Below are 57,671 nucleotides of genomic sequence, written 5' to 3' on the forward strand. Positions count from 1 at the left end.
TTCTATTAATTGATTAACCCACTCGTAACCTACACCATCTGAAAATTGCTCTTTTTGTCTCCATAAAATTTCTGATGGCAAATAGGGATCTTCAGGCCTATCAAATGCTTTTCTTAAAATATATTTTTCGACTGCCTCATATGTCTTCGGCTGTTTTTCTTCAGTTTTGATTCGGATTGCAACATCCAGAAAATCTTTATCCAAGAACGGCACCCTGGCTTCTAAACTATGTGCCATTGTCGATTTGTCAGCACGTAATATATCTGCTGTGAACAACTTCTGAACCCTTTCAATAGTTTCTTTCTGAAATTCTTCTGAAGAGGGTGCATTTCTAAAATACAAATGACCACCAAAAACTTCATCAGCTCCTTCACCTGAAATAATCACTTTTACTCCTTTTTCTTTTACAGCCTTAGCCAATAAGTACATTGGCACACCGGAACGAACTGAAATGATATCGTAAGTTTCAATATGATAAATCAATTTTTCTAAAATCTCAACTCCTTCTTCGACAGAAAAATAAATCTCATAATGCTCTGTCCCCAAAAATTCAGCTGCTTTTCTTGCCGCAATATTATCCGGGGAATTAGTATCCAAACCAATAGAAAACGATTTTAATTTCTCCTTACTCCCTGCTAATAATCGGGATGCTATGGCCGAAGTCAGCGAAGAATCTAACCCCCCAGAAAGTAATACTCCAACCGGCACATCACTAATTAAACGTTTACGGGTTGCTTCAATTAAAGACTCTCTGATCAAATCTAAATCTAGTGGCTGATTAGCATTTTCATATTCTTCATATTCAGGCTCATAATATTTTACAAAACCTGTTTTTGCCGTGTAATAATGTCCAGGAGGAAAGGTCGAAAAAGACTTGCACTGATCCGCAATTGATTTCATTTCTGAAGAAAAATAAATCCTTCCTCTTTCATCTAATCCATAATACAACGGCTTGACACCAATTGGATCTCTTCCGGCAATATAATCATCACCATTAATTACTACAAAAGCAAAATCGCCGTCAAGTAAATTACAGAAATCATAACCAAATTCTTCATATAAATGCACTATTACTTCCGAATCTGATTTTGACCTGAACGTATGATTTTTTAAAATTCCTTCTCTTAATTCCTGATGATTATAAATTTCTCCATTGTGAATCATCCAGGCACTTTTTGATCCCTGAATTGGCTGTTTGCCTGAATCTAAATCAATAATAGTCAAGCGTTCACTGGATAAAATGCTTCCATTTTCCATAATATGCAAATCACTTTCATCAACCCCTCGATGCGACATTCTTTTCGAAAGTTCTTTTACGAGCTGCGGATCTTTCCCTTTACCTATAACGGCTAATATCCCCCCCATACTATTCTTTTTATTATATATTTTCTACTACCGTTTTATTTCTAAATTTCTTCTTTCGGCGAAAGCCAAATATAAAAAATCCACTAAACATTAAAATTCAAATAATTAAACTCGAAAGAAACATTTAAAACAAGTTTTATAAACTAAGAAAAACGTCCTCAAAGAGAACGTTTTCTTTAATATAATTTCTAAATTAAACTTTATTATTTCTGGTAAGCATCATCATGTACACTTGCAACTGCTCTACCTGATGGGTCATTCATGTTTTTGAAAGCCTCATCCCACTCCAAAGCAATTTTTGTACTACAAGCTACACTCGCTTCCTGAGGCACACATAATGCTGCTGCATCACTTGGAAAATGTTCTGTAAAAATAGAACGATAGTAATACTCTTCTTTTGAAGTTGGAGTTTGTAACGGGAATTTGAATCTCGCGTTCGCTAATTGCTCATCCGAAACTTCTCTCGCTACTACTTCTTTCAAAGTATCAATCCAGCTGTATCCTACTCCGTCTGAAAATTGCTCTTTTTGTCTCCATGCAACACTTTCAGGAAGCATGTCTTCAAAAGCTTTACGAACAACCCATTTTTCCATAGGGTGTTCTTTGTTGATCATTTTATCCTGTGGGTTGATGCGCATAGCAACATCCATAAATTCTTTATCTAAGAATGGAACACGTCCTTCGATTCCCCAGGCTGCTAAACTTTTGTTTGCACGCAAACAGTCGTACATATGAAGTTTACCTAATTTACGAACGTTTTCTTCGTGGAACTCTCTTGCATTTGGCGCTTTGTGGAAGTATAAATATCCTCCAAATAACTCATCTGCTCCTTCACCCGAAAGAACCATTTTGATTCCCATTGATTTAATCACTCTCGCCATTAACCACATTGGGGTTGAAGCTCTAACTGTAGTTACATCATACGTTTCAAGGTTATAAATCACATCACGAACAGCATCTAAACCTTCCTGAATTGTAAATTTAATTTCATGGTGAATGGTTCCAATATGATCTGCTACTTTTCTTGCTGCTGCTAAATCAGGAGAACCTTCTAATCCAACTGAGAAAGAGTGCAATTGTGGATACCAGGCATCAGTAGTATCGTCTGATTCAATTCTTTTTTGAGCGAATTTTTTAGCTACAGCAGAAGTAATAGAAGAATCTAAACCTCCTGAAAGTAAAACTCCGTAAGGAACGTCACTCATTAATTGTCTGTGAACCGCAGCTTCCAATGCTTCTTTAATAGCAGGAATACTGGTTTCGTTATCTTTTACTGCGTCATATTCTGTCCAGTCTCTTTTGTACCATTGTACAAATTCACCGTCTTTACTTGTCATGTAATGCCCAGGAGGAAATAATTCGATTTTTGTACAATATCCTTCTAAAGCTTTCAATTCAGAAGCAACATAAAAAGTTCCGTTTTGATCCCAGCCAATGTACAATGGAATGATTCCCATGTGGTCACGAGCTATGAAATACTCATCTTTATCAACATCATAAATTGCAAATCCAAAGATTCCGTTCATTTCGTCAACAAAGTGAGGTCCTTTTTCTTTGTAAAGAGCTAAAATAACTTCGCAGTCACTTTCAGTCTGAAAGTTATATTTTCCTGCAAATTGTTTACGAAGCTCTCTGTGGTTGTATATTTCACCATTTGCAGCTAAAACCAATTTTTTATCTTCCGTAAACAATGGTTGTTTTCCAGAAGCCGGATCTACAATGGCTAAACGCTCATGAGAAAGAATTGCTTTATCATTACTGTAAATTCCGCTCCAGTCCGGTCCGCGGTGACGAATGATTTTAGACATTTCTAATACTTGAGGTCTTAAGGTTTCGGCTTTTTGCTTTAGATCAAAGGCACATACAATTCCACACATAATTTTATATTTTTTTCTTTTAATTTTATTTTGATAGGGCAAAGATGAAGTATTAGTTACAATTGAAAAACACAAATAGCAATATCAATTACAAATAACAACCAAAATAATAAATTTACACACTAAATGTAAAATTTTAACACCAGAAAAGCGTTCATACTTGAAAATTTTAATCTTTGAAGATAGAACTGGTTTAAAAAGTAATCTCTTCCTGAACAATTAACTTTAAATTTAAGCCAATCTTTGTCGAATTACTTTAGAAGACTGCTTCGCCAGTTCGCTATAGCTCGTGTCCTCGTGCACCGGAATGACAGATTGAGCTGAATCTCTTTACTCTACACTCTCAATCGTATAATGTGTTTTATTAATTTCGAACTGAAACCCAACTTTGTTTCCCATTAAATGATTGCCCAAAGGAGATTGTGGAGAAAGTGCAATAACATTTATTCCGTCAATTGTAATTTTAGGAAGTGCCACACTTACATATAAATAAATTCCGTTGGCTTTTACCAGACTGCCGGAAATAATATTTTCTGTTGTTTTTGAAGCGTCAATTTTATCTAAAACTGCTTTTTGAGCAATTGCTTCTTTTAGCTTATTGGTTAGTTTTTCCTGCTCGATATGCATCATGGACAAAGCCGTTTCATGTTTATCTCCGGCTGAACCTTTTGCATCGTTTTTAGAATCTTCGGTCAGATTTGAAATCATATCCCTGAAAACATCGATTCGGTCCTGGACCATTTGCACATAATGAGAATGTATTTTTTGTTTGAAAGTCATTTTTAGAGATACTGAGTTTTTAAGTTACAAAGATGCAAAGGTTTTAGTTTACAGATCTGAAACAATCCTAATTTTATTTACTATATAGCAATTTAAGCCGATTTTCTTCACTGTAAAAAATTAACACGATGTTTTTTATTTTTTGACAAACAATCTCTAATTTTAGCACTCATTAATTTTAACTATCATTATGAAAAGATCTACAATTATTACCACAATTGCAATTGCATTTACAATGCTTTTATCTTTAAATGCGAATGCTCAAAAATTTCCTGATTTAGACAAAAGTCCAATGGATGCAGCAGCTTACCCTAACGATTATAAAGAAGCTGCGAAAATTGTAAAAATTACTTACAGCAGACCACAACTGAAAGGGCGCGCATTAAGCGAACTTGTTCCAGAAGGAAAAGTATGGAGAACTGGAGCAAATGAGGCACCAGAAATCACGTTCTACAAGGACATGAAATTAGGCGATAAAAAGATAAAAGCAGGTAGTTATACTTTATTTACCCTTCCTGAAAAAGACAACATCACTATTATTATCAGTAAAGATTTAAATGTTTGGGGATCTTATTCTTATAAAGAAGCAAACGATGTAGCCAGATTAAAAGTTCCTGTAACACAAGCTGCAGATTCTTTAGAAGCTTTCTCAATGGTTTTTACAAAAGGAGACAAAGGAGTGGTTTTAAACTTAGGCTGGGATAAATTAAGAGTTGCCGTTCCTTTTACGGAATAAAAATATTTTTAGTTCCAAAAAAAATAGCTTCCAGATTGGAAGCCATTTTTTTATATGATTATTTTTTTGATTAGAAATCAAATTTGTAGTTCGCTCCACCTAAAACCTGGAATCCCTGAACAGGATAATTTAACCACTTTTCGTAAGCCTGATTTCCGATGTTATTCAGCTTTAAGAAGAAAGTCAGACGTTCGCTGAATTTGTATCCTAAATGTGCATTGGCGTCAAAATAACTTTTTAAAGTGACCGGAACTCCCGGAATTGGAACAGCAAAATCAGTTTGTCTTGTTTGCATATCCTTACGCTCTCCTACATAAAAAACGTTCAAGCCCGCATACCATTGTTTTGTTATATTTACGTCAAGATTGGAACCTAATCTAATTGTTGGCAGGTTCCATGCTTCTACAGGCTGATCCGTTTTATAACTATTAAATGTACCGTTAATTCCAAAAGTAACGTTTTCAGATAAATCAGCTTTTAATTCTGCATAGAAACGAAATGTTCTGATGTCTTCATAAACCACTCCAAAAGAATTTCCGTATGCATAATTCTCATTTGAAAAATCTTCTGTGTAATCATTACTTTTAAACAAAGCTTTGTTTTTTTCATTTAGGTAAGAACCTGTCAGATTATAATTGACATTGTTAGCCAGTTTCCCTTTCAAACCAGCAAAAACATTGTATTGAGTGCTTGATGGCCTCATGTTTAATGTTGGCGATAAAAACGGATTTTCATTTACAAAATCAGCATATGAATTCTGAGTTAAGGTTCCATTTACTCCTGTGTAAAAGATCATTAAATCTCCAACTAATTTATATGAAGCATTTATTTTTGGGTAGATATAAAACTTATTTCCGCTATTTTCAGAATCCAGTGCATAGTATAATCCTGCCCCTAATTCTAAAGTCCAGTCGTTTTCATTTACTACGAAACTTGGCTCAATTCCAAAATTAGTCAAGCTATATTTTACCGGATCCGTATTCGTTTTAAAATAATTATTTTCAAAACTTCCGCTCACGTGGTCAATAATCACATTCGTATTAATTGAATGATCCATTATATCAACTTTAAAAGTCGGTTTGAGATAAAAACGATTTTCTGAAGAAGAAAAATTATCCGAAAAGTGTGTAAATTTTGTTGCTACTTTGCTAAAAACACTTTCATTGAATTCGAAATTTCCTCCTAATGAAATCGTGTTATAAGTATGCCCCGGATTGATTTTGTTTATTAAATCAAGACGATCCTGAGGAATTAAAGATGCTCCAAAATCCTTCGGTAGTCCGTACCAATTGTAAATTTGATTTTGATATCCTAATTCCACATTCCATGACAGATCCCTGTTGTTTTGACCGTAACCAACATTTAATGCCGTATCATAAAATTCATCATTCAAAAGAACATCTTTAATTCCGCCTTGTGACGAATGGTGACGTAACATTCCGGATACAAAATCATTATTTCCCAAATCCTGATTTACAAACAATTCTGCATTCAGGGTACTGTAATTTCCAACACCTACAGTCGCATAATTATTAAACAGACGTTCCTGTTTTGATTTTTCTACATTGGCAGCTTTCCCTTTTGAAGGCGTAAAAGTTGATGCTACAGGTACAGACAGAATACTATACTTAATAGTTTCTTTGGCCTGATTTCCTGAATCGTCAAGCGATGGGGTTTCTTTTACTTTATCCGCATCTGATATGGTTGGCGAATAGGGTTTTACTACGTTTACCGTTTCTGTACCAATATTTTCATTTTTCTTTTGGGCAAATGAAAGCTGAAAAACAAACAGCAAAATCAAAATGATGGTTTTATTCTGGAAATTAATTTTCATATTTTATACTTTTTTGTAAAATGTATTCTGTCAAATGTAAAATGCTTTTCAGCTTACTTTTTACATTTTACAATTCTATTATATTCTGTTATCTAATTTTCTAATACTTAAATTCTCTAATTATCACACTTCCCATTCACCTTTAGCTACAAACTGGGTTTTTCCGCCTATATTAATATCAAATTCATTTCCGGTTAATTTACCTTTAAAATAAATTTGCGAAGGACGGTTTATATAATCCCCCTGATAATTGATTAATTCTAATTCGGATTTATGATTTTTTAAAAGATAAGCCTGCAAGCATGTACTCGCGCTGCCAGTAGCCGCATCTTCTCTTAATTGATTATGTTCGATATACAACATTCTGCTAAATAATTTTTCACCTTCTAAATAGTAAAAATATAAGCCCTGATGCGAAGTCCTGCAATGTTTTTTCAGCCATTCATTTGTTTTATCTTTATCCAGAACCAAACTCTCTAATGCTCTTTTACTGCTTAGCCCAACCATGACAAAAGCACTACCGGTTGTCACTTCCTGAATTGGAAATTGATTCTCAAAGTCACTGCTTTTCAGATTACTGAATAATGTAAAATCCTCTTTCGAAAAAATATCCCAGAATTTAGGATGCGCGGCTTTCAGCCAAATCAAGTCCTCCTTTTGATGAATTGCAATTGGACCGATTGGAACATTCAGCTTAATTTGGTCAGGCGAGTTGTCAAAGATCTTATTCATTAAAACCCATGAAGTACCAATTATAGGATGCCCTGCGAACTGCATTTCATATTCAGGCGTAAATATTCTAATTTCTGCTTTATTATTTTCTCTATCCAGTTTCGTAACAAAAGTGCTCTCTACAAAATTAATTTCACGGGCAATCTTTTGCATTTCTTCTGAACTAAGATTTCCGGCATCCAAAAAAACAGCCAACTGATTTCCGGCATATTTTTTATCTGTAAAAACATCAACTATATAAAAAGGTAAACTCATTTTTTTTCTTTTTTTCTTAGAATAGAGACAAGAAGCAAGAGAAAAGACTATATATTCTTGAAATCTTGCTTCTTTTCTCTTTCATCTATTTTTATCCTTTTATCTGTTAATCGACGAATTCGTTTTAGACTCTTCCAGTTTGATTGCGGTTAGCTCTCTTTTTGCTTCTTCAACCACATCCGGATAATCTGTAAAATTATTGATTACATTATCCAAAATATAGGTCGCCTGATAGCTGTCTTTTAATCCGTAGAAGTTTTTCGCCATTAAGACCAAACTCTTCGCTCCGTAATATTTGTATGCCGAATAGTTTTTTGCTAATTTCTGAACCGATACATTCGAAGCATCAAATTTGCCTTCTTTCGTTTTAAAATAGGCATCATAATACAAAGCCTCTGCTGCTAATTCTCCTTTTGATGTTGCTGACAATTTCGCATACGCCGCTTTTGCTTTGTCTTCATCTCCTGTCTGCATTGCTGCACGTGCTACGATGATTTGGGCATCTGCTTTTACATTCGTATCTGCTTTAGGATTTTGCAGTACCTTATCGGCATATATTACAGAATTGTTATAATCCTTTTTATCGTAATAACATTTCATCAAATTAGCCTGAGCAAAATTTTGATTCTGAGCAGTTTCTGATTCTTCGCTTAAGCGAACTAAAACCGGAATTGCTTTATCACAATCTTTTGCTTTCAGGAAAATCTGAGCCAGTTTATTTAATGACTGTCCCGTAAATTCATTTCTTGGCTGAGCGACAACATATTGATAATTTGTAATTGACTTTGTTTCGGAACCTTCTGCATAAAGCAATTGTGCCAGATAAAAATTAGCTTCTAATGAATGTAGTCCTGATGGAAATTTGCTCACATAACCTGAAAAACCGGTAATTGCCTGCTTACTATTGTTTTGACTGTATTGCTTGAAAGCAGCATCATAAGTGTCATTATCTAACTCGGCATCTGTAACTGAAACAAAATCCAGCGTTCGAACCCATGTCGCATATTCATCTACTTTTCCGGAATCAACATAAATTAATCTCGCTGTAGAAACTGCCTCAAGAGCTTCAGGAGTTTTTGGGAACTCGGCTGCTACTTTTTTGAATTTCGTCAAAGCCTGTTCATCGCGATCTGAATTGTAATAAATCAAACCTTGTCTCAAAATTGATTTTGAAGTAAACGACCCGTTTTTATATTCTGAAATCAGCTGATCGTATGTTTTAATCGCCTGATCGTTCTTTTTATCAGCCACATACGTATTTGCCAATTCGAACAAAACATCATCACGATATTCGGATTTTTTATACATCTGAAGAAAATTATTCAGTTCGTCAATTTTCTTGTCATTTCTGGACATGAATCCATAAGAAATCGCTCTTTGAAACTGTGCATAATCTGCATCAACACCTTTTGCACTGATTGCTTTTCCATAGGCTTCCATTGCCTGGGCATATTTAGAAGTTACAAATCGGCAATCTCCTAAACGCAAATACGAATCGTTTAAACGAACTTTATCACCTGGAGCATTATCAATCTGAGCCTGAAAAGAATTTCCTGCCTGATCATATTCTTTCAGTTTAAAATACGTGTACCCAATATTATAATTGATGTTTTTATATTCGTCCGTTTCTTTAGCCGAAGCTAAACCTGCGAACTGTTTATAACTCAATAATGCATTTCTAAAATCATTCGTTACATACTCAGACTCTGCTTTCCAGAAAGTAGCGCGGGCTGTAAATTCAGGGTTCTTTTGTTCTTTTACAGCTCCATTGAACATTTTTAACGCTTCAGTATAATTCGAATCATTGTATAATTCTAAACCTCTGTAAAAAAGTACTTTTTGGTATGCTAATTTATTTTCCGGAGTTCTGTTTTTTTCTAATAAAACCAAAGCTTCTCTGTAATTTTTAGTAGAAATATAAGAGTCAACCAATAATTTTTCTACTTCTGAACGACTGGAATTATTTGGATATTTTTTTAAGAAATCAAGCAAAATTCCCGGAACAGTCTGGTATTGATTTCCGATATCATAGCTTAACTTAGCATAATTTAAAGCTGCATCTTCCTGTATTTGAGCATTAAAATCCATTTCAGAAGCATTTTTAAACGCATTTAGAGCTTCTTGTTTTTTACCTGTATTCAGATAGGCCAAACCTAAATGATAATAGGCATTCTGAGCTACAAAATCTTTTCCTTCAATAATTTTATTGAACTGGGAAATCGCTTTTTCGTAGTCTTTTTGTTCGTAATAAGCATACCCTAACTGGTAGAAATCGGTATTATTCCATTTTCCTTTTCGTCCTGCGTATTGCTCCAGATATGGAATCGCTTTACCGTATTGTTTTAAATTGAAATAACTTTCGCCAATAATTTTATTCAATTCAGACTTTTCAAGTGCATTCGACTTCGCCATTGCGGCTTGTCCCAACTCGATTGCTTTTTGAAAATTCCCTAATTTAAAATTCATATCAGCCTGAAAATAGGATAGCTTTTCTTTGTATTTTTCTTCGCCGGAAACCTCATCAAAATATTTAGTTGCTTCTTTGTAATCATCGCCTTCATAAGCCATAAAACCTAAATAATATTTTGCTTGCGAACCAAATTCCGAAGAATTCACGACTTTATTAAAATATGTTGTGGCTTCTTTTTTCTTTTTGGCATTGAAATAACTGTACCCTTTTTGGAAATTAAATTTATCCAGATCAGATTTACTCATGTAACTTTCATCAACCCTGTCAAACCATTGCAGTGCTTTTGGATAATCTCCCTGCTCAAAGAAATAATGCGCAACCTCGATATAGGCCTGATTTTGCTTGGTACTTGTTGGATAATCTTCAACAAATCTCTCCATTAATTCATCAGCATTGGCCTGATTCGTTCTTATCGCGCAATTGGCGATATAATATGCACAATCAGATTTTACTTCTTCTGTTACAGCCTGATTTTTTACAGATTCAAAAATATGCTGGGCAGAAGCGTATTGTTTGTCATTATATAAAGCCAGTGCTTTATCAAAATCCTTTAATTCGTAGGTATATATAGCTGATTTTTGTGCCGAAACCATAGCCGGAAAGAGGACGAATGGTATTAAAAAGAACCAGGAAATTTTACGCATTTTAATTATATTTAGTATTCAAATGTATCATTTTATACCGTTTATAACGAAACGTTTTAAGCTTTTATTATGAACAAAAGTTTTAAGTTTTTAATTTTTTCAGCATTACAAGCCTCAAAATACTGATTATAAATTTCGCAAACCGATTCGTTTAGAATAAGATAGTTTAGTGATAAAGTAAATCTTGCTACACTTTTGGCTATGACTATTTTTTCTGTTCAAATGATTAAAATTTATTTTGAATCCAACCGTTAACTTATTACTTTTACATTCAAATCAATTTTATCATGTCAGAAACCGTACTATCCCTTAAAGATGTCACTATATTTCAGGAAGGAAGAAGAATTTTATCTCATATCAATTTAGAAGTTGAGCATGGCGAATTTATCTACATAATTGGAAAAACCGGTTCCGGAAAGAGTAGTTTTATGAAAACTTTATATGGTGATTTACCTCTTTCTGAAGGTGAGGGACATATTGTTGAATTTGATTTAGCCAATTTAAAAGAAAGCCAGATTCCGTATCTGAGACGTAAAATCGGAATTGTATTTCAGGATTTCAAATTGCTTCCGGACAGAACTGTAAAAGACAATATGCTATTTGTACTTAAAGCGACAGGCTGGGTAGAAAAAGAAGCCATGCAGCATAAAATTGATGAAGTTCTTGATAAAGTGGGTATGAAAGATTTCCTGAATAAAATGCCACATCAGCTTTCTGGAGGAGAACAACAAAGAGTGGCGATTGCAAGAGCTTTATTAAACGACCCTGAGTTTATCCTTGCTGATGAACCAACCGGAAACCTTGATCCTCAAACGAGTTCTGAAGTTCTGGAAGTATTAAAAAAAATCAATGCCAACGGAAAAACCATTATCATGGCTACTCACGACTACGCATTGTTGATGAAATTCCCTTCTAAAACATTAAAATGCGAGGACGAAAGAATTTTTGAAGTTGTGCAGCGAAGTGTGTAATCTGTTTTATTTCTTGTAAACGTGTGGGTTTTCTTTTATTCCCTTTTTGAATATTTTTCTAATATTCATTCTTAAGATAGTATCCATTTTCAAAAGTATATCGGTAAACTTGTGTTCAGGTCTTGCTCTAAAAGAAGTTACATGAAACGTATCTGTTGCCAAAACCGGCGTTTTTGAAAAATAATAATTCGAAATGCAGCATCTAAATCCATCATATACAACCGGTGAAACTGAGTGTAATGATTTATTATGAGTAACCATTACCACCAATCTGTTAAAATTACTATGAATTGTAATCTGTTGTTTTTGCAAACCATCCGGCCATAACTCGAGATTACCTCCGTATTCTTCTTTCCAGTTTGGAGTGATATAATACAACAAATTCAATACTCGCCAGCGTTCACGGTCTTTATCGTGCGAATTATCCAGATGAGGATTCAGAAACTGTTTATTGCCCATCATAGAAAGCCCGCCAGCGTAAAGAAATTCGTCCGGAATCGGATCTTTGATTTGACAAATTTCACCAATCAGTTCAACAATTCTGTTGTCCTGAAAAGCATAAATAATTTCTTCTAAAACTGGATTATATAAGTTCATCTGAACTGCAACAAATTTATCTTCCTTGATGCTTTTTTTCAGGATCATCTGATCCTGTTTCGGAAAATCACTATACAGCCCAGCTGCTATTTCTTCAGGAAGCAAATTATCCAGAAAAAAATAGCCTATCGCTTCTTTTGATTCTGCAAACTGCTTTGAAAGATGAACTTTTTCATCATTAACTCTTTTATAAATAATGTCAGCAAGCTCAATTCTATTTATAAATTCCATATTTTTGAATGTTTTATTGCTTTACAAATATATCACTAAATAGTTTTCATTAATGCTGTCTATTCTTATTCCGACCTATAATTACAATGTTTATAATCTGGTTTTAGAATTACACAAACAATGTATGGAATTAGGGATTATTTTTGAAATTATTGTAATTGATGACGGATCGAACTCCCAAACGAATGAAACAAATAATCATATCAATTTATTAAAAAATTCTACTTTTATTCCTTTAAATAAAAATATAGGACTAAGCTCAAACAGAAACCTGCTAGCTTCTAATACAAATTACGAGAATCTGCTTTTTATTGACGGAGATTCTGTAATCATTAATCCAAATTATATTAAAAATTACATTAACGCCATTCAGGATTTTGATATTATTTACGGAGGAAGAGTACATCCTGAAACGGTTGATTATTCGAAACAAAAGTTACGCTGGAAATACGGAAGAATGGTCGAGGACAAAACAGCACTGCAAAGAAATTCGGCCTTATACAAAACATTAATGTTCAATAATACATTAATAAAAAAAAGTCGTTTTAATGAAATAAAATTTGATTCAAATCTTATTAAATACGGACACGAAGACACTCTTTTTGCTTACCAGGTAAGTCTGTTACAATTTAAAGTAAAACATATAGACAATGCTATTGAACATGGACATATTGATGAAAGCAAGGTTTTTATTTCTAAGATAAAAAATGGTTTGGACAATTTGATATCAATTGATGAATCTAATAAAATTGACCCGGATTTTGTTAAAATATTAAAACTGTATCATTTTTTAAAAAAATACAATCTAAATTTCGCTTTAAACGTATTTTATAAACTATTAAATAAAATAATACACAGACAACTCATTTCTAAAAATCCTTCTCTTTTTTTGTTTAACCTATACAGAATAGGATATGTTTGTACATTAAAAAAATAAAAATAGATAACAAATAGAAAATAATTCATTTTGTTCTTTCTAAAAATAATATTCAATGCACATTTTTTTGTAAAAGATTTAATTTATTGCTTGAACTTATCACTACTTTTTTTAAAGCTTTTAAACAATTCATCCCATCTTTTCATTATAGAATCGATTTCATATTTTCTTACACTCTCCTGAGCATTTGAACCCATTTGAATTCTCAAATTTTCATCTTCGATAAGCAGTTCCAGTTTTTGAACAAAAGAATCTACATTTTCATCTTTTATTAGAAAACCGTTCGCCCCCTCTTCAATAATTGCTCTTGGACCAGATGGGCAATTGTAAGCTATGCAAGGCACACCAGAAACCATAGCTTCAATGAGCACCATACCGAAAGCTTCGGTTCTAGAAGTCATTAAAAAAACAGAAGCGTCATTATAGCTATTTTGAATATCACTGGTCGGAGGAAGAAAATTTACATTATCCGAAATCTTCAAATCGTCAGCCATTTTTTGATATTCGGATTTAACATCCAATTGTCCGTAAATATCAATTACCCAGTCCGGATGTTTCTTGACAAATCTGCTCCAAATCAGCAATAATCTATCAAGACCTTTCACATAAGGATTCATACAAACAGCCATTGCTTTTTTATTCACTAAAACAGCTTTGTTTTTTGAACTAAAACTTAAAGGATTAGGAATAACCTGAGTATTGTTCACTCCTCTTTCTTTATCCCCTTCTTCGGTTGTAGTTACAAAACAATTAAATTTAATTATCGTTTTTTGCTTTAAAAAACGAACCAATTTAGTTCTAAACTTGTTGTATAGAGTTTCGTTTTTTTCTTTTTGATAAAAAACTGAAAAATGAGTTTCAAAAATTAAAGGAATTTCGGTCTTTATAAACCAAGGGATAAACAACCATAAAACAGCGTCGCAAACAACTATTATATCTGGTTTTTCTGTGGAAATTGTTTTTTTTATTAAGCGAATATAGCTTCTTAAAAACAACGGATTTTTTGAAGACTCTCTAATAACATGCCATTTTATAGCCGAATCAAAATCATAAAAACAGTTGGGGTAAGAATTATTTACAGAAAGGATTTGAACTTCATAATTCAAATGGCTTACCAAATAATTAGTTTTTAATGATACAACTCTGGAAATCCCTCCTGAATCAGTTATATCTGGAGCTATGTATAAAATTTTCATTTTTTTGACGCCAAAAATTCATCAAAATCACGGATATAATCTTCTTCTGTATAAACCGTTGATGCCAAAACCAAACAGACTGCACCAGAAGAAAAATTCTCAAGTTCCCGCCAAGTATTATGTTTTATAAGAAGACCCTTATCAGGTTTATTTAAGGTTACGGTGCTTACTGATTTACCATCTTTAAGCACTACATCAAAACTTCCGGAAATTGCTATTAATACTTGTTGTAATTTTTTGTGTGAATGGCCTCCACGAATTGATGAACTTGGAATATCATATAAATAATAAACTCTTTTTATTTCAAATGGAATGACATCATTTTCAACAACAGCTATGTTTCCTAAACTGTTTTCTATTGTGGGAATATCAATAATTTCTATTTCCATAATTCTTTTTTATCGTGGGAGTTTTCTATTTTCATCAAATCTAACCATTGTTTTCCAATAGTATCTAAAGAAAACTTCTGTATACTTTCCAGAGTGTTATTTTTGCAATAATTATATAATTCTTCATTTTCCACAAACAGATTCATGGCCTCGGTTAATTTTTGAATATTTTGATTTTCCACTAATAGCCCGTTCTGCTTATCTACAATCATTTCCCTTGGACCTGTGGGGCAATCAAAAGCTATGACAGGCGTTTCACATGCCAATGATTCTAAAATCACATTGGGCATACCTTCATTCAAACTACTTGATGCTAAAAATTTAGCCTTTTTTAAATATTTGTATGGATTATTTTCAAATCCCATCAAATGTATGTATTTTGTAACATTGTTATCTGCAGCCATTTTTTGTAATGGGATATCATTTCCCTTACCTAAAATAATAAGATGAATATCTTTTTCTGGCAAATTAGAATGTGCATAACTCCAAATTAATTTATCAAATTGCTTTAAATTATCGTGATACTGACCAATCGCAATAACGTAATCAAATGTAATATCGATCTCTTCATTTGATCTTTCAAAGACTTCTTCTAAATTTATGGGATTAAAAATATTGGTGACATTTGTCAAATTATACTTAGATTCAACTAATTCTTTAATTTTATCAACAATTGTAACTGTTGCATATACTTGATTAAAAATCAATCTTCCTAGCCAAGCTTTTTTTGGCATATAATACTCTAACAAAAAATTATGAACCGTTAAAATTGTCTTGGCATTATAAACAAATCTTGCTATTAAGAATTCCTGCAGCGATTTTGTTCGCGGACGAAAATCTATTATAAAATCAAAATTATTAGTTTTTAAATACCTTCTAATAAAAAGTAATCGCTTCAACTTATTGCTAAAATCATTACTTTCATTTTTCATTAAACCCATATTAACAAGTTTGCCAGCGTAAGAATAAGTTACACCATCCAAAACAATGATATTATGAACTTCTATTCCAACTTTGTCAAAAAAAATAGACAAATTAGCCATCACTTTTTCTCCTCCACCTTCAGTAAAGCGATAACCAATTAAGGCTATCTTATATTTTTTTTTTGGTGATATCATCTTCAATTTATTATTTTAGCTTCAAATATAACATTTCTAAAAATAATGCAGAACAATCCATTAGTAACTATAATTTGTTTATGCTACAATCAACAAGATTATGTTGCTGAGAGTCTGAATTCTGTAATAAATCAAGCATATTCCCCTATCCAACTTATTATTGTTGATGATTTTAGTACTGATAATTCAACAGCTAAAATTCAATCCTGGCTACAAAATCATCCCAAAATTAAATTCATTGCAAATGAAACTAATTTAGGAAATACCAAATCTTTTAATAAAGCACTGCATTACGCTAAAGGAGAATATATTATTGACTTAGCTGCTGATGATATTTTACTGCCAAATTGTATAACGACTCAAATCAATGCTTTCAAAAACAGTCACCTTAAAAACCTTGGCGTAGTTTATGGGAATGCTGAACTAATTTCGGAAAATGGCTCATTTGATTCTTATTATTTTCCTGTAAATAATAAAAAAAAGGTTATCAAAAAAAGAATCACGGGTAATATTTATGAAAATGTGCTTTCTGATTTTTACTGTATGTGTTCCGTTTCGGCAATGATAAAAAAAAGTGTAATGGATCGTCTAAAAGGATATGACGAATCCCTTGCTTATGAGGATTTAGATTTTTGGATAAGAGCTTCCCGAATTTATGAATTTGATTTTATTGACGAACCGATTATGCAAAAAAGAATTGTGTCTACTTCATTAGCCACTAATTTCTATAAAAAAAGTAATGAACATACCAGAAAAATAGACTATTCTACTTATTTGATATTAAAAAAAGGAATAAAATTAAATCGTAGCAAACAAGAAGATTTAGCCATTCAAAAAAGGGTGCATAATGGAATAATGCATTGTATTAAAAACAGAAATTATTGGTTGGTTTTAAAAAATTTAGAGTTGCGAATAATTTTGGCCTGGAGAAAAAATTTTAAAAAATATGCCTAAATAAAATTTATAATCCCATCTTTATTTTAAACTTTAAAAACAATTCCCATACCTCTTCTAACTCTTTTAACTTTAATAACCAACAAATAAACAAATAAGTTACTAATCCGAGTAACGTTCCTAAAAATAGTTGAAAAACTAAATTATTTATAAAAGCAGACATCACAAAAACACAAATTGCCATTCCGATTGTCGCAACAAAAAAAGGCAACATATCTTTAAATTGTTGTATCGGACCATACCCATAAAATTTTCCCGGAATATAGGCATTTATACAAAAAGCTAATGCTGACGCAATTACATGTCCAATTATCATAGCTTTTACTCCAAGAGGAATTGTAATTACCATCGCCAATATCGTTAACGGCAATTTAGACAAATCTACTTTTAAGAATAGATCCGAACGCCCTATTGCATTTAACAAACTCATATTGAGCACACTCATTGGAAAAAAAATACGTGCAAAAACCATCCATTGTAAAAGCGGAATCAGAGAAACCCATTTATCAGTAAGTAATAGTATAACAATCGGCTTTGCCAGCAATGCAATAAGGGTAATTACCGGGATAATTAAAAAAGCTGACATTCTAATCATTTTTCTATAAATAGAAACCAGTTTTTCTTTATCGTGTTGCACTGATGTAAGAATAGGAAATGCAGCTTGTTGCAAAACACTAACAATTGTTCCTGCAGATATATCTGCAAAACTCTTGGCTCTTGTATAATATCCTAATGTAGCAGTGGTATAAAATTTTCCTAAACTAATATTATACAGATTATTTAGTACTTGAGCATACAAACCAGCTATCAGTAATTTTGAACCATATCTAAATAGTGATTTAAATGATTTTTTTGAAAAGGCGACAGAAGGATTCCATTTGCTTAAAAACCATAACGATAATGAAGTAGCGAATGATCCTATGAGTGTTTGAATAACTAATGACCAGACTCCATATCCATTTACAGCAGCAATTACCCCACATAATCCTCCTGTGATCATTCCAGTTACATTACTTTTTGCAATAGATTTGAAATCAATCGCAATAGTCAATTTCGTTCGCTGAACGATTCCAAAAGCATTAAAAAAAAGAGTTAGACCTAAAACTCTTGTCAGATCTGTTAATTGTGGCTGTTTAAAAAAAGATACTATTAAAGGAGTAGAAAAAAATAATAACAAATAAAAAAAACTGCTTACAGCTAAATTGAATACAAACAAGGTTGAAAAGTCAATATCTTTTCTTTCCTGTCTCTGAATTAAACCGGTACCTAATCCGCTTTCAATAAATGTTTGTGACAAAGCTATAAAAATGGCTAACATACCTATTAAGCCAAAATCATCAGGCACTAAAATCCTGGCAAGAATTACGCTTACAACAAATTGCCCGAACTGAACAGCAAATTTATCAATTGCTGACCAGATAATTCCTTTTGTTGCTGTTTCTTTTAGGGAGGTATGCTGCATTTAAAAATATTGTATTATTTCACTTGTTTAAATAAATTATAAAGCAAAAAAACTGTTTTAATTATTGAAAATTTGATTTTCTAAATATTCTAATATATTTTCTGATGCTGTTTGATTATTTTTTGGAATCAGAGTACTTTGCACAAAATTATTACGCTGTTCTTTCATCCAGTCATTTTCCTTCAGCACCACATTTTCAATAAAATCAATTACTTGTTTTTGGTTTCTGGATTGATAATGGACTGCTAATGTTTTTTCTCCAAAAGCACTCCAATAATTCATAATCGATTCATTTCTAATCATAAAAAGTGCTGGTTTCCCTGTGATAAGATATTCTGACATAAACGAAACACTATCATGAATGAGTGCATCTGATGTTAAAAAAAGATCAATATAATAGCCATCTCCATACTGTCCATTCTCAAGATTTGCCCATTTATTAAAGTAATTATTGGTTTTTTCTTTTCCCCAATTCGGGTCATTTTCTAATTTAACTCTTAATAAAGGATGAGGATTAAATGCAATTTGCAATTTATCCTTATACTTAATGGCTAATTCTAAAAAAAAATCGCAATACTCTAAAAAATTAGACACTTTGCTTAACTCATTCATTAAATGATGTGGTGACCATATAATTTTTTTTAAAACTGGGTTTTTATTTTTCCAAACATCCTTTTGGCTTTTTTTCATTAAAAGTAAGTCGAACCCAGGATAACCTGTTACAGTCCTGTTTATTCCTTTATTCCTTTGTTTTTCAGATGCAATTTTTTGATGAACCTCCGTTTCTGTAAAAATTTTCCAAAGCAGATTATGAAAATCTAAATTATAGGCAAATTCATAATTAACAGTCGGAATACCATAAGGTACATAACAGGTCAACGTTTTAGCGAAATTTTTTATATAAAACCTATAGTCCTGCAAACTTTCATATGGACTTGTATAAAATATAATATCGGGTGCAAAACTCTTTTTTACATCTAAATATTTTTCTGTTTCTACATCATAAGTCCTAATGATATCATATCCTTTTTTTTTAAACGATTCGTATGATTTATTCATTTCAAAAAGCATATTTTCCTTACCATAATTTACGACCGGACAAACAAATATTACAGGTTCAAATCTTGGATGTTGCAACATTAAATCAAAAAGTACATCGTATTTCCAGACTGATTCATGTGTCAGAAAAAAAGCAACCTTTACATTCTCTTTTTTTCTTAAGATTTCAAGTGCTTTTTTATGCCTTTTGGGTGCTTTTTTAATTAAGTATAAACTATAAAGGTTTCTAAGTTTAAGAAAATCGTATACTTTAATAAGTGAAAACCAGATTTTTTCAGGCACATATTTCTTAATTTTTAATTTTAATTCGTGTTTTTTTATAAAATCCAATTTAATATTGATTTAAAATTTCAACAATAAAACTCACTTCAATATTTGTCAAAACCGGACTCATAGGCAAACTCAAAACCTCATTGTGTATTTTTTCAGTAATAGGAAAAGATTGCTTATTCCATTCTGAAAATGCTTTTTGTTTGTGTGGCGGAATCGGGTAGTGAATCATAGTCTGAATTCCGTTTTCTGACAAATAATTTTGCAATTCATTCCTGTTTTCAGTTCGAATAACAAACAAATGGAAGACGTGATTGTGAGAGAAATCCCAAAATGGCAAAATTATTTTATTATTTTTTATTTCGGTCAAATAACGTGTGGCAACTTCACGTCGTTTTTGATTATCTTCATTTAAATTAGGCAATTTCAGATTTAAAAATGCTGCCTGTAATTCATCTAATCGTGAATTCACGCCTACAAATTCGTTATGGTATTTTTTTTGAGAACCATAATTTCGAAGCGAATAAAGCACTTTTGCCAATTGTGCATCATTTGTAGTAATTGCGCCTCCATCTCCTAAAGCACCTAAATTTTTTCCGGGATAAAAGCTAAAAGCTGCAGTATTTGATAAGTTTCCGGATTTTTTACTTTCGGCTTTCGGCTTTCGGCTTTCGGCTAAAACAGCTCCATGTGCCTGGGCCGCATCTTCGATAACTAATAAATTATTTTGATAAGCAATTGTATTAATTTGATTCATTTCTGCCAATTGACCATAAAGATGAACCACCAGAATAGCCCGGGTTTTTGAAGTGATTTTTTCTAAAATCAAATCCGGATTTATATTGTAAGTTTCTAATTTTGGCTCAACCAAAACCGGAATCAAATCCGCTTCTAAAATTGCCAAAATACTGGCAATATAGGTATTGGCGGGAACAATCACTTCATCTCCCTTTTGTAGTATCCCTAACTGAATATATCCTTTAAAAATTAAAACGAGTGCATCTAAACCATTTCCGACCCCTATACAATGTTTTATTCCGCAATAGCTGGCAAAATTGTTTTCAAATGCTGTGACTTCATTACCCAAAATATACCAGCCGTTTTCTAAAACCGATTTCAGTTTTGTCTGAAAAGCAGTTTCATATGGTTCGTTTATTTTCTTTAAATCTAAAAAGGAAATCATATCAAAACATCATTTAATAAACTATAATTTGAAGTTGTTACCTCATAAAAATCATGCACAATAGTATTTGCTCCAAAACTTTCTTTCCAATACGACAAGCCTTCATTGAGTTTTTTACCCTGATCTTCATTGGAAATTCCAAAATCAAAGAAACACTTATTTTTAAAGACTTCTGAAATTAATTTATAAAATAATAAATCAAGTCCACCCAGTTCGTTTTTTTCTTTTTTACCAGAAATATACTGACTATGAGCCACTGTCTGACTTTCAAAAATAGTGGTTCCAGCCACTATAAATCCATTTTCATAAACGTTAAACTGACGGATTTGTTCAGGAAATAAAGCTTTCAGTCTGGTTATTTCTTCTAAATTGTGTACAGGTCTCACCTGATGTTTTTGTTCCAGATTTGGAATTAATATTTCGTTCCAAAAATCAGTAAAATCGTCTACTTCTTTAATAACCAAACCATTTTCTATTCCGGTGCTAATGCCTCTTTTTCTAATTTTAGACAGGGAATTGGATTTGGATAAATCAATAACAGCCAGAGTATCTCTTCTGATTAATTGAGCTTCTAATAAAAATAAGATGTAATTTAATTCTTCAGCAGGCTTTTGATGATAAATAGAAGGAATTAATTTTAATTGTATTTTATGAACTTTATTATTATTTAAAAAAGATAAAACACTTTTAAAAATTTGCAGGACTGAGGTCAACTTTATTTTATCATCGTAAACTAACCCACCATAAGTCAGTCCCTGATGTGAATACAGCATTTTTTCTGATATATTAGCCGGCAAAACAGCAACGAGTTTTTCTCCTTCAAAAACCATTAGGGAATAATCCTCAAAACGATCTTTGTGATATTCCATAAAATCCCGATGAAAAAGAAACGTGGCATTTTTGGCCTGAGCAATAAAGTCATTCCATATTTTATAATCGTTTTCGGTATATTTTTTTACGGTATATTTATTCAATTTCTTTTTTATTTATGATCGAATGCCGGTAGATACCATTTGAATTTTACAGCCAGTAAACGCACCGAAATTATAACAACTGAAGTCGTTAAATATAAAATATCATTATCTAAATCTAAACTTCGCAATGCAAAAAATACAATTCCACCAAAAATACAAATCGTGGCATAAATTTCCCTTCTGAAAATGGTTGGGATTTCAGTACATAAAATATCCCGAATTACCCCGCCAAAACAAGCGGTCATTGTTCCTAACGCAATACAAATGACCGGATGCAGACCAATTGTAATGCCTTTTTCAAGTCCGATTAAGGTAAAAACACCTAATCCGATGGTGTCAAATAAAAATAGTGAGGTACGGAGTTTATCAAATTTTTTCCTGAAAAGAATTGCCAAAATAAACCCTAAAATAATTACATACACATATTTTAAATCCAGCATCCAGGTCACAGGAGTTCTTCCTATTAAAACATCGCGAAGGGTTCCGCCGCCTACAGCTGTAACAAAGGCAATGATAAAAACACCAAACGGATCCAGTTTTTTATGCATAGCTGTTAAAGCGCCTGACATGGCAAACGCCATTGTACCGATAATATCTAAAAGATGAAACAGCATTTTTTAAGTTCTCAGATTTAGATTACAAAATTTAAAAATTAATTATTCTTTGATTAAAATTGATACTTGACATTAGCTTTTGATATTGACATTGCAATTGATATTTGCCATTGTTATCTACATATTCTGTGTATAGAAATTATAATCTTTTAAAACAGTGCGGATAAAACCGGCCGGATCTCCAATCGACTGATTTTTGATTCCGGTAACACTTTCAATTTTATAAACTAATTTATAAATAATCTCATAATCATTTTTGGCTTCAGCCCTCAAAAAAGTTTCTTTTATGATACGCATGTCATTGTCTGACAATTTAATAACGAGAGGATAGGTTGGCACATAGGTTTCTTCTATTTCTTCTAAAATGGTATGGCTGATATTAATTTTATTTTTTAGCGTAATTACAGAAGTTCCTGCTACCATATCGCCCAGTCTTTGTCCTTTTTTGCTTGAAACAACCGTAATCAAAGCTATAATTCCGTTAAAAATTGAAATATCGATCAGTCTAAAAAACCACCTCATCAGATAGTCTCCAAAACCTGCCTGATATCCGTCAATTTTAACCACTTTTATTTTGTTCAGTTTTTTTCCTATCGTTTGTCCTTCAAAAATGCTTTCAAGAGTAAGGGAATAAATCATAACCGGAAAATAAAACCCTAAAAGAATTGTGCCAACAGACCATTGATCTAAATTTTTAAATAAAAGATCCAGATTGAGCCAATTGAAAAAAATCAGGTAAACCACTATGCCATAGGCTATTTTGATAACTAAATCGATAAAATAAGAACCAATTCGCTCGCCTGCAGAAGCAGCTATGAAATTTATTTTAACATTTTGTGTTGTGTTTATAGATAATTCTGACATATTTTATATTTTAGCCTTCAATGAGAGAAGTTGCATTCATAAAACAAAATAAAGAAAAATGGCTGGAATTTGAACTGGCTATTTTTGGTAAAGCTAAAAAAAATCCTGATGAGTTAGCTAATTTGTACATTCAAATGATGAATGATCTGTCGTATGCACAAACGTATTATCCAAAAAGTAAAACCGTAATTTACTTAAATCATCTGGCATCACAGATTTATCAAAAGATTTACAAAACCAAACGAGCTGAAAAAAACAGATTTTTTGAATTTTTTAAAACTGAAATCCCGCTTCTGGTTTACGATTACAGGAGGTATTTGCTATATGCGTTTGTACTCTTTTTTGCGACCGTTGCCATTGGTGTAATTTCAGCCAGGTATGACCATGATTTTGTCCGTTTAATTTTAGGTGATGGTTATGTAAACATGACTTTGGACAACATCAAAAAGGGAAATCCAATGGCAGTTTACGGCTCAGGAAGCAACTGGGGAAGTTTTGTTGGGATTACCATGAACAACCTTTATGTAGGAGCCAGATGCTATATTTGGGGACTTTTTGGCGGAATTGGCACTTTTTATATTTCCTCTCAAAACGGCATTATGCTGGGCGCATTTCAATACTTTTTTTTCGAACAAAATGTATTTTGGAAAAGTGTCCGGGGAATCTGGATTCATGGCGCTATGGAAATTTTTGCCATTGTAATTGAAACTGCTGCCGGATTCATCTTAGGAGCTTCTATTTTATTCCCTAAAACTTTTTCGAGAGCAAATTCATTTAAAATAGGTTTCAAAAACAGTTTCAAAATCTTTCTCAGTACATTTCCTTTTACCATAAGTGCCGGATTTCTGGAAGGTTTTATAACACGATACTCTATTGATATGCCCAACTGGCTTAGCAGTTTTATCATCCTTTTTACATTGGGTATTATCTCTTTTTATTATTTGGTTTATCCTTTTATTGTTCACAAAAAAACACAACAGCTATCAGCCAAATTGAATTAACGATATCCAATAATGAATAGAATTTTACTTCTTTTATCTTTTCTCTTTTGCTTCAATAATATGAGCGCGCAGGATACTTTGGTTAAAACTGAGCCTCCAAAAGTCGCATCAGTAAAATATACTGAGGCTGATATTTATGTCGATTCAGATACTATTGAGTCTAAAACATTTCAGAAAAATTTCAAAAAAAAATATACCGACAGTGATTTTGTTTACGAACAAAAAATACCTGAAAAAAATTGGTGGGATCATTTTAAAGAATGGCTGGCAGACGTTCTTAATGGAATTTTTACTTTTAAAAACCCGCAGGCATCACTTAATTTTGTAGCAATTTTACTAAAAGTACTGGCCATATTAATTGTCGTTTTTGTAATTTATCTGATTGTAAAGGCTCTGATCGGAAAAGAAGGAAAATGGATTTTCAGTAAGGAAGCGAAACAAAAAGTAGTTCATTACTCCGATATTGAAAAAAATATCCACCTTCTGGATTTCGAAAAACTCATTAAGGAATCTATTGAAAAAGGAGAAAAAAGAATTGCCATTCGATACTATTACTTATGGTTGTTAAAAGTAATGGCCAAAAATCGTTACATCGAATGGGATATTGAAAAAACCAATTCTGATTATTTACACGAAATTAAAAACCCTGCTCATAAAGACGAATTCACCTATTTGTCATACGTGTATAATTATATTTGGTATGGCGAATTTGAAATTGACGAAAGAATGTTCGAAAAAGCAGAAAACCGTTTTAAAAATGCAATAAAAACCTTTAACCATGGGTAAATCGATTAAAATTTATATCGCTATTCTGGTTTTGGTTTTTGCCTTAATTTTAATAGCAGGTGGCAATTCTCCTAAAAAAATTGACTGGACTCCGACTTATTCTGTGAATGATAAAATTCCGCTTGGATTGTATGTTTTCGATAAAGAAATTGACGGTCTTTTAAAAAAACAAAAGATTGAAAGAGTTTCCGCTTTAACTCCTTATGAGTTTCTCGATTCAAAATATGTTCCGGATACCGTTGTGGGAACGTATAAAATAAAGGGAACTTTTTTTAACATCACAGAATTTGCTGCCATTGATGATCAGTCAATGACGGAACTTTTTTATTTTGTGTCACATGGAAACAGCGCTTTTCTGAGCATGAAAACGTTCCCACAACCACTTTTAGACAGCTTAAAAATTGACTTCAGAACCGATTTTCAATATTCTGACAGTACCTCAATTTGGTTGGCTAATAAAAATTTAGGGAACAAAAAGTTTCATTTAACTGAAGGTATGGGTTCCTACTATTTTTCAAAAATTGATACCTTACAAACCACTGTCTTAGGTTATCAGGCGAATAAGGAAAATCAAAAAAGAATCAATTTTATTAAAGTGCCGTATGTAAATGGCTATTTTTATTTACATACTCAGCCTGCCGCTTTTTCTAATTTCCATTTATTAAAAGACGATCATTATCAATATGCTCAAAGTGTCCTTTCTTACGTGCCCAAAGGCGATGTTTTTTGGTACACAAAAGGTCAAAACAGCGAGTCGATCTCAGGTTCTCCGCTTCGGTACATTTTAAGTCAGCCTGCTTTAAAATGGGCTTTATATTTATCTTTAATCGGAATATTGATATTTATCCTTTTTAATGCCAAAAGAAAACAAAGGATAGTCCCGATACTAAAACCATTACCAAATTTAACCGTTGATTTTACCAAAACTATTGGGAATTTATATTATCAGGAAGGTGATCATGATAACATCATTGATAAAAAAATCATTTATTTTCTGGAAAGGATCCGTAATGAATATTTGATGGATACGTCAAAATTAGATGATGATTTTATCAAAAAGCTGCATCATAAATCCCGAAAAGATGAAAACGATATCCGGGAGCTTGTATTTTTAATCAATGAACACCGAAAAAGCTATCACGCAAGCCTTGAAGAAGATTTAATCCGAATCAATAATGCAATAGAAAAAGTTTTACATTAATATTTTTAACTGAAATTCATCAAAAGAAAACATACCAAACATGGACGATATCAATACAACAGAAACAGAAATCACAAACGAAAATGTGAATTTTGAAACAAGACTAAACTTAGCGCCTCTTTTAGATCATGTTAACAGCATCAAAAGAGAAATCGAAACTGTAATTGTTGGCCAGCACAAAATGATCGATCAATTACTGGTTGCTATTTTATCGAACGGACACGTTTTACTGGAAGGTGTTCCCGGAGTTGCCAAAACTATTACAGCCAAATTATTATCGAAAACACTAAATATTGGCTTTAGCCGAATTCAGTTTACACCGGATTTAATGCCTTCAGATATTTTAGGTACTTCTATTTTTAATTTGAAAAGTTCCGAATTTGAATTTAAGCAAGGGCCTATTTTTTCTAATCTGATTTTAATTGACGAGATCAATCGTGCACCTGCCAAAACTCAGGCCGCCCTTTTTGAAGTAATGGAAGAACGCCAGATTACTATTGATGGTTCAGCCTATCAGCTTGAAGCGCCTTTTTTGGTTATTGCTACACAGAACCCAATTGAACAGGAAGGAACTTATCGTTTGCCTGAAGCACAATTGGACCGTTTTTTATTCAAAATTTCGATTGATTACCCAAAACTTGACGAAGAAATCCTGATCATTCAGAGAGAACATCTTTTACAGGATCATGGAAAATTAGAAGCGATTAAAACTATTCTTTCTGCGGAAGAAATAAAAGGATATCAGGCGCTGATCAAACAAATCAGGGTAGAACAAAATTTACTGGAATACATTGCAAGGATTGTAGTGAATACACGTGAAAATGCCTTTTTATATTTAGGAGCTTCACCTCGTGCATCAATCGCGATTTTAAATGCGGCCAAAGGTTTTGCTGCTATTCGCGGACGCGATTTTGTAACTCCGGAAGATATTAAAGAAGCTGCTGTTCCGGTTTTACAGCATCGTGTCATTGTGGCTCCCGAGCGTGAAATGGAAGGAATTACAAGTGCTGAAATCATCAAACAGATCATTGAAACAGTTGAAATTCCGCGATAACTTGTATTCCTGCAAGGTTTTTAAAACCTTGTAGGTATCTTAATTCTATAATTTTTAAACTACAAGGTCAGGAAAAAACCTTGCAGGAAAACATGAGACTTTAAACCTGAAACAATAAAAAAGTGAAATTCATAAAAAGCCTATACCTTAACAACTTCTTTTTCTATGTCCTTTTAGGTATCATAGGACTATTCGTGTGCGCTTTTATTTTTCCGGTTATATACAACGGAATCTGGTTTCTTGTCCTGATTTTAATTACTTTTCTGGTACTCGATGTTCTGCTTTTGTATGTAGCACGAACCGGAATTGAAGCTTCAAGGGAAATGCCTGAAAAGCTTTCGAATGGTGATTTGAATCCCGTAAATATTTCGGTCCAAAACCATTATACTTTTCCCGTTTCAATCAAAATCATTGATGAAATTCCGTTTCAGTTTCAGGTACGTGATTTTAAAATACTGAGAACTATTAAAGCATCAGCACAGGATAAAGTTTCATACGATTTGCGCCCAACAGAACGAGGGGAATATTATTTTGGAAATTTAAACATTTACGTTTCTTCTCCTTTGAAATTAATTTCCAGAAGATTTACTTTCGATAAAGACAAGATGGTTCCAACTTATCCATCCTATATTCAGCTTAGAAAATACGATTTATTGGCTTTTTCAAATAATTTGTTCCAATACGGAATAAAGAAAATCCGCCGTATTGGGCACACAATGGAGTTTGAGCAAATCAAAGAATATGTTCAGGGCGATGATCTAAGGACTTTAAACTGGAAAGCTACTGCCAAGAAAAACAGCCTGATGGTCAACCAGTTTCAGGACGAAAAATCACAATCGGTTTATTTAGCGATTGATAAAGGCCGTGTAATGCAAATGCCTTTTAACGGATTAAGCTTACTGGATTATGCTATTAATTCGACTCTGGTTTTGGCTAATGTGATTCTGAAAAAGCAGGACAAAGCCGGAATTTTTGCTTTTTCCAAAAAAGTAGAAAACAGAGTTTTTGCCGAAAAAAGAGGTTCGCAGATGCAAAAAATACTGGAAACCTTATACAACATCAAAACAGATTTCTTTGAAAGCGATTACAGCCGTTTGTATGTAGATGTCAAGAAAAATATCAACCAGCGAAGTCTGATTATTTTGTACACCAATTTCGAAACCATGGACGGGCTAAACCGCCAATTGCCTTATTTGAAAGGAATTGCAAAAAATCATTTATTGGTTGTCGTATTCTTCAGCAATACCGAACTCAACGAAATTATCAATAAAAAAACCGATACGATTCAGGAAGTTTATGACAAAGTAATTGCCGAAAAATTCATGTTCGAAAAACGTTTGATTGCTAATGAACTGAAGAAATACGGAATCCATTCGGTTCTGACACAGCCTGAAAATCTGACTTTGGATGCGATTAATAAGTATCTGGAGATTAAGTCTAGGGGAATTTTATAAACTTTTATTCACTAAATACTATTTATTCTTAAATGGAAAAATTAACTATTGATCAATGGATTAATTTGGTTATTGCAGGATCAACCCTATTAACTCTAATTTGCACATTTTTTATAATACGCGAATCAATACAAATGAGAAAAATGTATATAACTCCTGATATAAGTATGTTTTTACATTTTGGTGAAGCTAGTCCAACATTAATGTTTTTAACAATTGAAAATATCGGATTAGGCACAGCTTGTAATGTTAAATTTAAAATAATAAATGATTATAATTTTTACAAAACGAATAATGATAATTTGATTAGTCATGGAATTTTTGAGGAAGGAATCTCAAATTTTTATCCTAGACAAAAATTCCGATATTTTATAGACTCTTTATCTGAAAATTTTAATGAAAAATCGAAAGAAAACTTTAGTATTGAAGTTTCATACAGTGATGTTACAAATAAATTTTACAGAAAAACATATGATTTAAAAATTAAGGAATTTTTAGGAGGTACTAACCACAATCCTCCAGAAACTTATATAGGCAGAATATCATATGAATTAGAAGAAATAAAAAAACTATATAAGAAAGATTTAGAGTTAAAAGAAAAAGAAAAATCTTAAAATCCTTTTGCGCCAGGTCTTTGAAATTTTGCCACTTTCAAAAAAATCTCAGTACCTTAGCGCCTCAGAAACTCAGTCGCTCAAACAATGAAACAAATTACTTCAGTCCAAAATCCGTTTATAAAATCGCTTGTTTTATTGCAGGAAAAAGCAAAAGCCCGCAAACAAACCGGAACATTTTTGATTGAAGGATTACGCGAAATTTCATTAGCTCAAAAAGGTGGTTACGAAATAGAAACCATTTTATTTTTACCGGAACTGGTTACTGAAAATCAAATTAGTAAACTGGTTTCATCATCAGTTCAATTAATTGAAATCAACAAAGAAGTTTATCAAAAACTGGCTTATCGAGACACTACAGAAGGAATTCTGGCTGTAGCCAAAACCAAATCACTGCAATTATCCGATTTAAAGTTATCCGAAAACCCATTAATTCTGGTAGCCGAAGCTCCCGAAAAGCCAGGGAATATTGGTGCCCTTTTGCGTACTGCTGATGCTGCCAATCTGGATGCTGTTTTAATTGCCAATCCAAAAAGTGATTTATACAATCCGAATATTGTTCGTTCCAGTGTTGGCTGTTTGTTTACCAATCAGATTGCAACCGGAACTACCGCTGAAATCATTACTTTTTTGAAAGAGAAAAAAATTAATTTTTATTGCGCCACATTACAAAATTCAACCTCCTATCATACCCAGAATTTCACCACTCCAACCGCTTTGGTTGTAGGTACAGAAGCTACAGGACTAACTCAGGAATGGCGCGATGCTGCAACTCAAAATATTATTATCCCGATGCAGGGCGAAATTGACAGCATGAATGTTTCAGTCGCTGCTGCTATTTTAATTTTTGAAGCTAAAAGACAAAGAGGGTTTTAGGTTGTGGTTGAAATTTAAGATTACATTGTATTACCTTATAAAAACCAATTCCCTAGCCCCGATAGCAATGAAAATCCTTTTTTGGCGGGGTTCGCCAAAAAAGATTGTAATGAATAGCGGGAATAGCTCCTTATAATTTCAAAACAATTAGACTTTATCGCAAAAAGAGCGTTAAATTTCAACAATCTTAAACCCAAAATCAGCAACCCATTCCCTTGCGTATATTTAAACAAATTCATATTTTTAAGGATTGAACCATGCCGTTATGACAGAAATAGATATTGAAAAAGAAAACAAAGCAATTGCACAAGAGTACAAAGAATTACTTCGAATCAGTTACCAGACTTTAACACCTACCGATAAAAAACTAATTCGAAAAGCCTTTGACGTGGCTGTCGATGCGCATAAAGAACAAAGACGTAAATCTGGCGAGGCGTATATCTTTCATCCTATTGCAGTTGCGAAAATTGTAGCTTCCGAAATTGGTCTGGGAGCCACTTCTATTGCTGCGGCCTTATTGCATGATGTTGTCGAAGATACTCCTATTACGGTTGAAGATATTGAGCGTTTATTTAATCCAAAAGTAGCGCAATTAGTCGAAGGACTAACGAAGATTTCTATGGTTCAAAAGGATTTGAATGCCTCAATGCAGGCAGAGAATTTCCGCAAAATGATCCTGACCCTGAACGACGATGTACGGGTTATCCTGATCAAATTGGCGGATCGTTTGCACAACATGCAGACCATGGATTCAATGGTGGAATACAAGCAGACCAAAATCGCTTCTGAAACTTTATACATTTATGCTCCTCTAGCCCATCGTTTAGGACTTTATAATATAAAAACCAAACTTGAAGATTTAGGCTTAAAATATACCGAACCTGCTGTTTACGAGGATATCGTAAGCAAGATAAGGGAAACGAAAGAAGAACAGGACGCCTACATCAAAGACATTTCGGATGTTTTGAAAAAATCGCTTGATGCCGAGAATATTGACTACATTATAAAAGGGCGACCAAAATCTATTTATTCGATTCGCCGTAAAATGCGTGCCCAAAATGTAAGTTTTGACGAAGTTTACGACAAATTTGCACTGCGAATTGTCTATAAATGTGATTCTCATGAAGAAAAATTTATTGCATGGAAAATCTATTCCATCGTAACAGATCATTACAGACCCAGCCCGAGTCGTTTACGTGACTGGATTTCATCTCCTAAATCAACGGGTTACGAAGCCTTGCACATAACCGTTATGGGGCCTAAAGGCCGTTGGGTTGAAGTACAGGTGCGAAGTGAAAGAATGGATGAAATTGCCGAAAAAGGATATGCCGCACATTACAAATACAAAAACGGTGCATCTGAAGAAAGTGGCCTTGACATCTGGCTGAACCTGCTTCGTGAAGCCTTAGAAAACCCGGAAACCAATGCGGTTGATTTTGTAGAAGATTTTAAAATGAATCTTTATTCACAGGAAATCTTCGTTTTTACGCCAAAAGGAGAAATCAAATCACTGCCAAAAGGCGCAACTTCGCTTGATTTTGCTTTTAGCATCCACTCTGAAATCGGAATTAAAACCAGAGGAACACGTGTAAATGGACGTTTGGTTCCCTTAAACCACGAATTAAAAAGCGGCGATCAGGTTGAAGTCATTACTTCTCCTAATCAAAAACCAACGGTAAACTGGCTGGATTATGTAACGACTTCAAGAGCCAAAAACAAAATCAAAAATGTTCTTAATGAGAACACTAAAAAAATTGCCGAGGAAGGAAAAGAATTACTTACCCGAAAATTAAGACATTTAAAAGTAACGCTTAACGAGCAGGTTACAAACGAATTAGTTAACTTTTTTAAATTAAAAACGAGTTTAGATTTATTTTATCGAGTTGGAATTGGCGCTATCGAAAATCAGCAGTTAAAAGATTATGCAGCGCAAAAGAGCAATACTTTTATCAATTTCTTTAAAAACAAAATCAAAAGAACGAAAGATACTGCTGCAGAAGATATCCATAAACCGGTAATCAGCAGCAATTACGACATGCTGGTTTTTGGAACTGAGCATGACAAGCTGGATTATAAACTATCACAATGCTGCAATCCAATTCCGGGTGATGATGTTTTTGGATTTGTTACGATAAACGAAGGAATCAAAGTACATAAAAAAGATTGTCCAAATGCCATTGGAATGCAGTCAAATTATGCGTATCGCATCATGAGCGCCAAATGGATTGACTCTTCTCAGGAAGAATTCAAAGCCATTATCAATATAACAGGAATGGATGTTTTGGGACTTACCAATCAGCTTACAAAAGTAATTTCCAACAATATGAGCGTAAATATTCAGAGTATTTCGCTTAGCACAGACGCCGGAATTTTCCATGGACAGGTGGCTGTAATTGTAAAAAACAATACTATACTGAAAAAAATGATTAGTGCTATTAAAAAAATCGATGGTGTTGACAAAGTGACCAGAGAATACAGAACCTAACTTTTTAACGAGTCTATAGGGGTTTTATAACGAAACTTTAAACCCGAAACTTTTATTGATTAAAAATAAAAAATTATCTTTGCCGGATATGACACTCATTTCAACTGACAACACTAGAAATCAAGAAATTGTAAAAAATGTTTTTACAATGTATCTTGAACAAAAAGGGCATCGCAAAACTCCTGAGCGTTATGCTATACTTCAGGAAATTTACGACAGCGAGGAACATTTTGATATAGAAAACCTATATATCAAAATGAAAAACAAAAACTATCGTGTGAGCAGAGCTACATTATACAACACGATTGAGTTATTGTTAGACTGCGCATTGGTGAGAAAACATCAATTTGGGCAAAATCAGGCTTACTACGAAAAATCATATTTTGACAAACAGCACGATCACATTATCATGACTGATTCGGGTGAGGTAATTGAATTTTGTGATCCAAGAATCCAGACCATCAAAAAAACAATCGAAGAAATATTTGATATTGAAATAACGAATCACTCACTTTATTTCTACGGAAACAAAAAGCAGAGTTCAAATTCATAGTCTGTTAAGACTTTTCAAAAAACTAAAAAAAAAGAAAAATTAACTACATAATCAGTAGGACAGCTTAGATTGTCCCAACGCAAATTAAAAACAGAATGACCGTAGATTTATTACTAGGATTACAATGGGGAGACGAAGGTAAAGGAAAAATTGTTGACGTACTTACCTCAAATTATGATATTATTGCACGTTTTCAGGGAGGACCAAATGCAGGACATACATTAGAATTTGACGGAATTAAACACGTGCTTAGAACCATTCCTTCCGGAATTTTTCATAAAAATTCAGTAAATATCATCGGAAATGGGGTTGTTATTGATCCAGTAGTTTTCCAAAAAGAAATTGAAGGTTTAGAGAAATTCAACCTTGATATCAAAAGCAAATTGATCATTTCAAGAAAAGCACACTTAATTTTACCAACTCACCGTTTGCTTGATGCAGCTTCTGAAGCTTCAAAAGGAAAAGCAAAAATTGGTTCTACTCTTAAAGGAATTGGACCAACTTACATGGACAAAACCGGTAGAAACGGTTTGCGTGTTGGAGATATTGAATTAGAAGATTTCAAAGAGCGTTACAGAGCTTTAGCGGACAAACATGAGGCAATGATTGCTTTTTATGATGTTGCTATTCAATATAATTTAGCTGAATTAGAAAAAGAATTCTTTGAAGCTATTGAAGAATTAAAGAAATTAGATTTCATTGACAGTGAAGAATACATGCACCAGGCTCAAAAAGCAGGAAAATCTATTCTTTGCGAAGGTGCTCAGGGATCTTTATTAGATGTTGATTTCGGAACTTATCCTTTCGTGACCTCTTCTAATACTACTGCTGCCGGAGCTTGTACAGGTTTAGGAATTGCTCCTAACAAAATCAAAGAGGTTTACGGAATTTTCAAAGCTTACGTTACACGTGTAGGCAGCGGGCCTTTCCCAACTGAACTTTTTGACGAAGTGGGCGCTACAATGGCAAGAGTGGGTAACGAATTTGGTTCTGTAACCGGAAGACAAAGACGTTGCGGATGGTTAGACTTAGTAGCTTTGAAATATGCTGTACAGGTAAATGGAGTTACGCAATTAATGATGATGAAAGGTGACGTTCTTTCAGGATTCGAAACTTTAAAAGTTTGTACAGAATACAACTACAAAGGACAAAATATTTCTCACTTCCCGTACAACATCGAACCAGAAAATGTGACTCCGGTTTATAAAGAATTTAAAGGCTGGAAACAAGATTTAACAGGATTGACTACTTATGATCAATTACCAATTGAGCTAAAAGAATATATTGAGTTTATTGAAAAAGAAATCGAAGTGCCAATCAAAATTGTATCAGTTGGACCAGACAGAAAACAAACAATAACAAAATAATACACTTTAAACGCTCTGATAATCAGAGCGTTTTTTTTTTGATATAGAAATTATGAGAAAAAATCCGGAAATAGAAGTAACAGAAACCAAATTATTATCTGACAACTGGTATGTATTAAACAAGGTTACTTTTAATTATAAAAAAGAAAATCAGCCTGTAGAATCACACATTCGTGAAGTATACGACCGAGGTAATGGGGCTGGAATATTGTTGTACAACTCATCTAAAAAAACAGTTATCCTTACAAGACAGTTTCGCTTGCCAACTTATCTTAACGGAAATAAAACCGGAATGATGATTGAGGTCTGTGCAGGACTTTTAGATAAAGACAATGCTGAAGAAGCCATAATTCGTGAAACAGAGGAAGAAACAGGCTATCGTTTAAGCAAAGTTCAAAAAGTTATTGAAACGTATATGTCCCCGGGATCTGTAACAGAAATTTTATACCTTTTTGTCGGCGAGTACAATGAAAGTATGAAAGTAAGTGAAGGTGGCGGACTGGATGCTGAACAGGAAAACATAGAAGTCTTAGAATTTACTTTTGATGAAGCTTATACAATGATTGAGTCTGGAGAGATTACTGATGCCAAAACTATTATGCTGCTGCAATATGCTAAAATAAAAGAGTTGATTTAAGATTTTTTTTTGTTTAGTTTTTAATAATTTCATCAAACGTAAACTAAATAAAATCATTTAAAAACTTGAAAACTTATACAAAAGCAGTCCTATTCATTTTATAATGATGAAGTAGGATTGCTTTTTTTAATATTTATAAACATCCCATCATAGACACTGACTGACTAATACGCATTCTAAGTTCATAATGAAAATCCAATAAATAATCATAAAAATTCTATAACGTCAGCTGCGGCTAAAAAATAGAACTTTACCATAATCAAAAACACCAATATTATGAAGAAGTTATATTACATCGCAAATGCACTACTTTTACTGATTTTAGCTTTAATGGTTTCATGCAAAAAAAGCGACACTATTACGATAGCTGAAAATAAAAAATCTAAGAAAACTGTTGAATATAAAAAACCAGAATCAACTGTTTCCTATCAGTTTACCAAATCTAAAGAATGGCTGAAAGCCAATGAAGCCGACAGTGTTAAAATGAATATTATCTATGCTCTGAACAGAACTGATAAAGCAAACCTTAAAAAACTGGATTCACTTATCGTTCCATCAGATTTCAGTGGTGATTTGGTTTATTACCTTCCATTTCCTTTACATGTAAATGCCTTAGAGGGTGTTTCAAAAATCATTATCTTCTCTTATCCCACGCAAACTTTTGCTGCTTATGAAAATGGTGAATTAGTTCGAACAGGCCCAACTAACATGGGAAGAAAGGCAGACCAAACTCCTACAGGTTTGTTTTTTACCAACTGGAAAGCAGAAAAAACAACCAGTACTTTTAATGACGAATGGGAACTTAAATGGAATTTCAACATTGAAAACAAACTGGGAGTTGGTTTTCATCAGTATGAATTGCCTGGATATCCTGCTTCACATTCCTGTTTGCGTTTATTAGAAAAAGACGCTAAATATCTTTATAAATTCGCAGATGAATGGATATTGAAAGACAAAGAGAACGTAAAAGTGAAAGGAACTCCTGTAATTGTTTTTGGAAGTTATGATTTTGACGGATCTAAACCATGGTTTCAGTTAACAACTGATCCTAAAGCGTTAAATATTTCTGAAGCTGAAATTGAAAAGCAGACAAAACCTTTTATTCAGCAAATTTTAGAAAATCAAACTTTAAGAGAAACGGAAAAAAATACGGCTTCGCTGTAGATTTTTTCTAAATATATCGCTATTAATTTATTATTTTCGTAGAACAATTCTCTTTGAAACGGAGCCTTGAAATGAAATTAAAATAAATATTTAATGTTAAAAAAATTAATTCTACTATTCCTGCTGTCCTGCCTTTTTACAATGGGACAGAGTAAAAAAAACTCAAAATTAGATTCTTACATCAGCCGAAAAGGAATTTATGAAATTAAATACAATCCCGAAAATTGGGTCCGAACAGAATCGTCAGATTGGGATGTAGAATTTCATGACAAATACAATTTGGTGAATGTCTATTTTATCGAATATGATTATTTCATTACAGATAAAAAGCTAAAAAGTACTATTGAGGATGAATATAAAGAATTTGGTAAAATCAAAAATCTTAAGATCTCTAAAAAGAAGATAAATGATTTAATGGTAAATTACTTTGAATGTGAATTAGATTACAATGACATATTATATAAATATCAGGGCTTCATTTATAACGGAAAAGGTGGTTCTATACAAATGCAGTATGGAGCTCAGGCAGAAGCGATAGAACAAAATCAGAATATCATTGACGAACTTAATAATGGGATTTCAATTATTAACTAAATAAAACAAGGCGTAAGAAAATTGAAAATCTTACGCCTTTTTTATATCATAAAAACTAAATTATCTGGAATAATTTGGAGCTTCTTTTGTAATGGTTACGTTGTGTGGATGACTTTCATTAATCCCGCTTGAAGTGATTCTGACAAAACGTCCAGATTCCTGTAAAGTCGGAATATCTTTAGAACCGCAGTATCCCATTCCGGCACGAAGACCTCCAATAAACTGGAGCATACTTTCGTTTAATTCTCCTTTGTACGGAACACGACCTACAATTCCTTCAGGAACTAATTTTTTAACATCATCTTCAACATCCTGGAAATATCGGTCTTTAGATCCCGTTTGCATCGCTTCAACAGAACCCATTCCGCGGTATGATTTGAATTTTCTTCCTTCAAAAATGATTGTTTCTCCCGGAGATTCTTTTGTCCCTGCCAGTAATGATCCTAACATTACACAGTCAGCACCGGCAGCGATAGCTTTAGGAATATCTCCTGTATAACGGATTCCACCATCTGCAATAACCGGAACTCCAGTTCCTTTAATAGCGGCAGCTACTTCAAGAACTGCTGAAAACTGTGGGAAACCAACACCTGCAACAATACGGGTTGTACAAATAGAACCAGGTCCGATTCCTACTTTTACACCATCTGCACCATTTTCTACTAAATATTTAGCTGCTTCGGGAGTTGCAATGTTTCCAACAATAACATCTATTTGCGGGAATTTTGATTTTACTTCTTTTAATACGTTTACGACACCTTCGGTATGTCCGTGAGCTGTATCAATAATGATAGCATCTACACCAGCTGCAACTAATGCTCCTGCTCTTTCTACAGCATCACCCGTAACTCCAATGGCAGCAGCAACTCTCAACCGACCAAATGTATCCTTATTTGCAATTGGCTTTTGCGTCAGTTTTGTTATATCTCTAAAGGTAATTAAACCCACTAATTCGTTTTTAGCATTTACAACCGGCAATTTTTCGATTTTATGCCCCTGCAAAACAACCTCAGCCTGTTCTAATGAAGTACCTTCGGCAACAGTAACAAGATTAGTACTTGTCATAACCTCTTCGATAGGTCTTGAGCTGTTTTTTTCGAAACGCAAGTCGCGGTTGGTAACGATTCCTTTTAGGATTCTGTTTTCATCAACGATTGGAATACCTCCAATTCCGAATTCTTTCATGGCAGCTTTTGCATCTGCAATTGTTGAATTCATTGGCAATGTTACCGGGTCTAAGATCATTCCTGCCTCAGCACGCTTCACTTTTCTAACCTTAGCAGCTTGCTGCTCAATGGTCATATTTTTATGCAAAACTCCAATTCCGCCCTCCTGCGCCATAGCGATTGCCATTGCACTTTCAGTCACTGTATCCATAGCAGCAGATACGATTGGAACGTTTAATGTGATATTTCTTGAAAATTTTGATTTGATACTCACTTCGCGTGGAAGCACATTAGAGTAGTTTGGTACTAATAGTACATCATCGTAAGTTAAACCTTCGCCGATGATCTTAGAGTTGTGTGCTATCATGTTGCAATTTCTAGTTGAATTGCGTGCAAATATAGTGAAAAAATTAGAAACTTGTTCATTAACTTATTCAGATTTTTTTTTGACTCTAAAAGAAATCGCTGTTCTGATACCTCAGCCCGGATCAAAATGAAAAGCCACGAAAAGTAGAAACACATTTTTTCCCGAGTGCTTGTAATGGAGAGCCGGAATAGCTGCTTGATAAATTTGAAATTTCAATAGCAAAATTTCTATGTCAGGTAAAATTCTAAAGTAAAAAATTTAATCTTCTAATAGATTATTGGGAATAAAATACTATTTAATGGAATTTACCAAATAACTTTGAAGCTTCGTTATAGGCACTTTCAAAACTTAAGGAATTTAAACCGGTAATTTTTTTATTGGCTGTAAAATAAGAAATAAGTTTTTCAGTTGGCATATTTCCGGTAAGTTTATCCGTTGCCATCGGGCATCCGCCAAATCCCTGAATAGCACCGTCAAAACGCGTACAGCCTGCTTTGTGTGCAGCATCTATTTTTTCGAACCAGCTGCCTGGCGTTGTATGCAGGTGTGCACCAAACTCTATTTGAGGGTACTTCGGGATTAAATGTGAAAAAAGATAAGTAATCACTTCCGGCGTTGAGCTTCCAACGGTATCTGAAAGCGACAGGATTTTCACCCCCATTTTAGCTAATTTTTCTGTCCACTCTCCTACGATTTCAACATTCCAGGGGTCTCCATAAGGATTTCCAAAACCCATAGAAAGATAGGTTACAACTTCTTTATTTTTTTTGTCTGCGATTTCAAGAATCTCTTCGAGAGTAACCAAAGACTGTGAAATGGTTTTATGCGTATTTCGCATTTGGAAGTTTTCAGAAATCGAAAAAGGAAACCCTAAATATTGAATAGCTTCATATCCTGAGGCTGTTTCCGCACCTTGCGTATTCGCTATAATCGACAAAAGTTTACTTGTTGTCTGAGATAAATCAAGTTGTGATAAAACCTCTGCTGTATCCTGCATTTGCGGAATGGCTTTGGGCGATACAAAACTTCCAAAATCTATCGTATCAAAACCTACCCTCAATAAAGCTTGTATGTAGGAAACCTTATTTTTAACTGGAATAAAGGTTTTGATACCTTGCATGGCATCGCGTGGACATTCAATGATTTTGATTTCTTTATTCAAAACTTATTCTTTTGTAAAGGCTAAGTTAGTTTGTTTTTTAAAGAAATAAAAATTAACTCTTCGCTGAATTATTTTTTGAGGAATACAATTAATATAAGTCCTTTATCTTATCAGAAACAAAATCAAATTCATCGCTTTTAATTCATTAAACACTAAACTATTATTCAAAATGGTAAATGTTTTTAATATAATACCTAAATCCGTAATAACACACAATATTACCAAAAAACGTAATAAAACTATTTATTACCAAAAAACGTAATAATTAAAAACAATACTTATATTTGTAATAGAAAAATTATAATTTTTTAATTATATTTGATTATGACTAGTATAATTACAGGTGATATAATAGGTTCCAGACAACAGAAATCTGAACACTGGGTTGAAGACTTAAAAAAAATCTTAGCCCCATTTGGCGAAACACCGAGTCAATGGGAAGTTTACAGGGGAGATGAATTTCAAATTGAAGTAAAAAATCCGGAAGAAGCTTTATTAACTGCTATTTTAATAAAGACCCATTTAAGAGCGATAAAATCTGATGCCCGAATGAGCATTGGTTTTGGTAATAAAACCCATAATGCCGAAAAAATATCCGAAAGTAATGGATCGGCTTTTATAAATTCAGGAGAACTTTTTGAAACTTTAAAAAAACAAAAAGTCACTTTAGCCATGCGAACAGGTGATGATGAAATGGATGAAAAACTGAATCTTATGATACAGCTGGCATTAACTTTCATGGATAGCTGGCTGGTACAATCAGCTGAATTTGTAGCTGTGGCAATAGAAAACCCAAATTTGTCACAGGAAGAATTAGGACAAAAATTAGGTATTAATCAGGCTGCTGTGAGCAGAAGACAAAAACGTGCCCAGTTTGATTTGGTTATGAATTTAGACCGCTATTTTAGAAAACAAATAAAACAACTTACAGCATTATGATTTTATTTATAAAACTGCTTTTAGCACATTTGTTAGGCGATTTTATCTGGCAGCCGAATTCATGGGTAATACATAAAGAAGCGAATAAGCATAAAAGCATTTATTTATACCTTCATATTTTGCTTCACGGATTCTTAGCCGTAATACTAATAGGAGAAATAAGTTTTATACCGTATGCTGTTTTGATTGCCGTTACGCACGGAATAGTAGATCTGATTAAATTGAGTTTTCAGAAAAAGGAAACCAAACGTACCTGGTTTGTTATTGATCAAATAGCACATCTATTAATTCTAATCGGCGTTGTGCTTCTTTATCAAAACGACAAATTAATACTTACAGGGATTGATAATCGATTCTGGATTCTTATAACCGGAATTATATTAGTAACCAAGCCCACTTCCATTTTCATAAAAACCATTATTTCAATCTGGAGCCCGGAAAGTCAAAACAGCCATGAGGACAATTCGCTTGCCAATGCAGGAAATTACATTGGCATTCTGGAACGTCTATTTGTAGTTTGCTTTATTTTGACCGGGCATTTTGAGGCCATCGGATTTTTACTGGCAGCCAAATCCATTTTCAGGTTCGGTGATTTAAAAGAAGCCAAAGACCGGAAACTTACAGAATACGTAATGATTGGAACCCTGATAAGTTTTGGAATTGCAATACTAATTGGTTTAATTATGCAGTCGCTTCTATTACAACTGTTGTAAAACCTTTTTGTTGATTGCTTTTATCAACGCCGGACCTTCATAAATAAAGCCTGTGTACAATTGCACTAAACTGGCACCTGCATGTAATTTTTCTATAGCATCATCGGCAGAATGAATTCCTCCAACTCCAATAATCGGGAAAGCTTTATTGCTTTTTTCAGAAAGGAAACGAATTACTTCTGTAGAACGTTTTGTAAGTGGTTTGCCTGACAAACCTCCCATTTCAGTTTGATTGGCAGATTGCAAACCTTCTCTTGAAATTGTCGTATTTGTTGCAATTACACCCGCAATCTGAGTTGTTTTTACAATATCAATAATATCCAATAATTGCTCATCTGTTAAGTCTGGAGCAATTTTTAAAAGAATTGGTTTTACTTTTTGAGTACTTACTTTTTGCTTTTCTACATTTCTGTCCTGCAAGGTTTGAAGCAAAGCGGTTAAAGGTTCTTTATCTTGTAAAGCCCTTAAATTTGGGGTATTGGGTGAACTCACATTCACTACGAAATAATCTACGTGATTAAAAAGTGCATCAAAACAAATGATATAATCCTTAACAGCATCTTCATTATCGGTCACTTTATTTTTTCCGATGTTTCCTCCAATCAAAACTCCCGTATTCTTTTTCAAACGTTCAACAGCTTCCAGAACCCCGCCATTATTGAATCCCATTCTGTTTATAATTGCCTGGTCTTCTTTTAATCGGAATAAACGTTTTTTTGGATTTCCTTCCTGCCCAACCGGCGTTACGGTTCCAATTTCGATAAAACCAAAACCGAAATCCCCAAGTTCTTTATAAAGCTTGGCATCTTTATCGAATCCCGCGGCAAGTCCAACTGGATTTTTGAATTTAATTCCGAAAACTTCTCTTTCCAATCTGGAATCTTTTACTTCGTAAATTGATTTGATAATTGATGAAACTCCCGGAATCTTTGAAATGAATTTTACAAATGAAAAAGTAAAGTAATGAACTTCTTCGGGATCAAAACAAAAAAGTATCGGGCGGATTATCAATTTATACATAAAAGTGCGGTGTTATTTTTTGGATGCAAATTTAAATATTAAACTTTAAAAATGTGTATTTTTCTAAACACATATAATTTGTATTGTTTGATATTTAAAAAAGAAATAAATATTAACCCTATAGAATAAATAGAATTTTTTATTTATTTTTGACAGGTTCTACAGATTATTCCCAGTTAAAAACAATTATAATGAAAAATAAATCCTTTTGGTTATTCAGCATAACTACAATCTGCGTTATTTCAATAGCATTTGGTTATACTAAATTAGCCTACATACCAAAAAAAGAAACTGTACAAGAATGCCATGAAACCCCGCATACCTCTGAAAATGAATTTAAACCTACTATTGAAAACAAAAACAAACCTGCCGGAAAAGCTCCGAAAGGGATGGTATGGATTCCGGGTGGTGAGTTTTCAATGGGATCAAATGTTGAGGATGAAAGTTTATGCAGCATAAAAGGCGTTACAAAAGACGCTGCTCCTATTCATCGTGTGTATGTTGACGGATATTATATGGATGAAACCGAAGTAACAAACGAAGAATTTGAAAAATTTGTAAAAGCAACCGGTTATGTAACAGTAGCCGAACAAAAGCCAACGAAAGAGGAGTTTCCAACAGCAAATGATGAAGATTTAATCGCAGGGTCTGCTGTCTTTACTCCTACATCATCTGCGGTTAATCTCAATAATTTTTTGCAATGGTGGCGCTATGAACCTGGGGCTGACTGGAGACATCCGGAAGGTCCGCGAAGTTCTATTAAAGGAAAAGAAAAATATCCAGTAGTTCATGTTGTTTATGAAGATGCTCAAGCTTATGCAAAATGGGCAGGAAAAAGACTTCCGACAGAGGCAGAATGGGAATTTGCTGCCCGTGGCGGAAAAACCGGAAATCTTTATGCATGGGGAAATAATTTAAAACCAAAAGGAAAATTCCAGGCCAATATTTATCAGGGACAATTCCCTATAAAGGACGGTGATACAGGTGAAGATGGCTTTAAAGGAATTGCGCCTGTAAAACAATACGTTCCAAATGGATATGGTTTGTATGATATGGCCGGAAATGTCTGGGAATGGGTGCATGACTGGTATAGTGTAGATTATTATAAATCATTAGCAGAAAGCGGAAAAACCGCAAGAAATCCGCAGGGGCCTGATGCTTATTATGACCCAAATGATACCGTAGAAATAAAAAGAGTACATCGAGGCGGTTCATTTTTATGTACAGATCAATATTGTACCCGATACATGGTAGGGACAAGAGGAAAAGGCGAAATCCGATCTGCGGCTAATCATGTAGGTTTTAGATGCGTAAAAAACAAATAAAAAAATTAAAATGCCGGAAGGGAATCAATCTAGAATCCCTTTTTTATTACTTGTGATATTAAAAGCTAAATTTTTACGCAGAAAAAAATTTCTATATTTGCTAAAAATTCAAAAAAATGCAACATATCATAGATCGCTTTATCAGTTATGTAACAATCGATACCGAATCGGATCCAAATTCACAAACAACACCAAGTACAGCAAAACAATGGAACCTTGCTAATAAATTAGTGGAAGAGCTAAAAGCAATTGGCCTTGAAGATGTAACGATTGATGACAAAGCCTACATCATGGCAACGCTTGCGAGCAATGTTGATTATGAAGTTCCAACTATTGGATTTGTTTCACATTTTGACACTTCACCGGATTTTAGCGGAGCGAATGTAAAACCGCAAATAGTTGAAAATTATGACGGAAAAGACATTGTTCTGAATGCGGAAAAAAACATCATTTTATCTCCAAATTACTTCAAGGATTTATTACAATATAAAGGACAGACCATCATTACAACCGACGGAACAACTTTGTTAGGAGCAGATGATAAAGCCGGAATTACTGAAATCGTTTCGGCAATGGAATATTTAATTCAGCATCCGGAAATTAAACACGGAAAAATCAGAATTGGTTTTACCCCTGATGAAGAAATTGGTCGTGGAGCGCATCATTTTGATGTTGAAAAATTTGGAGCACAATGGGCTTACACGATGGACGGAAGCCAGATTGGTGAACTGGAATATGAAAACTTCAATGCAGCCGGAGCCAAAATTACCTTCAAAGGAAAAAGTGTTCATCCCGGTTATGCGAAAGGAAAAATGATCAATTCGATGCTCATTGCAAATGATTTTATCAATGAACTTCCTAAAGGAGAAACACCACAGGAGACTAAAGGTTACGAAGGTTTTTTCCACGTTCATCATATAAAAGGAAACATTGAAGAAACTGTTTTAGAATTGATTATTCGCGATCACAATAAAAAGAAATTCGAAAAACGAAAAGATTTAATTGAGAAAATCACTAAAAAATTCAACAAAAAATTTGCTAAGCAATTTGGCGAAGATATTGTGATTGCTGAAATTAAAGACCAGTATTATAATATGAAGGAAAAAGTACTTCCGGTAAAACATATTGTAGATATTGCCGAAAAAGCAATGCGCGAATTAAACATAAAACCGATCATCAAACCTATTCGAGGTGGTACAGACGGATCTCAACTTTCATTTATGGGATTACCGTGCCCGAATATTTTTGCGGGTGGCCATAATTTCCATGGAAAATATGAATATGTTCCTGCAGAAAGCATTCAGAAAGCAACTAATGTAATTGTGAAAATTGCCGAACTTACAGCAATTCCCGGAATTTTTGATGCCCCTGAAAAGACTAAAAGAAAAAGATAATTTGAAATCAAAGTCTAACTTTAAATTCAAAAATACATAACAAAACCTTTATCAAAGTTTACAATTTTGATAAAGGTTTTACTTTTTGTCATTTTACCCCAAGGGAAACCCGGGCGATAGCGAACAGGCGAAGCAAATCACAAAAGAAACTCCGCAAAGAAATTTGCCAATCTTTGTCGATTCCCGAGTGTGATTTCTCCCTCCAGTCGAAATGACAGGATTGTGAAAAAAGGAGAATCAAAAAAAAATCCCAAACTCCATTTTAGATTGGAATTTGGGATTTTTAAATATTGGAATTTAAAACTTATGCTTTTTTAGCATTCAAAGCCGCACTCATCTCCATTGAGATAGCAGAACGCTCTAATTTTAATTTTCCAGACATTGTTTCGATTACAACAGTAGTTTCTGCTAATTCAGCGATTTTACCGTGGAAACCACTTTTTGTTACTATTTTGTCGCCTACTTTAAGGCTGTTTTCAAATTCTTTTTCGTTTTTTGCTCTTTTTTGCTGTGGTCTGATCATAAAGAAATAGATTACCACAAACATTAATAGAAATGGCGCAAATTGCGTTAATTGTCCCATAATTAAATTCTGTTTTTGATTTATATTTAAAATATTCTTTTTGGAATTTGTTATCTGATTTTTGGAATTTATTAAAAATTACATTAACCCTCTTCCAACTTTAATCATCTTTTTATTAGCAGTAAGTTCTTTTACAAGGTTATCTAAAATTCCGTTGATAAAAATACTGCTTTTTGGCGTAGAATACTCTTTAGCAATTTCTAAATATTCGTTAAGAGTTACTTTTACCGGAATTGAAGGGAATTTCAGAAACTCACAAATAGCCATTTTTAGTATAATGGTATCAATTTCTGCAATTCTTTCGCTGTCCCAGTTTGGTGTTTTATCATCGTATTCTTTTGCTAAAACGGTTTCATTTAAAATAGTACGTCTGAATAAATCTTTTGCAAAATCCTTATCTTCAACATCTTTGTATAATTTCGGAACCCTGAAATCATCCGGATTATATGTTTTGATTGCTTTTAACTGCTTTACGATATGTGTATTTACAACCGGGATATCATCAACCCATGTCAATTTATCGTCTTCCAGATACTCATACAGTTTTTCATTTGGAACAATAACATTTTCAAACAAATCTATTACAAATTGTCTGTCCTCCTCAAATGTATTGACATTATTGCTCATGTATTTTGCGTACAAATCACTTGCTTTTATATCATTTAAAAGCAAAATGATATAATCGTCGTTTAAAGACCAATTGTTGATTTTACGATTTTCTAAAGCAATGCTAAGCGAATTGCTTTCGGCTAAAAGCTGAAAAATTTTGTTTTTGATAAATTTTTCGTTCGGATTACGTTCTGCAGCAGTTGCAAGATGTTTTTTACTTGAAAGGTGTAAAAAAACAGATTCTTTTTTACAAATTTCAATCAATGAAGAAAGCATTATTAAATATAAATCCTGAATATTATCAATGCTGTAAAAAAGAAATTTTTCTTCTTTTTCCAGATTATCAGAACCGCTTTGATGCATTGCATAAATGGATTGCATGACTTTAATGCGTAAGTGTCTTCTATTTACCACCTTGTAAGAACTTTTAAAAATTAGTCTGCAAAAATAAGAATTAAAGAAATTATATTAAAATTTAATCCAATAAAAAATCGGTGAAAACGAATTAAATTTCAGCCTAAAAAAATCTCAGTTTCCAGTAACCGCTGCATAACAACTGAAACTAAAAACTGAGACTGAGAATTTAAACTATTATTTAAAATTATTTTTTGCTATTCTCTATTTTTCTTTGATCGATGCGGTTTTGAGCAATTGTAAGAGCAGCTTTATGTGTCGTTAAACCATTTTTGGCTGCAAAATCGATAATTTCTAAAGTTGTATTGTAGATATTTTCGGTTTTACTCATAATCTCAGCTTTTCCATAATGCGCTAATTCTGCATAAACATTGATGATTCCACCTGCGTTGATTAAGAAATCCGGAGCGTATAAAATGCCTCTTTCCTGTAATCTTGCTCCATGGATATTTTCATCTGCCAACTGATTGTTTGCAGCACCGGCGATCACTTTTGCCTTGATTTTTTCAATAGTATTATCATTAATTGTTGCTCCCATTGCACATGGTGCATAAATATCAACATCGGCAGTATATAAATCTTCGCCAGTATAAATGGTCGCATTATATTTTTGAGCTACCTGATATAATTTTTCTTCATTAATATCTGTAATCGTAACCTGCGCTCCTTCTTTAGTCAAATATTCAACTAAAGTTTCACCCACGTGTCCGATTCCCTGAACCAAAACTTTCTTACCTTCCAGAACATCAGATCCAAACTGACTTTTAGCAGCCGCTTTCATTCCTAAATAAACGCCATAAGCTGTAACAGGAGAAGGATTTCCAGAACCGCCTCTTTCTTCAGAGATTCCTGTTACATAAGGTGTAACATCCCTAACAGTATCCATGTCTTTTGTTTCCATTCCAACATCTTCTGCCGTAATATATCTTCCGCTTAGCGAATGAACAAATTCACCAAACTTACGCATTAGCTCAGGTGTTTTCTGGGTTTTGGCATCACCAATAATAACCGCTTTACCGCCACCAATATTTAGTCCGGTAATGGCAGATTTATAAGTCATACCTCTTGAAAGACGCAAAACATCGTTTAGAGCTTCCCATTCAGTAGCATAATTCCACATTCTTGTACCTCCTAAAGCTGGTCCCATAACCGAATTATGAATACCAATAATTGCTTTTAAACCTGTATCTTTGTCATTGCAAAATACAATTTGTTCGTGATCATTAAAAGATAACTGACCAAAAACAGGATCCATTTTTTGAAGTTCCTTTCCAGTTGCGAAAGTTGCATCCATAGCTAGTGTTATTTAGTTAAAATTATGAATTCGTCAAAAAGACAACTCAAACATACATAAAAAATACAAATGTGCTAATTTTTAAACTTATAATTAATAATTTTACAATATAATTGTTTTGACTAAAGTGTAAATTATTATGCTTTTCATCTATAATAATTCAAAAATTTAAATCAATTCAATATCACATTTCTTAAAAAAATGAAAGAATTAAGCTATTTAAACAAATATTTCATTAAGTACAAATACAGTTTTTCTTTTGGGATTTTAATCACTATAATCGCACAAATATTTTTCTTATTTACTCCAAAACTGGTTAGCCAATCTTTTGATACAATTGAAAAATTCCTGAAATTATCTGAAGCTGACAGGAAATCTTCAATAATTATTGGATATTACAAACAGGATTTAATCCATAATGTTCTGTTAATCATAGGAAGTGCAATTGTTGCCGGATTTTTAACCTTTTTAATGCGTCAGACTTTAATTGTAATGTCGCGTCATATCGAATTTGATTTAAAAAATGAGGTTTTTAACCAATATCAAAACCTTTCCCAAAATTTCTACAAGCAGAACCGAACAGGAGATTTAATGAACCGTATTAGTGAAGACGTTTCAAAAGTCCGTATGTATGTTGGGCCTGCTGTGATGTACACAATCAACACTTTTATACGTTTTGCCATTGTCATTATATATATGTATAATGTTTCCCCTTTATTGACCTTATATACTATTCTTCCTTTACCAATTCTTTCCTATTGTATTTTCAAATTAAGTTCAGAAATCAATAAACGAAGCACTACTTTTCAGCAATATTTATCTAAAGTTTCTAGTTTTACACAGGAAATATTTTCAGGTATCCGCGTTATCAAGGCTTATTCTTTAGAAAATCAACACCAGAACAACATGATTGCCTTGTCTGACGAAAGCAAAAGCAAAAGTTTAAGCCTGGCAAGAGTCCAGTCGCTGTTTGGTCCTTTAATGATTGCCCTTATCGGAATTAGTAATCTGGTTGTAATCTATTTTGGAGGCGTTATGTATATCAATGGAAGTATTCCAAATATAGGAACCATTGCCGAATTTATTTTATACGTCAATATGCTGACCTGGCCTGTTGCTTCTTTAGGCTGGGTTTCATCAATGGTTCAGGAGGCAGAAGCCTCTCAAAAACGTTTAAATGAATTTTTAAAAATTGAACCTGAAATCAAAAACACCAATCCAAATTCATCAGATATTCAGGGCTCAATTGCTTTTGAAAATGTAAGTTTCACTTATGAGGACACTAATATTGAGGCCTTAAAAAACATAACGTTTTCAGTCAAAAATGGAGAAACACTGGCTATTTTAGGGAAAACCGGTTCCGGAAAATCAACTATATTATCTTTAATTTCGCGTTTGTACGATGTTACCGAAGGGAAAATCACAATTGACGGCAATGAAATCAGTACTTTGAATCTGAATGACTTAAGAAACAACATCGGAATTGTACCTCAGGATGCCTTTCTATTTTCGGATACTATCAAAAATAATATCAAATTTGGCAACCAGAATGCAACCGATGAACAAGTAATTGAGGCTGCAAAAAATGCAGTGGTACACGATAACATTATTGCTTTCAATAAACAATACGATACTATTTTAGGAGAAAGAGGTATCACGCTTTCCGGTGGACAAAAACAGCGTGTTTCAATTGCCCGCGCAATTATTAAAGACCCTGCTATTTTGCTTTTTGACGACTGTCTTTCAGCAGTTGACACAGAAACCGAAGAAACAATTCTAAACAATTTATTTGAAATCTGCAAAAACAAAACAACCATAATTGTAAGTCATCGTGTTTCTTCTGCAAAAAATGCTGACAAAATTATTATTTTAGAAGATGGGCAAATCATACAACAAGGTTCTCATAATCAATTAATAAATCAGGAAGGCTATTATTCAGCGTTATATTTAAAACAACTTTCGGAAAAAGAATTACTTTAAATGTTGCGTAATAGATAATTTTTTATGATTTTTGATTACTATTAATTCCAAAATGATAGAACGTATTATGAGAGAAAACGACATGTTAGAAAAAGAAGAGATTTTTTCTAAAGTATTACGAGCAGGAAGAAGAACTTATTTCTTTGATGTGAGAGCGACTAAAGCTGACGATTATTATATCACTATTACTGAAAGCAAAAAATTTACTGAAGAGGATGGTTCTTTTCATTTTAAAAAACACAAAATTTACCTGTACAAAGAAGATTTTAGCTCATTTGCTGAAATTTTAGACGAAATGACTTCTTATGTCCTGAACCACAAAGGAGAAGAAGTAATCTCTGAAAGACATCAAAAAGATTTTAAAAAAGAATATAGTTCTGATAAAGCGGAAGGGCAAAGATCAAGCTTTACAGATATAGACTTTGACGATATTTAATTCCATATAACTTTTCGAAAAGTACGAGTCCAATATGTTCAGCATTTTGGACTTTTTTTATATATTTAAGTTTTTAAAACTACTAGCTTTGAAAACATTAACCACAAGATTACTTTATTGTTTATTATTTACGCTATTAATAAGTTCAATATCTTACAGCCAAAAATCAGATTTAAACGTTGAAAAAAAGATAGACAAGGTTATAAAAAACATGACTTTGGAACAAAAAATCGGTCAGGCATGTCTGAAAGGAACTTCCAGCCGAAGCAAAGGATTGTCTGAGGAACTTAAAAAAGAAGTCCGAATGGGATTGGTTGGAGCCATTTTAAACCTTACAGATCCTGATCTCGTTCTTCAAATACAAAAAATTGCAGTAGAAGAAAGCCCAACACACATTCCGCTATTGTTTGGCAGGGATGTCATTCACGGATACAAAACTATTTTCCCAATTCCCTTAGGATTAGCTGCATCCTGGAATATGGAATTGGTTGAAAAAACCTCAAAAATTGCGGCTAATGAATCCTATTCAAGATGCATCAACTGGACATACGCCCCAATGGTTGATATTGCCAGGGATGCCCGTTGGGGAAGAATTGCAGAATCCCCGGGTGAAGACCCTTTATTGGCATCCCGATTAGGAACTGCTTACATCAAAGGATTTCAGGGAAATGATCCTTCTGTTCCAGGTCAAATTTTAGCATGCGCTAAACATTTTGCAGCCTATGGTGCCGCAGAAGGAGGAAGAGACTACAATACTGTCAGCATGGCTGAATCCTTACTTCGAAATGTGTATTTAAAACCTTTTGAAGCAGCAGCAAAATCCGGCGCAGCAACTTTTATGAGTTCATTTAATGACCTTAACGGAATTCCGGCTTCAGGAAATGGATTTTTACTAAAGAAAATTTTACGTGAAGAATGGAAATACGATGGTTTTGTGGTGAGTGACTGGAATTCGGTTACAGAAATGATTCCACATGGTTATGCCGCTGATGAAAAAGACGCTGCTCTTAAATCTGCATCTGCCGGATTAGATATGGAAATGACCAGTTTGTCCTACGCAAATCATTTAAAAACACTCATTGCCGAAAAGAAAGTGTCTGAAAAGCAATTAGATGAAATGGTACGCAACATCCTTAGAATAAAATTAAGGGCCGGAGTTTTTGACAATCCGTATTTTAAAGACCGTGAAAAATTCTCTTTATTGAATGCAGATGCCTTACAAACTGCGAGAACAGCTGCTAGTAAAAGCTGCGTTTTATTAAAAAATGAAAATCAGATTTTGCCTTTAAAACCGAATCAAAAAATTGCCGTAATTGGTCCATTAGCAGATGCTCCAAGAGAACAATTAGGAACATGGATTTTTGATGGCAACAAAGCAGATTCTCAAACACCTCTTAAAGCTTTACAAAATAGTTTTGGAGACAATAATGTATTTTATGCTTCCGGACTTTCACATAGCCGTTCCTTATCTGAAGAAGGTTTTGCATTGGCAGTTGAAGCAGGTAAGAAATCAGATGTTATTTTGTTTTTTGCCGGAGAAGAAGCGATTCTTTCAGGCGAAGCACATTCACGAGCAAATATTAATCTGCCGGGTTTACAAGAAAAACTAATAACCGAATTACAAAAAACAGGAAAACCAATAGTCGTAATCATAATGGCAGGAAGACCGATAACTTTAGGAGCTGTTTTACCAAAAGCAAACGCATTGATTATGGCCTGGCATCCGGGAACTATGGCTGGACCGGCAATTTCTGATATAGTATTGGGAGTAGTAAATCCATCTGGAAAACTGCCTGTAACCTGGCCAAAAGAAGTTGGTCAGATTCCGATTTATTACAATCATCCCAACACAGGAAGACCCGCAGACCCAAAAACTTTTGTGGCTATTCAGGATATTCCAGTTGAAGCATGGCAAAGTTCTTTAGGAAACAATTCGCATTATCTGGATGCGGGTTACGAGCCTCAGTTTCCTTTTGGATTTGGATTGAGCTATACCTCTTTCTCCTATGACAATTTAAAAATCGAAAAAACAGTCCTAAAGAATAATAATAGCGAAAAATTAAATATTTCTGCTGTTATTACCAATACAGGGAACCATACAGGAACAGAAACCGTTCAATTGTACATTCGTGATATTACAGCAAGTATTGTCAGACCTGTCAGGGAGCTTAAAGATTTTGTACAAATCGAATTAAAACCGCAGGAATCTAAAACGATAAACTTTTCAATCCCTGTTTCAGACCTTGCCTTTTATAATGATAAAATGGAACTAAAAACAGAACCGGGTGATTTTAAAGCCTGGATCGCTTCGCATGCTGAAAATGGCCTGGAAGGTGATTTTAAAATTGAATAAAATAATTTATATATGAAGAAAATAGCGTTTTTACTTAGTTTTTTTATTGTTGGACTTTCCTCTTTTGCTCAGAAATCAGAATATGAGGTAAAAGAAAACATTCAGTATTATAATGCAGCCACCAATAAATCTGATTCTTATATTAATGAAAGATGTGTTTTAGACATCTATTATCCAAAAAACTCCAAGGGATTTGCTACGATAGTCTGGTTTCACGGAGGCGGATTAACTGGTGGCAGCAAAGAAATCCCTGAAGCATTAAAAAACAAAGGTTTTGCTATTATTGGGGTTAATTACAGATTATCTCCAAAAGTAAAAGCAGCTAAATGTATTGAAGATGCAGCTGCAGCTATAGCATGGGCTTTTAATAATATGGCAGCCTACGGAGGTGACACTTCTTCAATTTTTGTTTCAGGACATTCTGCCGGCGCTTACCTGGCATTGATGACTGGCCTGGATAAAAAATGGCTTCAAAAAGAAAATCTTGATGCCAATAAAATAGCTGGATTAATTCCGTTTAGCAGCCAATGCATTACCCATTTTGAAATTAGAAGAGAAAACGGAATTCCTGAAAAACAACCCACAATTGATACTTTTGCCCCTTTATTTCATGTTCGTGCAGATGCTCCTCCTGTTTTATTAATTACCGGAGATCGTGAACTGGAAATGTTAGGCCGATATGAAGAAAACGCTTATATGGAACGCATGATGAAACTTGTTGGACATAAACAAATCAAACTTTTTGAATTGGACGGATATGGACACAGTATGACTGAACCTGGTTTTCCATTATTGGCAAACGAAGTAAACCGCATTATAAAAGAAAAACAACCTAAAAAATAATTATTAAAAAAATCCACGGCAATGGAGACACAACTATTAATTTTACCCGGACTTGGAAATTCAGGAGAAAAACACTGGCAGACCTTTTGGCATAAAAAATTTAAAAATTCAATACGTCTGAATCAGGACAACTGGGATGAACCAGTTCTGAAAGAGTGGATTTCACGATTAAACGAAGGAGTTTCAAAACTGGAAAATCCAACGATTTTAGTTGCACATAGTCTAGCTGTTTCTTTGGTTTTACATTGGGCTGAAAACAATTCTAATCAAAATATAATCGGTGCTTTATTGGTTGCTCCTGCAGATGTTGATTCGCCAGAGCATACACCAGATGTTATTCGAAATTTTTCGCCAATGCCGCTTTATCAATTGCCATTTCCTTCAATTGTAGTGGCGAGCGAAAATGACCCATATGCTTCTTTTGAAAGAAAAAAATATTTTGCAGAAAAATGGGGAAGCGATTTTGTAAATGTTGGAGAGCAAGGACATATCAACTCTGATTCTGATTTAAAATATTGGGAAGAAGGACAATTGATTTTGAAACAGCTAATAGATAAAATAAAATAATTTTAAAGATTTTCAGTCTCAGCTTTTACGCTGCGACTGAAAATTATTTAACCTATTCGCATACCATTTTCTATTTTAAAATCGGGAGCTAATAAAATTACGTCTCCCTCCTCACCTACAGCTCCCAATACCAGACATTCACTCATAAATTTTCCGATTTGTTTTTTAGGAAAATTTACAACAGCCACAATCTGACGATTGAGCAAATCTTCTTTTTGATAACGCTTTGTAATTTGTGCCGATGATTTTCGAATACCAATTTCAGTACCAAAATCAATGGTAAGCTGATAGGCTGGTTTTCTCGCTTCAGGAAAATCATTTATCTCGATTATGGTTCCAACACGCATGTCTGTTCTTTCAAATTCGTTCCAGGTTAAATCCATTTTCTTAGTGTTTATTTACAAACCTATTAATTTTGTAATTAAATCATACTAATTTTATAACCCTTTTTTTTCCTGTGCTTTTAATTTTACAAAATATATTATTAAGCCAATTAAAAAGATATAGAAATGGAAAATAGTGTTACTTACAAGAATACATCTCTTAGAGATTCAGATTTTGATATCCAATTTCAAAACTCAGATAAATATATTGAAACTGCTCAAAATGTAAAACTTTATGTGAGAGATTATGGAAAAGGAAAACCGGTAATCCTGATTCATGGATGGCCGCTTTCTAACGAAATGTGGGAATATCAAATTGAATTTTTGGTTCAGAATAACTTTAGGGTAATCGCATATGACCGCCGTGGTTTCGGTAAGTCATCTCAGCCTTGGGATGGCTATGATTATGATACTCTGGCAGATGATTTAAGTGAAATTATCAATCAGCTTCAATTAGAAAATGTTACACTGGTTGGCTTTTCTATGGGAGGTGGTGAAGTTGTACGTTATTTTAGCCGCCATGGTGGCAAAGGCGTTAAAAAAGCAGCTTTAATTTCATCCATTATTCCCTTCTTGTTAAAGACAGACGACAATCCTGAAGGACGTCCTAAAGAAAAAGGGGAAGCAACCGCAGCCGCAATCAGAGAAGACAGAATAGGGTTTCTGGAGAATTTTGGAAAAACTTTTTTTGGTGTTAATATTATCAATAAACCTTTGAGTACGCCTTTACTGGAATATTATAGAAATCTATGTTCGGCAGCTTCTCCAAGGGCAACGCTAAAATGTGCCGAAGCTTTATCCAATACAGACTTCAGAGATGAATTACACACTATAAAAGTCCCTACTTTAATCATTCATGGAGATGATGATAAAAATGTTCCTATTGAAGTGAGTTCACAAAAAACTGCTGAAGCGGTAACTAACAGCACTTTTATAGTTTATGAAGGAGCACCACACGGATTATTTTACACTGAAAAAGACCGGCTAAACGAAGACTTGCTAAACTTTTTAAATTCATAAAATTTAAAAAATATCCAAAGAACTTTATTAAAAATTTCTTTGGGTATTTTTTTACAGTTGTACAGTTTCTTTTAAAGAATTTAAAGTTATTTTTGAAGAACTAATTCTTTAGAAAATGGCACGAACTCCTTCAAATATGATTCCTCTTGGAACTATTGCTCCTAACTTCAATCTCAAAGATACCAATTCAAATAATGAATATTCTTTTGAAGATTTAAAAGGATCAAAAGGTACACTTGTCATTTTTATGTGCAATCACTGCCCTTTTGTTCTTCACGTAATCAAAGAAGTTGTTATGATTGCTAATGACTATCGTGTTCAGGGAATTGGTATCATTGCTATTTCCAGTAATGATATTGAGAAATACCCACAGGATTCACCTGAAATGATGACTCAGTTTGCTTTTGAAAACAAAATAGACTTTCCCTATTTATTTGATGAAACCCAGGAAGTGGCAAAAGCTTATGATGCTGCGTGTACACCAGATTTTTATTTATTTGACAATCAGAACCGATTGTTTTACAGAGGTCAGTTAGATGATTCAAGACCCGGAAACGGAATTCCGTTAAGCGGAAACGATTTAAGAAGCGCGATTGATGCATTGATTTACAACAGGAGCTTAAATGAAATTCAAAAACCAAGCATAGGCTGTAACATCAAATGGAAATAGTTATTATCTAATCCGTTTTCCTTATCTTTACATTCCATCAAATTTTGTGATCGTGAATATTATGTTACTTATAGCATCCGTATTATTGTTTTCTTTTGAGAGAAAACCAATTGCGGCTATAATTATTTCACACAGCAAGGCCTTTATTAATTAGGCCTCCGTCTATTTCATTTTTTCTTCTTTCAGACGGAGGATTTTTACCAAATTATTTTTCTATTGAGAGATTTTCATCTTTCAAATAAAGAGAAATTCAATCAAACAATATATTAAGTTTCAGTTAGCACATTATTGCAAACTGGAATTTAACTTAATCAATTATTTTATCAATACTTAACATTAAATACTATGAAACCAACACCCATTTTCTGTAAAAAAGAGTATCAGTTCTTACGAGAGTTGATATTAAAAAGTAAAAATGATTCAAATGCAAAAGAAGCCGGGCTGCTTTCACAAGAATTAGACCGTGCCATCATCAGTGAAGAAAGCATTCTTGACAATTCGATTATCCGAATCAATTCGCATGTAACGATTGAAGATGTTAGATCAAATAAGCAAATGAAAATTCAAATTGTTTTGCCATCTTTAGCAAATGTACAAGAAAGAAAAATATCAATTTTAGCCCCTTTAAGCGTTGCTATAATTGGTTTTAAAGAAAACGATCAGGTAGATTGGGAATTACCTTCCGGAATAAAAACATTAAAAATAATTGAAGTAAACAATACCATTGTGTCCCATTCTTAATTTGCAAACACCTCATTTATGAAGGTGTTTTTTTTTGACTACAAACATCTAATGGTTTCATTGAAGCACCTAATCCTTCTTACAGTCATAAAATATAATTTATGTATAAAAAAAATCCCATCCGGAAAACCGAATGGGACATTATTAAGATAATAGAATGTGTCCTTATTTTACATCCATTAATTCTACGTCAAAAATAAGAGTCGCATGCGGAGGAATAACACCGCCTGCACCGCCTGGACCATAAGCCAAATCAGATGGAATTACAAAACGCGCTTTGTCTCCAACCTGTAATAAAGCAATACCTTCGTCCCATCCTTCGATAACCTGCCCAACTCCTAGTTTGAATTCGATTGGTTTTTTTCTCGGGTAAGAAGAATCAAAAACTTTTCCG

General features: G+C 33.5%; 53 protein-coding genes (2 of these 53 cut by a window edge). 29 read left to right on the forward strand and 24 right to left on the reverse strand.

All coding sequences use genetic code 11. From position 1 onward, the window contains the following. From asnB (K8B81_RS09070) to K8B81_RS09080, 3 genes are all read right to left on the reverse strand, one after another. A protein-coding gene (gene asnB, locus K8B81_RS09070) for an asparagine synthase B (RefSeq protein ID WP_223681053.1) crosses the window boundary here: on the reverse strand, positions 1 to 1,365 show its 5' portion. It extends 252 nt beyond the left edge of the window; 1,365 of the gene's 1,617 nt are visible here — the first part of the coding sequence; it begins with the start codon at positions 1,363 to 1,365; its stop codon lies off the left edge, out of view. Positions 1,366 to 1,568: 203 nt separating this feature from the next. Next, entirely contained in the window at positions 1,569 to 3,242 is a 1,674-nt protein-coding gene (gene asnB / locus K8B81_RS09075) for an asparagine synthase B (protein ID WP_223681055.1), read from the reverse strand. Positions 3,243 to 3,572: 330 nt separating this feature from the next. Continuing rightward, positions 3,573 to 4,022, reverse strand: a complete 450-nt coding sequence (locus tag K8B81_RS09080; RefSeq protein ID WP_223681057.1) for a GreA/GreB family elongation factor — start codon at positions 4,020 to 4,022, stop codon at positions 3,573 to 3,575. A gap of 190 nt (positions 4,023 to 4,212) precedes the next feature. On the opposite strand from K8B81_RS09080, the gene K8B81_RS09085 reads away from it, so the two are divergent. After that, positions 4,213 to 4,758, forward strand: a complete 546-nt coding sequence (locus tag K8B81_RS09085; RefSeq protein WP_223681060.1) for a DUF2911 domain-containing protein — start codon at positions 4,213 to 4,215, stop codon at positions 4,756 to 4,758. 70 nt (positions 4,759 to 4,828) lie between these two features. On the opposite strand, the gene K8B81_RS09090 is transcribed toward K8B81_RS09085, so the two are convergent. The 3 genes from K8B81_RS09090 to K8B81_RS09100 form a co-directional block, all read right to left on the reverse strand. Further along, positions 4,829 to 6,592, reverse strand: a complete 1,764-nt coding sequence (locus K8B81_RS09090) for a TonB-dependent receptor (RefSeq protein WP_223681062.1) — start codon at positions 6,590 to 6,592, stop codon at positions 4,829 to 4,831. A gap of 123 nt (positions 6,593 to 6,715) precedes the next feature. After that, on the reverse strand, positions 6,716 to 7,579 hold the full coding sequence (locus tag K8B81_RS09095; RefSeq protein WP_223681064.1) for a PhzF family phenazine biosynthesis protein: 864 nt from the start codon (positions 7,577 to 7,579) through the stop codon (positions 6,716 to 6,718). Between the two features lie 99 nt (positions 7,580 to 7,678). After that, positions 7,679 to 10,693, reverse strand: a complete 3,015-nt coding sequence (locus K8B81_RS09100; RefSeq protein WP_223681066.1) for a tetratricopeptide repeat protein — start codon at positions 10,691 to 10,693, stop codon at positions 7,679 to 7,681. Between the two features lie 287 nt (positions 10,694 to 10,980). Between K8B81_RS09100 and K8B81_RS09105 the strand changes: the two genes are divergently transcribed. Further along, complete coding sequence (locus K8B81_RS09105) at positions 10,981 to 11,664, forward strand: cell division ATP-binding protein FtsE (RefSeq protein ID WP_223681068.1); 684 nt, start codon at positions 10,981 to 10,983, stop codon at positions 11,662 to 11,664. Between the two features lie 6 nt (positions 11,665 to 11,670). Here K8B81_RS09105 and K8B81_RS09110 read toward each other — a convergent pair whose 3' ends face one another. Further along, positions 11,671 to 12,492: a 2OG-Fe(II) oxygenase gene (locus tag K8B81_RS09110; RefSeq protein ID WP_223681070.1), complete on the reverse strand. Its 822-nt coding sequence runs from the start codon at positions 12,490 to 12,492 to the stop codon at positions 11,671 to 11,673. A 52-nt stretch (positions 12,493 to 12,544) separates the two neighbouring features. Between K8B81_RS09110 and K8B81_RS09115 the strand changes: the two genes are divergently transcribed. Continuing rightward, positions 12,545 to 13,429, forward strand: a complete 885-nt coding sequence (locus K8B81_RS09115) for a glycosyltransferase family 2 protein (RefSeq protein WP_223681073.1) — start codon at positions 12,545 to 12,547, stop codon at positions 13,427 to 13,429. A gap of 83 nt (positions 13,430 to 13,512) precedes the next feature. Here the strand turns inward: K8B81_RS09115 and K8B81_RS09120 are convergent, their stop codons facing one another. From K8B81_RS09120 to K8B81_RS09130, 3 genes are read right to left on the reverse strand one after another with little or no spacing between them, the layout of a single operon-like run. Then, entirely contained in the window at positions 13,513 to 14,625 is a 1,113-nt protein-coding gene (locus tag K8B81_RS09120) for a glycosyltransferase family 4 protein (protein WP_223681075.1), read from the reverse strand. Further along, positions 14,622 to 15,014, reverse strand: coding sequence for a sugar 3,4-ketoisomerase (locus K8B81_RS09125; protein WP_223681077.1), 393 nt, complete (start codon positions 15,012 to 15,014; stop codon positions 14,622 to 14,624). Before K8B81_RS09125 ends, K8B81_RS09120 begins: the two co-directional genes overlap by 4 nt. After that, complete coding sequence (locus tag K8B81_RS09130) at positions 15,005 to 16,132, reverse strand: glycosyltransferase (RefSeq protein ID WP_223681079.1); 1,128 nt, start codon at positions 16,130 to 16,132, stop codon at positions 15,005 to 15,007. The genes K8B81_RS09125 and K8B81_RS09130 overlap by 10 nt, the downstream gene beginning before the upstream one ends. 45 nt (positions 16,133 to 16,177) lie before the next feature. Here K8B81_RS09130 and K8B81_RS09135 point away from each other — a divergent pair, with 45 nt between their 5' ends. After that, entirely contained in the window at positions 16,178 to 17,086 is a 909-nt protein-coding gene (locus tag K8B81_RS09135) for a glycosyltransferase family 2 protein (RefSeq protein WP_223681082.1), read from the forward strand. A 7-nt stretch (positions 17,087 to 17,093) separates the two neighbouring features. Here K8B81_RS09135 and K8B81_RS09140 read toward each other — a convergent pair whose 3' ends face one another. From K8B81_RS09140 to K8B81_RS09165, 6 genes are all read right to left on the reverse strand, one after another. Continuing rightward, positions 17,094 to 18,548 (reverse strand): lipopolysaccharide biosynthesis protein, encoded by a 1,455-nt coding sequence (locus K8B81_RS09140; protein WP_223681084.1) that lies wholly within the window; start codon positions 18,546 to 18,548, stop codon positions 17,094 to 17,096. A 57-nt stretch (positions 18,549 to 18,605) separates the two neighbouring features. Continuing rightward, on the reverse strand, positions 18,606 to 19,937 hold the full coding sequence (locus K8B81_RS09145) for a CDP-glycerol glycerophosphotransferase family protein (RefSeq protein WP_223681086.1): 1,332 nt from the start codon (positions 19,935 to 19,937) through the stop codon (positions 18,606 to 18,608). A 1-nt stretch (position 19,938) separates the two neighbouring features. After that, positions 19,939 to 21,060, reverse strand: coding sequence for a DegT/DnrJ/EryC1/StrS family aminotransferase (locus tag K8B81_RS09150; RefSeq protein ID WP_223681088.1), 1,122 nt, complete (start codon positions 21,058 to 21,060; stop codon positions 19,939 to 19,941). Beyond that, positions 21,057 to 22,034 (reverse strand): GNAT family N-acetyltransferase, encoded by a 978-nt coding sequence (locus K8B81_RS09155; RefSeq protein ID WP_223681090.1) that lies wholly within the window; start codon positions 22,032 to 22,034, stop codon positions 21,057 to 21,059. The genes K8B81_RS09150 and K8B81_RS09155 overlap by 4 nt, the downstream gene beginning before the upstream one ends. A gap of 8 nt (positions 22,035 to 22,042) precedes the next feature. Beyond that, on the reverse strand, positions 22,043 to 22,645 hold the full coding sequence (locus K8B81_RS09160; RefSeq protein ID WP_223681233.1) for a trimeric intracellular cation channel family protein: 603 nt from the start codon (positions 22,643 to 22,645) through the stop codon (positions 22,043 to 22,045). A 120-nt stretch (positions 22,646 to 22,765) separates the two neighbouring features. Next, entirely contained in the window at positions 22,766 to 23,512 is a 747-nt protein-coding gene (locus K8B81_RS09165) for an RDD family protein (protein WP_223681093.1), read from the reverse strand. Between the two features lie 20 nt (positions 23,513 to 23,532). On the opposite strand from K8B81_RS09165, the gene K8B81_RS09170 reads away from it, so the two are divergent. The 13 genes from K8B81_RS09170 to K8B81_RS09230 all read left to right on the forward strand — a co-directional run bounded on the left by K8B81_RS09170 (position 23,533) and on the right by K8B81_RS09230 (position 37,298). Continuing rightward, positions 23,533 to 24,513 carry a stage II sporulation protein M gene (locus K8B81_RS09170; RefSeq protein WP_223681095.1) on the forward strand — a complete coding sequence of 327 codons (981 nt, stop codon included), beginning with the start codon at positions 23,533 to 23,535 and terminating at the stop codon, positions 24,511 to 24,513. 12 nt (positions 24,514 to 24,525) lie between these two features. After that, on the forward strand, positions 24,526 to 25,299 hold the full coding sequence (locus K8B81_RS09175) for a DUF4129 domain-containing protein (protein WP_223681097.1): 774 nt from the start codon (positions 24,526 to 24,528) through the stop codon (positions 25,297 to 25,299). After that, on the forward strand, positions 25,292 to 26,500 hold the full coding sequence (locus tag K8B81_RS09180) for a DUF4350 domain-containing protein (protein WP_223681099.1): 1,209 nt from the start codon (positions 25,292 to 25,294) through the stop codon (positions 26,498 to 26,500). Before K8B81_RS09175 ends, K8B81_RS09180 begins: the two co-directional genes overlap by 8 nt. A gap of 40 nt (positions 26,501 to 26,540) precedes the next feature. Beyond that, positions 26,541 to 27,554 carry an AAA family ATPase gene (locus K8B81_RS09185; protein ID WP_223681101.1) on the forward strand — a complete coding sequence of 338 codons (1,014 nt, stop codon included), beginning with the start codon at positions 26,541 to 26,543 and terminating at the stop codon, positions 27,552 to 27,554. A gap of 122 nt (positions 27,555 to 27,676) precedes the next feature. Next, entirely contained in the window at positions 27,677 to 29,008 is a 1,332-nt protein-coding gene (locus K8B81_RS09190) for a DUF58 domain-containing protein (protein WP_223681103.1), read from the forward strand. 32 nt (positions 29,009 to 29,040) lie between these two features. Beyond that, a complete protein-coding gene (locus tag K8B81_RS09195) occupies positions 29,041 to 29,622 on the forward strand; it encodes a hypothetical protein (RefSeq protein ID WP_223681105.1) in 582 nt (193 codons plus the stop codon). A gap of 87 nt (positions 29,623 to 29,709) precedes the next feature. Further along, positions 29,710 to 30,498: a TrmH family RNA methyltransferase gene (locus K8B81_RS09200; RefSeq protein WP_223681107.1), complete on the forward strand. Its 789-nt coding sequence runs from the start codon at positions 29,710 to 29,712 to the stop codon at positions 30,496 to 30,498. 265 nt (positions 30,499 to 30,763) lie between these two features. Then, a complete protein-coding gene (locus tag K8B81_RS09205; protein ID WP_223681110.1) occupies positions 30,764 to 32,983 on the forward strand; it encodes a RelA/SpoT family protein in 2,220 nt (739 codons plus the stop codon). An 88-nt stretch (positions 32,984 to 33,071) separates the two neighbouring features. Continuing rightward, the gene (locus tag K8B81_RS09210; protein WP_113677966.1) at positions 33,072 to 33,536 is read left to right on the forward strand and encodes a Fur family transcriptional regulator; all 465 of its coding nucleotides are present in this window, start codon (positions 33,072 to 33,074) and stop codon (positions 33,534 to 33,536) included. A gap of 95 nt (positions 33,537 to 33,631) precedes the next feature. Continuing rightward, positions 33,632 to 34,903, forward strand: a complete 1,272-nt coding sequence (locus tag K8B81_RS09215; protein ID WP_223681112.1) for an adenylosuccinate synthase — start codon at positions 33,632 to 33,634, stop codon at positions 34,901 to 34,903. Positions 34,904 to 34,955: 52 nt separating this feature from the next. Continuing rightward, positions 34,956 to 35,540 carry an NUDIX domain-containing protein gene (locus K8B81_RS09220; RefSeq protein WP_223681115.1) on the forward strand — a complete coding sequence of 195 codons (585 nt, stop codon included), beginning with the start codon at positions 34,956 to 34,958 and terminating at the stop codon, positions 35,538 to 35,540. A 276-nt stretch (positions 35,541 to 35,816) separates the two neighbouring features. Then, positions 35,817 to 36,704, forward strand: a complete 888-nt coding sequence (locus K8B81_RS09225) for a L,D-transpeptidase (protein ID WP_223681117.1) — start codon at positions 35,817 to 35,819, stop codon at positions 36,702 to 36,704. A gap of 93 nt (positions 36,705 to 36,797) precedes the next feature. Further along, complete coding sequence (locus K8B81_RS09230) at positions 36,798 to 37,298, forward strand: hypothetical protein (RefSeq protein ID WP_223681120.1); 501 nt, start codon at positions 36,798 to 36,800, stop codon at positions 37,296 to 37,298. Between the two features lie 60 nt (positions 37,299 to 37,358). On the opposite strand, the gene guaB is transcribed toward K8B81_RS09230, so the two are convergent. Both guaB and K8B81_RS09240 read right to left on the reverse strand, forming a co-directional pair. Then, positions 37,359 to 38,831 (reverse strand): IMP dehydrogenase, encoded by a 1,473-nt coding sequence (guaB, locus tag K8B81_RS09235; RefSeq protein WP_223681122.1) that lies wholly within the window; start codon positions 38,829 to 38,831, stop codon positions 37,359 to 37,361. Between the two features lie 295 nt (positions 38,832 to 39,126). Further along, positions 39,127 to 39,993, reverse strand: a complete 867-nt coding sequence (locus K8B81_RS09240; protein ID WP_223681124.1) for a hydroxymethylglutaryl-CoA lyase — start codon at positions 39,991 to 39,993, stop codon at positions 39,127 to 39,129. A gap of 324 nt (positions 39,994 to 40,317) precedes the next feature. On the opposite strand from K8B81_RS09240, the gene K8B81_RS09245 reads away from it, so the two are divergent. Together K8B81_RS09245 and K8B81_RS09250 are read left to right on the forward strand one after the other, a co-directional pair. After that, entirely contained in the window at positions 40,318 to 40,932 is a 615-nt protein-coding gene (locus K8B81_RS09245) for a SatD family protein (RefSeq protein ID WP_223681127.1), read from the forward strand. Continuing rightward, positions 40,929 to 41,645, forward strand: a complete 717-nt coding sequence (locus K8B81_RS09250) for a DUF3307 domain-containing protein (RefSeq protein WP_223681130.1) — start codon at positions 40,929 to 40,931, stop codon at positions 41,643 to 41,645. Before K8B81_RS09245 ends, K8B81_RS09250 begins: the two co-directional genes overlap by 4 nt. On the opposite strand, the gene K8B81_RS09255 is transcribed toward K8B81_RS09250, so the two are convergent. Next, positions 41,631 to 42,665, reverse strand: a complete 1,035-nt coding sequence (locus K8B81_RS09255) for a quinone-dependent dihydroorotate dehydrogenase (RefSeq protein ID WP_223681132.1) — start codon at positions 42,663 to 42,665, stop codon at positions 41,631 to 41,633. The genes K8B81_RS09250 and K8B81_RS09255 overlap by 15 nt on opposite strands. 191 nt (positions 42,666 to 42,856) lie before the next feature. Between K8B81_RS09255 and K8B81_RS09260 the strand changes: the two genes are divergently transcribed. After that, complete coding sequence (locus tag K8B81_RS09260) at positions 42,857 to 43,990, forward strand: formylglycine-generating enzyme family protein (protein WP_223681134.1); 1,134 nt, start codon at positions 42,857 to 42,859, stop codon at positions 43,988 to 43,990. 116 nt (positions 43,991 to 44,106) lie between these two features. After that, entirely contained in the window at positions 44,107 to 45,384 is a 1,278-nt protein-coding gene (gene pepT, locus K8B81_RS09265) for a peptidase T (protein WP_223681136.1), read from the forward strand. 304 nt (positions 45,385 to 45,688) lie between these two features. Here pepT and yajC read toward each other — a convergent pair whose 3' ends face one another. The 3 genes from yajC to K8B81_RS09280 form a co-directional block, all read right to left on the reverse strand. Next, the gene (yajC, locus tag K8B81_RS09270; protein ID WP_223681138.1) at positions 45,689 to 45,967 is read right to left on the reverse strand and encodes a preprotein translocase subunit YajC; all 279 of its coding nucleotides are present in this window, start codon (positions 45,965 to 45,967) and stop codon (positions 45,689 to 45,691) included. Between the two features lie 78 nt (positions 45,968 to 46,045). Beyond that, complete coding sequence (gene nusB, locus K8B81_RS09275; protein WP_223681234.1) at positions 46,046 to 46,957, reverse strand: transcription antitermination factor NusB; 912 nt, start codon at positions 46,955 to 46,957, stop codon at positions 46,046 to 46,048. A gap of 220 nt (positions 46,958 to 47,177) precedes the next feature. Beyond that, positions 47,178 to 48,284: a Glu/Leu/Phe/Val family dehydrogenase gene (locus tag K8B81_RS09280; protein ID WP_317196951.1), complete on the reverse strand. Its 1,107-nt coding sequence runs from the start codon at positions 48,282 to 48,284 to the stop codon at positions 47,178 to 47,180. A gap of 201 nt (positions 48,285 to 48,485) precedes the next feature. Here K8B81_RS09280 and K8B81_RS09285 point away from each other — a divergent pair, with 201 nt between their 5' ends. The 5 genes from K8B81_RS09285 (at position 48,486) to K8B81_RS09305 (ending at position 54,463) form a co-directional block, all read left to right on the forward strand. Further along, positions 48,486 to 50,264: an ABC transporter ATP-binding protein gene (locus K8B81_RS09285; protein ID WP_223681141.1), complete on the forward strand. Its 1,779-nt coding sequence runs from the start codon at positions 48,486 to 48,488 to the stop codon at positions 50,262 to 50,264. Positions 50,265 to 50,331: 67 nt separating this feature from the next. Beyond that, positions 50,332 to 50,700: a PUR family DNA/RNA-binding protein gene (locus tag K8B81_RS09290; RefSeq protein WP_223681236.1), complete on the forward strand. Its 369-nt coding sequence runs from the start codon at positions 50,332 to 50,334 to the stop codon at positions 50,698 to 50,700. Positions 50,701 to 50,911: 211 nt separating this feature from the next. After that, entirely contained in the window at positions 50,912 to 53,053 is a 2,142-nt protein-coding gene (locus K8B81_RS09295) for a glycoside hydrolase family 3 N-terminal domain-containing protein (protein WP_223681237.1), read from the forward strand. Between the two features lie 12 nt (positions 53,054 to 53,065). Further along, a complete protein-coding gene (locus K8B81_RS09300; protein WP_223681143.1) occupies positions 53,066 to 53,896 on the forward strand; it encodes an alpha/beta hydrolase in 831 nt (276 codons plus the stop codon). A 21-nt stretch (positions 53,897 to 53,917) separates the two neighbouring features. Further along, on the forward strand, positions 53,918 to 54,463 hold the full coding sequence (locus K8B81_RS09305) for an RBBP9/YdeN family alpha/beta hydrolase (protein ID WP_223681145.1): 546 nt from the start codon (positions 53,918 to 53,920) through the stop codon (positions 54,461 to 54,463). A gap of 47 nt (positions 54,464 to 54,510) precedes the next feature. On the opposite strand, the gene K8B81_RS09310 is transcribed toward K8B81_RS09305, so the two are convergent. Next, positions 54,511 to 54,846, reverse strand: a complete 336-nt coding sequence (locus K8B81_RS09310; protein WP_223681147.1) for a tRNA-binding protein — start codon at positions 54,844 to 54,846, stop codon at positions 54,511 to 54,513. A gap of 126 nt (positions 54,847 to 54,972) precedes the next feature. Between K8B81_RS09310 and K8B81_RS09315 the strand changes: the two genes are divergently transcribed. The 3 genes from K8B81_RS09315 to K8B81_RS09325 all read left to right on the forward strand — a co-directional run bounded on the left by K8B81_RS09315 (position 54,973) and on the right by K8B81_RS09325 (position 57,277). Beyond that, on the forward strand, positions 54,973 to 55,866 hold the full coding sequence (locus K8B81_RS09315) for an alpha/beta fold hydrolase (RefSeq protein WP_223681148.1): 894 nt from the start codon (positions 54,973 to 54,975) through the stop codon (positions 55,864 to 55,866). 115 nt (positions 55,867 to 55,981) lie between these two features. Continuing rightward, on the forward strand, positions 55,982 to 56,536 hold the full coding sequence (locus K8B81_RS09320) for a thioredoxin family protein (RefSeq protein WP_223681151.1): 555 nt from the start codon (positions 55,982 to 55,984) through the stop codon (positions 56,534 to 56,536). Between the two features lie 345 nt (positions 56,537 to 56,881). Continuing rightward, positions 56,882 to 57,277 carry a GreA/GreB family elongation factor gene (locus tag K8B81_RS09325; protein ID WP_223681153.1) on the forward strand — a complete coding sequence of 132 codons (396 nt, stop codon included), beginning with the start codon at positions 56,882 to 56,884 and terminating at the stop codon, positions 57,275 to 57,277. Positions 57,278 to 57,442: 165 nt separating this feature from the next. On the opposite strand, the gene K8B81_RS09330 is transcribed toward K8B81_RS09325, so the two are convergent. After that, positions 57,443 to 57,671: the 3' portion of a peptidylprolyl isomerase gene (locus K8B81_RS09330; RefSeq protein ID WP_223681155.1), read on the reverse strand. 704 nt of this gene lie beyond the right edge of the window; 229 of the gene's 933 nt are visible here — the last part of the coding sequence; its start codon lies beyond the right edge, outside the window — the gene reads right to left on this strand; it ends in the stop codon at positions 57,443 to 57,445.

Source organism: Flavobacterium hibisci (assembly GCF_020026925.1).
In the GTDB taxonomy this organism is placed as follows: Bacteria; Bacteroidota; Bacteroidia; order Flavobacteriales; family Flavobacteriaceae; genus Flavobacterium; species Flavobacterium hibisci.

Bases quoted from the DNA above. Each gene is read 5' to 3' on its own strand.
- K8B81_RS09095 (WP_223681064.1), bottom strand. From the start codon at position 7,579: ATGAGTTTACCTTTTTATATAGTTGATGTTTTTACAGATAAAAAATAT.
- K8B81_RS09220 (WP_223681115.1), top strand. From the start codon at position 34,956: ATGAGAAAAAATCCGGAAATAGAAGTAACAGAAACCAAATTATTATCT.
- K8B81_RS09205 (WP_223681110.1), top strand. From the start codon at position 30,764: ATGACAGAAATAGATATTGAAAAAGAAAACAAAGCAATTGCACAAGAG.
- K8B81_RS09165 (WP_223681093.1), bottom strand. From the start codon at position 23,512: ATGTCAGAATTATCTATAAACACAACACAAAATGTTAAAATAAATTTC.
- K8B81_RS09115 (WP_223681073.1), top strand. From the start codon at position 12,545: ATGCTGTCTATTCTTATTCCGACCTATAATTACAATGTTTATAATCTG.
- K8B81_RS09135 (WP_223681082.1), top strand. From the start codon at position 16,178: ATGCAGAACAATCCATTAGTAACTATAATTTGTTTATGCTACAATCAA.
- K8B81_RS09080 (WP_223681057.1), bottom strand. From the start codon at position 4,022: ATGACTTTCAAACAAAAAATACATTCTCATTATGTGCAAATGGTCCAG.
- yajC (WP_223681138.1), bottom strand. From the start codon at position 45,967: ATGGGACAATTAACGCAATTTGCGCCATTTCTATTAATGTTTGTGGTA.
- nusB (WP_223681234.1), bottom strand. From the start codon at position 46,957: ATGCAATCCATTTATGCAATGCATCAAAGCGGTTCTGATAATCTGGAA.
- K8B81_RS09210 (WP_113677966.1), top strand. From the start codon at position 33,072: ATGACACTCATTTCAACTGACAACACTAGAAATCAAGAAATTGTAAAA.
- K8B81_RS09150 (WP_223681088.1), bottom strand. From the start codon at position 21,060: ATGATTTCCTTTTTAGATTTAAAGAAAATAAACGAACCATATGAAACT.
- K8B81_RS09320 (WP_223681151.1), top strand. From the start codon at position 55,982: ATGGCACGAACTCCTTCAAATATGATTCCTCTTGGAACTATTGCTCCT.
- K8B81_RS09120 (WP_223681075.1), bottom strand. From the start codon at position 14,625: ATGAAAATTTTATACATAGCTCCAGATATAACTGATTCAGGAGGGATT.
- K8B81_RS09125 (WP_223681077.1), bottom strand. From the start codon at position 15,014: ATGGAAATAGAAATTATTGATATTCCCACAATAGAAAACAGTTTAGGA.
- K8B81_RS09175 (WP_223681097.1), top strand. From the start codon at position 24,526: ATGAATAGAATTTTACTTCTTTTATCTTTTCTCTTTTGCTTCAATAAT.
- K8B81_RS09255 (WP_223681132.1), bottom strand. From the start codon at position 42,665: ATGTATAAATTGATAATCCGCCCGATACTTTTTTGTTTTGATCCCGAA.
- K8B81_RS09305 (WP_223681145.1), top strand. From the start codon at position 53,918: ATGGAGACACAACTATTAATTTTACCCGGACTTGGAAATTCAGGAGAA.
- K8B81_RS09325 (WP_223681153.1), top strand. From the start codon at position 56,882: ATGAAACCAACACCCATTTTCTGTAAAAAAGAGTATCAGTTCTTACGA.
- K8B81_RS09250 (WP_223681130.1), top strand. From the start codon at position 40,929: ATGATTTTATTTATAAAACTGCTTTTAGCACATTTGTTAGGCGATTTT.
- K8B81_RS09315 (WP_223681148.1), top strand. From the start codon at position 54,973: ATGGAAAATAGTGTTACTTACAAGAATACATCTCTTAGAGATTCAGAT.
- K8B81_RS09245 (WP_223681127.1), top strand. From the start codon at position 40,318: ATGACTAGTATAATTACAGGTGATATAATAGGTTCCAGACAACAGAAA.
- K8B81_RS09215 (WP_223681112.1), top strand. From the start codon at position 33,632: ATGACCGTAGATTTATTACTAGGATTACAATGGGGAGACGAAGGTAAA.
- K8B81_RS09100 (WP_223681066.1), bottom strand. From the start codon at position 10,693: ATGCGTAAAATTTCCTGGTTCTTTTTAATACCATTCGTCCTCTTTCCG.
- K8B81_RS09195 (WP_223681105.1), top strand. From the start codon at position 29,041: ATGGAAAAATTAACTATTGATCAATGGATTAATTTGGTTATTGCAGGA.
- K8B81_RS09185 (WP_223681101.1), top strand. From the start codon at position 26,541: ATGGACGATATCAATACAACAGAAACAGAAATCACAAACGAAAATGTG.
- K8B81_RS09225 (WP_223681117.1), top strand. From the start codon at position 35,817: ATGAAGAAGTTATATTACATCGCAAATGCACTACTTTTACTGATTTTA.
- K8B81_RS09140 (WP_223681084.1), bottom strand. From the start codon at position 18,548: ATGCAGCATACCTCCCTAAAAGAAACAGCAACAAAAGGAATTATCTGG.
- K8B81_RS09300 (WP_223681143.1), top strand. From the start codon at position 53,066: ATGAAGAAAATAGCGTTTTTACTTAGTTTTTTTATTGTTGGACTTTCC.
- K8B81_RS09090 (WP_223681062.1), bottom strand. From the start codon at position 6,592: ATGAAAATTAATTTCCAGAATAAAACCATCATTTTGATTTTGCTGTTT.
- asnB (WP_223681055.1), bottom strand. From the start codon at position 3,242: ATGTGTGGAATTGTATGTGCCTTTGATCTAAAGCAAAAAGCCGAAACC.
- K8B81_RS09200 (WP_223681107.1), top strand. From the start codon at position 29,710: ATGAAACAAATTACTTCAGTCCAAAATCCGTTTATAAAATCGCTTGTT.
- K8B81_RS09180 (WP_223681099.1), top strand. From the start codon at position 25,292: ATGGGTAAATCGATTAAAATTTATATCGCTATTCTGGTTTTGGTTTTT.
- K8B81_RS09230 (WP_223681120.1), top strand. From the start codon at position 36,798: ATGTTAAAAAAATTAATTCTACTATTCCTGCTGTCCTGCCTTTTTACA.
- K8B81_RS09170 (WP_223681095.1), top strand. From the start codon at position 23,533: ATGAGAGAAGTTGCATTCATAAAACAAAATAAAGAAAAATGGCTGGAA.
- guaB (WP_223681122.1), bottom strand. From the start codon at position 38,831: ATGATAGCACACAACTCTAAGATCATCGGCGAAGGTTTAACTTACGAT.
- K8B81_RS09310 (WP_223681147.1), bottom strand. From the start codon at position 54,846: ATGGATTTAACCTGGAACGAATTTGAAAGAACAGACATGCGTGTTGGA.
- K8B81_RS09110 (WP_223681070.1), bottom strand. From the start codon at position 12,492: ATGGAATTTATAAATAGAATTGAGCTTGCTGACATTATTTATAAAAGA.
- K8B81_RS09285 (WP_223681141.1), top strand. From the start codon at position 48,486: ATGAAAGAATTAAGCTATTTAAACAAATATTTCATTAAGTACAAATAC.
- K8B81_RS09280 (WP_317196951.1), bottom strand. From the start codon at position 48,284: ATGGATGCAACTTTCGCAACTGGAAAGGAACTTCAAAAAATGGATCCT.
- K8B81_RS09295 (WP_223681237.1), top strand. From the start codon at position 50,912: ATGACTTTGGAACAAAAAATCGGTCAGGCATGTCTGAAAGGAACTTCC.
- K8B81_RS09085 (WP_223681060.1), top strand. From the start codon at position 4,213: ATGAAAAGATCTACAATTATTACCACAATTGCAATTGCATTTACAATG.
- K8B81_RS09260 (WP_223681134.1), top strand. From the start codon at position 42,857: ATGAAAAATAAATCCTTTTGGTTATTCAGCATAACTACAATCTGCGTT.
- K8B81_RS09290 (WP_223681236.1), top strand. From the start codon at position 50,332: ATGAGAGAAAACGACATGTTAGAAAAAGAAGAGATTTTTTCTAAAGTA.
- K8B81_RS09105 (WP_223681068.1), top strand. From the start codon at position 10,981: ATGTCAGAAACCGTACTATCCCTTAAAGATGTCACTATATTTCAGGAA.
- pepT (WP_223681136.1), top strand. From the start codon at position 44,107: ATGCAACATATCATAGATCGCTTTATCAGTTATGTAACAATCGATACC.
- K8B81_RS09130 (WP_223681079.1), bottom strand. From the start codon at position 16,132: ATGATATCACCAAAAAAAAAATATAAGATAGCCTTAATTGGTTATCGC.